This is a genomic window from Loigolactobacillus binensis (assembly GCF_005405165.1).
GTDB lineage: Bacteria > Bacillota > Bacilli > Lactobacillales > Lactobacillaceae > Loigolactobacillus > Loigolactobacillus binensis.
This window is the reverse complement of sequence record NZ_BJDN01000016.1, coordinates 1-57,671: the sequence shown is the minus strand read 5'-3', so window position 1 is coordinate 57,671 and position 57,671 is coordinate 1. Positions and strand designations below refer to the sequence as shown.

Here is a 57,671-nt window from a genome sequence, read left to right as displayed (position 1 = left end):
CTTGGCATATGATGTTTTACGATTCGTTAGCGTTAAACAAACGAACTGAAAGGGGATTGTCATGGCGTATAAAAATCTTGTGATCGTCGAATCACCATCAAAAGCCAAGACGATTGAAAAATACCTCGGCCGCAACTATAAAGTCGTGGCGAGTCTCGGACATATTCGCGATTTGCCTAAAAGTAAAATGGGCGTCGACTTCGAGAATAATTACGAACCGCACTACATTTCCATTCGCGGAAAAGGTGCCGTTATTAAAGATTTAAAAAAATATGCAAAAAAAGCTGAACATGTGTACCTAGCTTCTGATCCCGATCGTGAAGGCGAGGCTATTGCCTGGCACGTTTCTCACATTTTAGGGTTAGATCCAGCCGGCAAAAATCGGGTGACCTTTAATGAGATCACCAAAGATACCGTTAAAAATGCCTTCAAAACACCGCGGAGTATTGATATGGATCTGGTTGATGCTCAGCAGGCACGACGAGTTATGGATCGAATCGTTGGTTATTCTATCTCCCCATTACTGTGGAAAAAGGTAAAAAAAGGGCTGAGTGCCGGTCGAGTACAGTCGATTGCTTTAAAATTGATCATTGACCGGGAAAATGAAATCAAGGCCTTCAATCCAGAAGAATATTGGACGATTGATTCGCAATTTAAAAAAGGAACAAAAAAGTTTGCTGCCAGCTTTTATGGGGTTGATGGTAAGAAAAAAGCGTTGAAAAACGAAAAAGCTGCCCAAAAGATTGTGGAACGAATCGAACCTAAAGGTGACTTTGAGATTACTAAAGTTACTAAGCGCGAACGCAAGCGTTTCCCACAGGCACCATTTACCACTAGTTCTCTGCAACAAGAGGCGGTACGACGGTTAAATTTTCGTACTCGCAAAACTATGATGGTCGCGCAGCAACTATACGAAGGCATCAATCTAGGCGGTCGTCAAGGTACCGTTGGACTGATCACTTATATGCGGACAGATTCCACCCGGATTTCACATATTGCCAAGCATGAAGCTAGCCAATTTTTACATGAAAATTACGGTGAAGAATACGCTGCATTAAAAATTCATAAAACTAAGAATCCTGAAGGTGCTCAAGATGCCCATGAAGCGATTCGGCCATCTTCAGTTATGCGGACACCTAAAAGCCTGGCCAGTGTCTTAAACAAAGACCAAATGAAGTTGTATCAACTTATTTGGTCACGTTTTTTAGCCAGCCAAATGACTCCGGCTATTTTAGATACCATGGCGGTCACCATTGAACAAAATGGTGTGATCTATAAGGCCAATGGTTCCAAAATGAAGTTTGCTGGGTTCACCAAAGTGTATGATTCAAGCAAAACTGATAAAAAAGACAATATGCTACCCGATCTAGTCGAAGGCGACACCGTCAAATTAGTCCAAAACGATCCGAACCAGCATTTCACACAGCCCCCGGCTCGTTATTCCGAAGCCACCTTGATCAAAACTTTGGAAGAAAATGGCGTGGGACGCCCTTCAACTTATGCGCCGACTATTGAAACGATCCAGCGCCGGTACTACGTTAAATTAGAGGCAAAACGTTTTGAACCAACTGAATTAGGTGAAATCGTCAATAGTATTATTGTGGAGTTTTTCCCGGATATTGTTAATATTGATTTTACTGCCGGACTGGAAAATGATCTTGATGCTATTGAAGCTGGTAAGCAACAATGGATCAAAGTGATCGATGAATTTTATCAACCATTTGCCGAAGAAGTATCTTCAGCGGAAACTAAAATTGAAAAAGTTCAGATCAAAGACGAACCAGCTGGCTTTGATTGTGACATTTGTGGTGCACCGATGGTCATCAAATTAGGCCGTTACGGCAAATTCTATGCCTGTAGTCGTTTTCCTGATTGTCGTAATACTAAAGCAATCATCAAAGAAATTGGCGTTATTTGTCCCCAATGCCATACAGGCCAAGTTGTCGAACGTAAATCTAAGAAAAAGCGTATTTTCTACGGATGTAGTCGCTTTCCGGAATGCGACTTTGTCTCCTGGGATAAACCAATTGGTCGTGATTGCCCTAAAGACGGTCACTACTTAGTGGAAAAGAAAGTCAAAGGTGGCAAGCAAGTACTTTGTCCAAATGGTGATTATGAAGAACCTGTCCAAAAATAGAAGTGAGGAACGAAGATGACACAAAATGCTCCCCATATTAATGTGATCGGCGCTGGCTTAGCTGGCAGTGAAGCTACCTGGCAAGCTGCCCAACGCGGCATCAAAGTTGATCTTTATGAAATGCGGCCGGTAAAATCTACGCCGGCCCATCATACCGCGCAATTTGCCGAACTAGTTTGTACCAATTCGCTGCGCGCCAACCAGATCACTAATGCCGTTGGTTTACTTAAGGAAGAAATGCGGCAATTAAATTCAGTTATTTTAGCGGCTGCAGATCAAAATGCGGTACCAGCCGGTGGCGCTTTAGCGGTTGACCGCGAGCCATTTTCAGCAACAGTCACGGCTAAAATCAAGGCGTTACCGAATGTAACGATCCACAACGAGGAACTGACTACTTTTCCAGAAGGACCAACCGTTGTTGCAACTGGCCCGTTGACCTCGCCAGCCTTAGCCGAACAGATTCAAGCACTGAATGACAGCGCTGGTTTATATTTTTACGACGCAGCGGCGCCTATTTTAGATAAAAATAGTATTAATTTTGATAAGGTTTATCTGAAGTCACGTTATGATAAAGGTGAGGCTGCCTATTTGAATTGTCCAATGGATAAGGCAGAATTTGAAACCTTCTATCAAGCACTGATTACCGCAGAAACCGCAGCCATGCATGATTTTGAAAAAGAAAAATTCTTTGAAGGCTGCATGCCGATCGAAGTGATGGCCAAACGTGGACTTAAAACAATGCTTTTTGGTCCGTTGAAACCAGTTGGTTTGGAAGACCCTAAAACGGGTAAGCGGCCGTACGCGGTGGTTCAATTGCGGCAAGACAATGCGGCCGGCAGTTTATACAACATTGTTGGCTTCCAAACGCATTTAAAGTGGGGTGAGCAAAAACGCGTTTTCCGCTTGATTCCTGGCCTGGAAAACGCTGAGTTTGTTCGCTATGGCGTAATGCATCGTAATACTTTTATGCGTTCACCAGAATTATTAGAACCAACCTATCAATCTAAACAACGGGCTGATCTATTTTTTGCTGGCCAAATGACTGGGGTGGAAGGTTACGTCGAAAGTGCCGCTAGTGGTCTGATCGCTGGTGTTAATGCGGCGCGGTTGGCACAAAATCAGGCACCACTTATTTTTCCTGAAGAAACAACGATCGGGGCCATGGCCCATTACATCACCCATACAAGTGCGCATCATTTTCAGCCAATGAACGCAAACTTTGGTATCGTTAAAGCCTTACCGGAAAAAGTCCGGGATAAACAGTTACGTAATCAGGCCTTGGCCGAACGTGCTTTGGCAACTTTAGCCACTTTTAAGCAACAATTATAGCTTCTTTTTTAAATTCTTCTCGACTTGTGTTACAGTGGATTCATTAAGTCGGGAGGGATTTTTTGCTGGAATTAAATTGGCTCGATTTATTCATTCAGTATTTAAACGTTGAGCGTCAATACAGTCCAGAAACCAGTAAGGCTTATCAAGAAGATATTTTAAGTTTTATTCAGTTTCTGAAGGACAATGGTGGCGTCAATTCTTTTAAAGCGATAAAATTATTAGATGTACGAACTTACTTGAGTTATTTATATGAACAGCAGTACAGTCGCAATTCGGTTTCACGCAAAATTTCCAGTTTACGGTCGTTTTATAACTATTTAGTTAAAAATGATTTTGTTGCGACAAATCCATTTACTGCTGTACAGTTAAAGCGGCACAATGCACATTTACCGCGTTTTTTTTATGAAAAAGAAATGCAAGCGCTATTTGATGCCGTGCAGGGAGATCAGCCCTTAGACCTACGCAATTCAGCGTTACTTGAAGTATTATATGCAACAGGGATCCGGGTCAGCGAATGCGTTAATCTCACCTTAAGCGCCGTTGATTTTGACCTCAGCGTGATGCTGATCCACGGTAAAGGCAATAAGGATCGCTATGTGCCGTTTGGTCATTTTGCCGCGCAGGCCTTGGATCAATATTTAACTGATTGTCGGACACCACTGATGACTAAATACCAAGTTGATCATGATTACGTTTTTGTTAACCATTACGGTAAGCAGTTAACTGCGGCTGGAATTGAATATATTTTAAATCAGATCATCAAAAAAAGTAGTTTAACTACCGACATTCATCCCCATATGTTACGCCATACTTTTGCGACGCATTTGTTGAATAATGGTGCTGATCTACGTACGGTGCAGGAACTATTAGGTCACAGTAGTTTGTCGACAACCCAAATTTATACCCATGTGACCACGGAACATTTGCAACAGGATTACCGCAAGTATTTTCCGCGAGCAAAATCTTAAAGTGAGCTAAAGCTCGTTTAGTTCTTTTAGGCTACTTTAAGCTAAATCAGTTACAATTAGTTTTTTATTATGAAGGAGTGCAAAAAATGACAGCCATTAAATTTGAAGCAACCACAATTTGTGCCGTTCGGCATAATGGCCACGCCGCTATGGCTGGTGACGGCCAGGTAACCATGGGCGAAAGTGTAATTATGAAAGGAACCGCCAAGAAAGTTCGCCGGATCTATAACAATCAGGTAGTGGTCGGTTTTGCTGGCAGTGTAGCCGATGCCTTCAATCTGGAAGAACGTTTTGAAAAGAAATTAAATGAATATAGTGGTAACCTGTCACGAGCTGCGGTTGAATTAGCTCAAGACTGGCGTTCAGATCAAACCCTGCAGAAGCTTGAAGCTTTACTGATCGTAATGAATAAGGATCAGTTATTGATGGTTTCGGGCAATGGCGAAGTGATCGAACCTGATGACAATATTTTGGCCATCGGCTCCGGTGGGAACTATGCATTATCCGCTGCTAAAGCTTTAACTGCTCACGCTAAAGACATGAGTGCCCACGACATTGCCCACGCGGCCATTAGTATTGCCGGGGATATTGATATTTTCACAAATCACAATATTATTGTTGAAGATCTATAATAAAGGAGCTAACTTAAATGCAACCAGCTGAAAAAACACCTAAACAAATCGTAGCGGCTCTTGATGAGTATGTGATCGGACAACACGAGGCTAAGCGTGCCATTGCAGTTGCCCTTCGTAACCGTTATCGGCGCATGCAATTAGCCCAAGATATGCAAGATGAGATCACCCCTAAAAATATGCTGATGATCGGCCCAACCGGAGTCGGTAAAACTGAGATCGCCCGACGGTTAGCAAAAATTGTAATGGCTCCCTTTATCAAAGTCGAAGCCACTAAATTTACTGAAGTCGGTTATGTTGGTCGTGATGTTGAATCCATGGTTCGTGACCTCGTTGATGTAGCCATTGAAATGGAACGTAAGGTTCAATATAAGAACGTCAATGCTGAGGCAAGTCGGGCCGCTGATAAGCGTCTAGTCAAGTTATTGGTTCCCGGTGTTAAAAAGCAGCCGACCCAGCAGAATCAGATGCAAAGTCTGATGAATGCTTTCACCGCTATGCAAAATGGCCAAAATCCACTACAAAATAACGAAGAAAAAGAAGAAGTCACTGATACAGTTCGTGATCAACGACTGTCGGTCAAAGAACAACTTGACCGGGGATTGTTAGAAAACCAAGAAGTCACGATCGAAATGGATGATCCTAAACAGGCAGTGGCGATGAATAATAACATGATGGGCCAAATGGGAATCGATTTAGGTGAAACATTAGGTGCCTTAACGCCAAAACGTAAAATCAGCCGAACCGTCACCGTTAAGGAAGCCCGCGAAGTATTGATCAAGGAAGAGGCTGAAAAATTAGTTAATGATGCGGATATTTACCATGATGCTATTCAACGTGCAGAAAATACTGGCATCATTTTCATTGATGAAATCGATAAGATCACCGCTAATGGTCAGAAAAATAGTGGTGAAGTGTCCCGAGAAGGCGTGCAGCGTGACATTTTACCGATTGTCGAGGGTTCAGCGATCTCAACAAAATACGGCACGATCAATACGGACCACATTCTATTCATCGCTTCCGGCGCTTTTGCAGATAGTAAACCCAGCGATCTAATTGCCGAATTACAAGGTCGTTTCCCGATTCGGGTTGAATTAGACGATTTATCGAAAGAAGATTTTGTCCGGATTCTAACCGAACCAAACAACGCTTTGATCAAGCAATATATGGCTTTGATCGGTACAGATAATGTGCACACGACCTTCACTAAGGAGGCTATTGAGCGAATCGCTGCAATTGCCTATAATGTTAACCATGAAACCGAGAATATCGGTGCACGCCGGCTGCATACCATCTTAGAAAAATTATTGGAAGATATTCTCTATGAAGGACCAGATATGGAAATGGGAGATATCACGATCACTGAAAAGTACGTTAACGATAAAATTGGGGATATCGTCGCTAATAAAGATCTAAGTCGTTATATTCTATAGAAACTACATTAGGTGATATTTAAGGAGGGCACGCATGACATTATCAATTAAAAATCAATTTTTACAGGCTAATTTTACGGAAAAAGGGGCCGAATTAACTAACCTGATCTCGTTGGATTCAGGAACCGAATATATTTGGCAGGCCGACCCGCAAGTCTGGGGTCGACACGCACCAATTTTGTTTCCTTTTGTCGGTCGTTTAAAAAATGATCAATACCGTTATCAAGGTAAAACTTACCATATGGGCCAACATGGTTTTGCCCGCGACCGTGTATTTACGGTTAGCAATCAAACAGCAACAACGATCAGTTTTAAATTAACTGCTGATGCGCAAAGCCGCAAGATCTATCCGTTTGCCTTTGAACTAACCGTAACTTATCAATTAATTGATAATGATCTGAAAGTCACTTATCGCGTGCATAATCCGGCCACCAGCGAGCTTTATTTTTCAATTGGCGGTCATCCCGGCTTCAACGTGCCCGTAACGCCTGAAAATAAATTTGAGGACTATTACATCAGTTATGAGCCAAAGAAGTCCCGGGTTCAAATTCCCCTGGTTGGTCCGTTCAATGATGCGGCACACAAGACTTTAGCGGCCACTGATATTGACCACGATCTGACCCATGAATTATTTCAAAATGATGCCCTGATCTACGAATTGCACCAGCCAAATACTTTTACCCTGAAAAACGACCATAATCATCAAGGCATTTCGGTCACCGTGCCGGATGCACCTTACACGGGTATTTGGTCACCTTATCCGACTACCGGCAACCTAGTTTGCATTGAACCTTGGTGGGGGATCGCCGATAATTTAGAAACCAGCGGTGAATTAACCGAAAAAATGGGGATCAACGAATTAGCTGGTGGTGAAGACTTTAGCGGCAGCTATACGATCACGGCTCATCAACGCCGGGCATTTTAGCAACAAAAAAAACGAGGCAATGGCCTCGTTTTTATTTGGATCGATTTCTATGATAGTGATAACCAAAAGGCACTTTATTTTCGGTACCAGCTTTGATTCGTTTAAAATTGTCGCGGTGCATATAAATAATAAAACACATTAAAAAAAAGGCAACGCCACTCAGCAGTAGATCATGCCAGAAAAAGGATAGGCCAAAAATAATAACCATTCCTAACATACTGGCAACACTGACCATACGCGTGAAATAGACAATACAGCCAAAAACCAGCCAGCAGACTAGGAAAAACAACGGGTTGTACGCCAAAACGATCCCGGCACTGGTAGCCACGGCTTTACCGCCATGAAAGTGATCAAAAATCGAAAAGCTATGGCCAACAACTGCAGCTAAACCGATCAAAAGTGGATTGTAGAAAGGATGGCCAAAACTGCCAAATAAATAAGGCAGCGCTGCCGCTAAGGTTCCTTTGAACATGTCCATGAACAAAACAATCAGGCCCGCTTTTTTACCTAATACTCGAAACGTATTGGTAGTGCCAATATTACCGCTACCTAACTGACGAATATCTTTGTGATAAAGCCATTTACCCAGCCACAAGCCAGAAGGAATCGAACCTAATAAATAGGCACACAATAGCATAAGTACAAGTTTCAAATCAATGCCTCCAAATAAGTGCAAATTATTATGCCGCAAGTTTAATGCTAGTCTGTATTTTAGCATGTTTTGGCGGGACTAGCTAGACTAAGCCAATTTGTGGTAAAATAGGCTTAGCGAACGTTTGTTCTGCTTTGACTTTTCAAATAGATTCGCATAAGGTAAGATAGTGTCTTGTGCACTAATTTAGCTTCAATTTAAGTTGCACAAACGATCATTAAACTAGGTATGCTAGCTATCACTGCTAAAATAGGTTTAATTCGATCTTCTACTTAACGCCCTAACGGAGAAGTTAATGCGTTAGGGCCTGATTATTTTATGAATTCTTAAAAGGAGTTTTTGCTTGATGAAAAAAAACCAAACGGCTTATAACGACGCTTCAATTCAAGTCCTGCAAGGGCTAGAAGCCGTTCGTAAGCGTCCTGGTATGTATATTGGTTCAACTGACAGTAAAGGACTGCATCATCTCGTTTACGAAATTGTTGACAATGCTGTTGATGAGGCTTTGGCCGGTTATGGTAAAGAAATCGATGTTACCATCCATGCCGATAACAGTGTTACCGTTCGTGACTTTGGCCGGGGTATGCCGACGGGAATGCATGCTTCCGGTATTCCGACTATCGAGGTTATTCTAACCGTTTTACACGCTGGTGGTAAATTTGGTCAAGGCGGTTATAAAACTTCCGGTGGGCTACATGGGGTTGGTTCAAGTGTGGTTAACGCCTTATCTGAGTCAATGACCGCAACGGTAGTCCGCGATGGTAAAAAATTTGCGGAAGAATTCCGTAACGGCGGACAGCCAGTGGGTACCCTGAAAAAATTAGGTAAAACCCGGGAAGCAACTGGGACCACAATCACTTTCAAGCCTGATCCAACTATTTTTACCACCGTTGAATTTAATTACAATACTTTAGCCGAGCGGATTCGGGAATCGGCCTTTTTACTGCGCGACGTTAAATTTATTTTTACTGACGAACGTGGTGAAGGTCGGCAAGAAATTTATCACTATGAAAATGGTATTCAAGAATTTGTCGATTATTTAAACGAAGATAAGGATACTTTAGGCCCAATTATGTTCTTTTCTGGCGAAAAGGATGGCATCCAAGTTGAATTTGCCGGCCAATACAATGATGGTTATTCAGAAAATATTTTATCGTTCGTCAATAATGTGCGTACTAACGATGGCGGCAGCCATGAAGCTGGTATGAAAACCGCATTGACACGTTCCTTTAATGATTACGCCCGTAAGGTCAATCTATTAAAAGAAAAAGATAAAAACCTTGAAGGTAGTGATGTCCGGGAAGGGTTATCTGCGGTAATTTCCATTCGCATACCTGAAGAAATTCTACAGTTTGAGGGCCAAACTAAAGGTAAATTAGGTACCCCCCAGGCCCGTGCTGCTGTAGATAATGTGATCGGCGAACAATTGGCCTACTATTTACTAGAAAATGGCGATTTTGCCCAAATGATGGTCAAGAAAGCCTTAAAGGCACGGGAGGCGCGCCAAGCCGCCCGTAAAGCACGTGATGAGAGCCGCAATGGTAAACGTAAGAAAAAAACCGAGCGCTTATTATCCGGCAAATTAACCCCTGCCCAGTCCCGTAATAGCAAACGTAATGAACTCTATTTGGTTGAAGGTGATTCGGCCGGTGGCTCCGCAAAACAGGGCCGCGATCGCAAATTTCAGGCGATCTTGCCACTGCGCGGTAAAGTTATCAATACCCAGAAGGCTAAAATGGACGACATTTTAAAAAACGAAGAAATTAGTACAATGATTTATACCATTGGCGCTGGGGTTGGTCCAGAATTCTCAGTTGCCGATAGTAATTACGATAAGATCATTATCATGACTGATGCGGATACTGATGGGGCCCACATTCAAATTTTATTACTGACATTTTTTTATCGTTATATGAAGCCTTTGATCGAAGCTGGCAAAGTTTACATTGCTTTACCACCGCTTTATCGTTTACAAAAAGGGAGCGGTAAAAATATCCAGATCCGCTACGCATGGACTGATGATGAACTGGCCGCAGAAATGAAAACCTTTGGTAAAGGTGCTAGCCTACAACGTTACAAAGGGCTCGGTGAAATGAATGCGGATCAACTGTGGGAAACCACAATGAATCCGGAGTCGCGAACCTTGATCCGAGTTCGGATCGATGATGCCGCTTTAGCTGAGCGACGAGTTACTGTTTTAATGGGTGACAAAGTTGCCCCCCGGCGGAAGTGGATCGAAAGCCACGTCCAATTTTCAATGGCAGAAGAAGGCAGCATTTTGGAAACCAAAACTGCTAATCACACTGCCAGTAATATAAAACCTGCTGCCCCAGATCAAGTTGCAAAGTGAGTGAGTAAATGAGTGATCAACAGAATATTCAAGAATTAACTTTAGAAGAGGTTATGGGCGATCGTTTCGGTCGCTATTCAAAATACATTATTCAAGAACGGGCCTTACCCGATATTCGTGATGGTTTAAAACCAGTTCAACGGCGTATTCTATACGCCATGAATCGTGATGGCAATACCTATGATAAGGGCTTTCGTAAGTCAGCCAAATCAGTGGGGAACGTTATGGGTAATTTTCATCCCCATGGTGACTCCAGTATTTACGAAGCCATGGTTCGTTTAAGTCAGGATTGGAAACTGCGGGCGCCATTGATCGACATGCACGGTAATAATGGTTCAATGGATGGCGATCCGCCTGCTGCGATGCGCTATACTGAAGCGCGATTGAGTAAGATTGCTGGCGAAATGCTACAAGATATTGACAAACAAACTGTCGATTTTGTTCCTAACTTTGATGATACCGAAGACGAGCCAACCGTTTTACCAGCCCGTTTTCCTAATTTACTCGTCAATGGCGCAACAGGGATCTCCGCCGGTTACGCCACGGAAATTCCGCCCCACAATTTAAGCGAAGTGATTCAAGCCTTAATTTATTTATTGGATCATCCAGCTGCTGATCTTGCTAAGTTAATGACTTTTGTAAAAGGCCCAGACTTTCCAACTGGGGGTATTATTCAAGGCCTCGATGGAATTAAACAGGCCTATGAAACTGGCCGCGGACGAATCGTTGTGCGCTCACGGACTGAAATGGTTACTTTACGCGGTGGCCGCGAGCAGATCGCCATTAGTGAGCTTCCTTACGAAGTCAATAAGGCCTTATTAGTTAAAAAAATCGATGAACTACGAATTATGAAAAAAGTCGATGGCATCGCTGAAGTACGTGATGAATCAGATCGACGCGGTCTAGCAATCGTGGTTGAACTTAAAAAAGGGGCCAACGCCCAAGGCATTTTAACCTATCTTTTAAAAAATACTGATTTACAAGTTACCTATAATTTCAATATGGTGGCGATCAATCATCAACGACCTGATCAATTGGGTCTAAAACAACTGTTGACCGCATATTTAGAACATCAGGAAAAAGTGATCACGCGGCGCACTCGTTTTGAGCTGGATAAAGCACAGGCACGCCAGCATATTGTTTTAGGTTTGATCAAGGCATTATCGATTTTGGATCAAGTGATCAAGGTCATTCGTCAAAGTAAAAATAAAAAGAATGCGAAGGATAATTTGGTTAAAGCCTTCCAATTTTCTGAGGCCCAAGCGGAAGCAATCGTTTCCTTACAACTGTATCGGCTCACAAATACTGATATTACGGCTTTACAAAAAGAACAGGCCGATCTGGCTACACAGATCACTAAGCTCCAAAAGATTCTTGCTGAGCCTAAGGAACTGGCACGCGTGTTAAAAGGGCAATTACGGCAAATTGAACGTGATTATGGCACTAAACGCCTTAGTGAGATCCAAGCGGAAATTGAACCGTTAAAAGTTGATACCAAGGTTGTGGTGGCCGATGAGGCCGTCATCGTGGCGGTTAGTCATGATGGTTATTTAAAGCGTAGCAGCCTACGTTCGTACAATTCATCAACTGATGATGACAACGGTTTGAAGGAAGAAGATTTTCTGACATTCCAACAACAACTAAGTACTTTAGACCATTTGTTTATGTTTACCAATAAAGGCCACCTTATTTACCGGCCTGTTTACGAGTTAAGTGATGCACGCTGGAAAGATACCGGCGAACATATTTCGCAAACGATCGGTTTGGCTGCCGATGAAGCCATTATTCAAACGTTTGCCTTTAGTGATCTAAAGCAAAGTGGCCACTTTGTTTTAGCGACCAGTGATGGTTACATTAAACAAACGACCTTTGCTGACTTCTTACCTGGACGAACCTATAAATCACGGGCAGCACAAGCAATGCATCTAAAGAACGACACTGCTTTTGTGACGAATGTTTTTTACCTGCAACCAACAGAAGTTGCGCAGACTGATGTTTTCTTGGCTAGTTATACCGGTTATGGTTTACGCTATGCATTAGCAGAAGTACCCGTCATCGGGGCCAAGGCTGCTGGAACTAAGTCGATGGCACTTAAGCCAGGGGATCATGTCGCCAATGCGGTACTGGTTTCACAGACCGGAAATACTGCAGTGACCCTTATGACACAACGAGGCGCGCTAAAACGGATGAATGTTCAAGAAGTAACTGAAACCACCCGTGCCCGGCGTGGCATGCTGATTCTACGTGAGTTGAAGCGTAGCCCCCATCGTATTCAATTTATGGTCGGTCCATTAACCACGGGAACCAACTTATTGATTCAGACTGATCAACGCCAAAAAATTAGCTTGAATCCCATGACCCATCCACTTAGTGACCGCTATTCTAATGGTTCCTTTGTATTAGATACAGAAAAAGTGGGTATTCCAGTTACTGGTTACCCAGAAATTAACTTTACGCAAGAAAATAATTAGGCTTTTCTACTGATATACCATAATGTGCTTAATTTTTAGCGCTGCGCCAGATTTAGGCCAAGCGACGGAAGAACCCATTTTGGCCATAGCGTTTGAAAAACCGACAAAAGATCGCGACATATGCTATTTATGTCGCGATCTTTTTGTTCTGTTATAATATAGCAATTAACTGTTATATTTATCAATATAACAGTTGCTAGTTAAAACGGCCATATGGGTCCGCATCACTGCTTAACTATCGTTATCACTAGGCCCACTATTTGCACTAATGTTTATAAAAAGTTCACATAAAACACCAAAATAACGCAAGAGAAAGGGCTTGCATGACTTTGTATTTATGTTATACTAATTTAAATTAACTGTTATATTATCATTTGACATTCAAGGAGGCGCTCAACTATGAAACAACGCCAAGCAACTGATCACAAAACCGACTATTGGACTGGATTTAACGGTGGCGATTGGCAAGAATCGATTGATGTCCGGGATTTTATCCAAGAAAATTTGACCCAATATGATGGCGATGAAGGCTTCTTAGCTGGACCAACCACCGCAACAACGTCTTTGAATGACACATTAATGGCCTTAAAGCAGCAGGAACGTGCGGCTGGAGGTGTCTTGGCCGCCGATAATAATATTCCAGCAACTTTAACTTCTCATGGCCCCGGTTACATCGAAAAAGATTTGGAACGAATCGTCGGTCTACAAACTGATCAGCCTTTAAAACGGGCGTTTATGCCGTATGGTGGTCTTCGGATGGCCGAAGATGCCTTAGAAGCCTATGGTTATCCTGCTGACTCTACAATGCGCCAAATATTTACCGAATGGCGTAAAACTCATAATCAAGGCGTCTTCGATGCCTATACTCCAGATATGAAAAAAGCACGTCATTATAAAATCATCACGGGTTTACCTGACGCTTATGGCCGTGGGCGTATCATTCCCGATTTACCGCGGATCGCTTTGTATGGAATCGACCACTTGATCGAGGCCAAAATTCAGGATCACGGCAATGTTGGTAATGGTGAAATGACTGATGCGGTCCTTAAATTGCGGGAACAAATTGCCGAGCAAATACGGGCGTTAAAGGGTATGAAAGTCATGGCCGCAAGCTACGGTCATGATATTGCGCACCCGGCTAAAACCGCACAAGAAGCCGTTCAGTGGGTGTACTTTGGTTATTTGGCCGCCGTTAAAACACAAAACGGCGCCGCCATGTCCGTTGGCCGCATTGATGCTTTCCTAGATATTTATATTCAACGTGATTTAGAGCAGGGCTTACTTACAGAAATACAGGCGCAAGAATTAATCGATCAGTTTGTAATGAAATTACGAATGGTTCGTTTTATCCGTACACCTGATTACAACGACTTATTTTCAGGAGATCCTATTTGGGCAACGCTTGCCATGGCCGGTATGGGTATGGATGGCCGCCACCACGTTAGCAAAACTAGCTTCCGTGTTCTAAAAACGCTGGAAAATATGGGTGCAGCACCGGAACCGAATATCACTTTACTCTGGGATAAGCGCTTGCCTGATGCCTTTAAACAGTATGCCGCTAAAGTTTCCATTGATAACTCAACGATCCAATATGAAAATGATAATTTAATGCGCTATCAATGGGGAACCGATTATTATGGTATTGCGTGCTGTGTTTCAGCACAACCGATCGCTGATGGTGTTCAATTCTTTGGTGCACGGGCCAATATGGCTAAAACCGTGCTTTATGCGATCAACGGTGGCCTTGATGAACTTAGTAAGGTGCAAGTAGGTCCGCCAGTTGAACCGATCAGGTCTGAATATATTGATTACGCTGAATTTATGGCTAAGTTCGACCGCCAGTTAGATTGGGTTGCAGACGTTTATGTAAACGCCCTAAATGTGATTCATTACATGCATGATAAATATGATTATGAGGCTGAAGAATTAGCGCTAAAGGATTCTAAACTGAATTATACCTTTGCCACCGGCATCTCCGGGCTATCGCACGCTGCCGACTCTATTTCTGCCATTAAATATGGACACGTGAAAGTTATTCGTGATGAAAATGGGATTGCTGTTGATTTTCAGGCTGACCAAGATTACCCCCGTTATGGTAATAACGATGAACGGGTGGATAATATTGCTAAAATGTTAGTCAAAAAATTATACGATAAAATGAATACCCATCATTTATATCATCATGCTAAATTATCGACCTCGGTATTAACGATCACTTCTAATGTTGTTTACGGAAAAAACACCGGAACAACGCCGAATGGTCGTCAAGCGGGTAAACCATTTTCACCAGGTGCCAATCCGGCTTATGGTGCGGAACAAAATGGCGCGTTGGCATCACTATTATCAACGGCAAAAATTCCTTATAAGTATGCAACAGATGGTATTTCAAATACTTTTGGTGTCACACCGCAAACATTGGGTAATACGGCCGCCGATCAACAGACAACTTTAGTCAATATGGTGGATGGCTACATGGAAAACAAGGGCATGCATCTGAACATCAATGTCTTCAACCGTGATACCTTAACAGCTGCACAGGCCCACCCAGAAAATTATCCAAACTTAACAGTACGGGTCTCTGGTTACTGCGTTTATTTTGCTGATTTAACTAAAGAGCAACAAGACGATGTTCTCGCGCGAACTTACTTTGAAACAATGTAACTAATCTGAATTAGCAACGGAGGACACTGATGAAAATTTTTGAGCAAAAGCAGGTGGGGACTGAACAAATACCACTTGGCTATGTCCATTCAATTGAAACTTTCGGTTCCGTTGATGGTCCAGGTATCCGGTATGTGCTTTTTCTGCAGGGTTGCCAAATGCGTTGCCAGTTTTGTCACAATCCAGATACCTGGCAGCAGGGAGTAGGGACTGAGGTAACGGCTGAACAGATTTTAACCGATGCTGTGCAATACCAAGCCTTTTGGGGCCAGCAGGGGGGACTTACTGTTAGTGGTGGTGAAGCCTTATTACAGATCGACTTTTTAATTGATTTATTCAAAAAGGCTAAGACCCGTGGAATTCGAACTTGTCTAGATACCTGTGGCCAGCCTTTCACTCGCCAACAGCCTTGGTTCAGTAGATTTGAAGAATTGATGCGTTACACCGATATTTCGTTAGTGGATATCAAACAGATCAATTCACGGAAACATAAGCAGCTAACGGGCCGGCACAACGAAAATATTTTTGCAATGTTGGCTTATATGTTAGCACACAATAAGCATATTTGGATCCGGCACGTTTTAGTACCGCAACGTACGGATTTTGATGTTGATCTTATCCGCTTGGGCCAATATATAAAAACTTTGGCTCCAATTGTCGATAAAGTAGAGGTACTTCCATACCATACAATGGGGGTGACTAAATATACTGAATTAGGGCTTGATTATCCATTAGGTGCAATTCGGCCACCAACGCCAACACGTATCAAAAATGCCGAAAAGCTATTAAACTGTGCAGCTTATACCAATTACCAGGCCTATCCAGGTTATCTTGAAGCATAATCGTGAAATATAGTTTATAATAGTAGCGTCTACTACCGCAGACTGATAAAATTGATCTGGTAATAGATGCTATTTATTTTAGATAAAAATTTAAACATTTAATCGTTTTCTTAAGTGTAAAATATTGTATAATGAAATGCAGTACGTTAGATTTTGCCTGAAAAAGTTTCCAAGAAAATAATTGTTATTTTTTAAAGCTTTAGGTTATTATTAGTATAAGCATACTAAAGGAGGACCACATTTTGAAAACCAAACAAGAAAATATTTTCTCATCAAAAACGCTAACTTATTTTCTACAACTGGCTGAAACGATGAATTATACGCAGGCTGCGCAATTGCTTGGCATTACTCAGCCTGCTTTGACCCAGCAGATCAAGAAGCTGGAACGTAGTGTCGAGGCACCGTTATTTTATTCAGTTGGTAAAAAATTACATTTGTCTGATGCTGGCCGCACCATGTTACAAACTACGCACGAAATTTATGAGTTACTGAATCAGGCAACTGATGAGATTCAGCAAACCACTAGTGCCACTCAGGGTAAGATTTCAATTGGCTTATTGGCTTCAATCGAAGATCGCGTATTAGAAGATTTTGCGATCCATTACTATAAAGAAAACCCAGAAATTGAATTAAGTTTCCATATGTTGACGCGTAAAGAAATTTGGGAACGTTTAGAAACTAACCAAATTGATCTAGCCGTCATGTATCTACCTGACGATAGTATTAAAAATTGGAAACCTTACAAGTCTAAACGCATTCTAAACGAAGACTTGCTTTTCTTGCATCATAACGAAAAATTAGCTAAGCGGAAAAAGATCAAGTACAAGGACACCATTGATAACAATTGGGTCACTTATCCAGAGCGTTATTACTTGAATTCCTTGATCAATGAATCTTATAAAAATCAACTGACGGATACGCCTAACATTGTGGCGCATTTTACAACGCCTAACCAGATTTTACGCTTTGCGCGTTCAACGCAAACGTATACCGCACTACCAAATTCCTTTGTTCAGGCCCATCAAGCTGACATTGATTCCTACGTGGCTTCATTTGATCCTGCTATTCGTTTTGACTTAGCCTTTGTTTTCCGGCAAGATAAAGATCAAATTCCACGAATTGCTAGCTTTTTAAAAGCCTTTGATGACTATATTGACGCTAAGGATTATATTGCGCGCCTGAAGGCCACTACAAAAGGTGAATAATTTATCAAGATTGCTTGTCAGCCCCCATAACTACCGTGCTATAATTAATAGTGATTGGTAGGATAAATGTAAGCGGGCGGGGAGCACACCTTGGTTGACCCTAAACTCACGCAAATAAGTTTGCGTGAGTTTAAATCTGCCAGAAATTGTTCAAAAATCTATTAGGGAGTGTTTTTTATATGAGTAAACAGTTAGTCTTTGGCCACCAAAATCCAGATACCGATGCGATTGTGGCAGCAATGGCTTATAGCTATTTGCAAAATCAATTAGGTGCGGATACTGAGGCAGTGGCTTTAGGCACACCTAATGACGAAACTAAGTATGTTTTAGATTACTTCAAAGCACAGGCACCACGAGTTGTGACCACTGTTGCTAATGAAGTCAAAGAAGTGATCTTAGTTGATCATAATGAAGCGCAGCAAAGTGTTGCGGATCGCAAGGACGTTCAGGTCGTTGCCGTAGTGGATCATCATCGCATCGCAAACTTTGAAACCACTAATCCTTTATACTACCGGGCAGAACCCGTAGGCTGCACAAGCACGATCATCACTAAACTTTTCCATGAGAATAACGTGGCCATTCCGCAACAATTAGCTGGCTTAATGTTATCGGCCATCATTTCAGACACATTATTGTTAAAATCACCGACAACAACTACTGATGATGAAACGGCAGTTAAGGAATTAGCCAAGATCGCTAATGTTGATGCCAATCAATATGGATTAGATGAATTACGTGCTGGAACTAATGTTGACAGCAAATCTGCGGCTGAATTGATCGATGCTGATGCTAAATCATTTACTTTGGCTGGTAAAAATGTACGGGTGGCACAAATCAATACGGTTGACGTTAACGATATTTTTAAACGGCAGCCTGAATTTGAAACAGCGATTAAAGCTGATACCGCCGCCAATAACTATGATTTATTCTTCTTGATGGTTACCAACATTTTGAATAGTGATACTGAGGCTTTAGTCATTGGCGATCCAATTGCACCAGTTGAAGCTGCCTTTAAACAAAAACTGAACTCACAACAACGGTTAGTTTTACCAGGTGTTGTTTCGCGGAAGAAACAAGTTGTCCCACAATTAACTGAAGCATTTGAACAACAATAATCAATTATCAAGTAAAACAGCTTAACTCAAAATAAGAGTTAAGCTGTTTTTTTAGTTAAAAGTAGCTAGTTTGGGCGAATAAAACAGCTAATACGCTACTTTGTATAATATATATTATGTAAACTAGTATTATTTAACGACAATCTAATTACTTAATTCCAACTTTTTTAAAGCCGCCCTCTTGCTATAAACTAATTTTCACCTAAATAAAAAGACACTCATTTAGTGTCTTTAAGCTAAATTAATTCGTCTTTGATCCAACCAATAGCAATTGCTTTTTCACCTAAGTGTGCACCAACTACCGGTCCAAAATAGCTGATATCAAATTTCACTTGGGGGTATTTGGCTGCTAACTGATCCCGCCACTCAATTGCTGCCGGTTCATCATTAGCGTGGATCACATAAGCATGAATCGGATAATCGGTTCGTTGTACAGCCTGAGCAAATAGTTCCTCAACCCGTGCATAAGCTTTCTTAAGCGAACGAATTTTTTCAAAGGCTACAATTTTATGTGATTGATCATCAAAAGTCAAAATCGGTTTAATTCGCAACATGCTGCCAAGAAATGCTGATGCATTAGATAAACGACCGCCACGAACCAAATTTTGTAGGTCATTGACAATAAAATACTCATCAGTTGTTTCGCGTAAAGCATCTAAACGCGCCAAAATTTCCTCAACTGTTTTGCCTTTTTTAGCCATTTTAGCAGCAGTTAGAACCATTTCGCCCATTAAGATCACGGTAATTTGAGAATCGTATGGAATCACATGTGTATTTTTGACTAACTGAGCAGCATTTTTAAGGTTATTAACAAAACCGGAAATTGTACTGGCTAAATGAATGCTGATCACAGTATCATAGCCTTGATCGCCTAAATTCTGGTATAAAGCGACCATTTGCCCAATCGAAGGTTGCGCCGTACTGGGAAAGTTTTCAGATTGGCGCAATTTTTCATAAAAATCAGCGGAAGAGATGTCAACACCTTCATTATAGGTTTGACCATCTAGAATTACAGGTAATGGGACAACCGTAATTTCATTTTCATCGATCAATTGCTGGGGTAAGTACGCTGTACTGTCCGTCACAACAGCAATTTTCATAATAGGACACCTACTTTAATGTTTTCATTATCTAAATAACTATACCATAATATTAACTAACTCACATCCGAAACTGCTAAATTCTCATTGCCCTGTCACCCTGCTACTCACCCACCTCCAACAAATTTGCAGTGGGGCCTAGGCGTTTTGTACTGGTAAGTAAGCGGCCGAGTAACACTTTTAATAATTGTTGCTCTTCGACAGTCCAATTAGCTAAAATTGCTTGTTCAAAATTAGCACTTGCCTGACAAAAATATTGAAACTGTTTTTGCCCTAAAGTTGTCAAAGTGAAAATTCGTTTGCGGCGATCACGTTGATCTAATTGCTTACGTAACATTTTTTTACGAGTCAAGGCAGTAAGCTGCCGACTAAGTGTAGAAATATCCAGTCCAGTTAATTGCTGCAGCTGTTGCAAAGTTTGTTTTGAGACGGTTAAATAACTTAATAAACGAATATCGGCATGATTAAGACGCAGTTGCCGACAAATCTGGCGTTCATGCTGGCGTCGCTGCTGTTCAAATTCATGTAATGCGGTAAAAATGGGCTCGATGGCGATCACCTCCTAGCTTTAAGCGAATTTACTTGTATTCTACAATAGTTTAGTTGTAACTTACAAGTAAATTATTGGTTCTGCTTCTTTGTCACTAACTCTGAAAACAAGTATAATTGATAACATATTGATAAATATATGAAAGTGAGGCATCTTAAATGTCATTTGATGGTGTTTTTACCCACGCAATGGTCAATGAGTTGGCCCCCTTATTAACTGGTGGCCGGGTTGCTCGGATCAGCCAACCCTATCCTAATGAATTAATTTTAACTGTGCGCGCTAAACGCCACAATTATCCATTATTGCTTTCGGCTCACCCTAGTTACGCACGTTTACAAATTACTGAAATTCCCTTCGTTAATCCTGAAAAGCCAACTAATTTTACTATGACGCTACGTAAATATTTAGACGGGGCAATTATTAGCTCCCTAAAACAAATCGATAATGATCGGGTTGTACATTTAACTTTTACCGCACGTAATGAAATTGGCGATCAAGAAAACCTAGTTCTGATCATTGAAATGATGGGCCGCCATAGTAATATTATTTTACTCAATCAGGCTGATCAGCGAATTATTGACACAATTCGGCATGTTGCCCACGATCAAAATCGTTACCGCTTATTACTACCTGGCGCAACGTATATTACCCCACCACAGCAAAACGAGGCCAATCCTTTTACCACCGCTAAACCCCTTTATCGCGGATTAGCGACAACGGCCGATATTTTCGCACAAGCTAAGGAACTACAACAAACTTATCAGGGTTTTGGTTTTGATACTGCCTTGGAAGTGGCCACTCGCTTGGCACAGGCCACTGATCCAGTAACTGCTTGGCAGGACTTCTTTCAAACAATTGCAACTACGCCCCAACCCACGATCACTCACGATCCAACTAAGAAACAATTACAATTTTCAGCCTGCCCATTTATCAGCCAACACGGCACACGAACGGCCTATCCCAGTTTAAGCGACCTGTTAGATCATTTTTACCGTGATAAAGCACAATTAGATCGTGTTCACCAACAAGGCAGCGATTTGATTCGGTTAGTTCAAAATGAATTGAAAAAAAATAAGAAAAAATATCGTAAACTGCAACAAACATTGGCAGCATCAGAAAAAGCCGATACTTACCGAATCAAAGGCGAAATCTTGACAACGTATTTACATCAAGTTAAACGCGGCATGACCTCAATCACTTTACCTAATTTCTACGCAGATGAAGCGCCGTTAAAAATCAGTTTATCCAACCAACTCTCACCTTCCAAAAATGCCCAAAAATACTTTACTAAGTATCAAAAGCTTAAGAATTCAGTGCATTTCGTTAATGAACAGTTAACAACAACACAACAAGAAATTGACTACTTTCAAGGTATTTTAACGCAGATCGATCTTGCGGCACCAAAAGATCTACAAGATATCCAGGCTGAGCTCCGCCAACAAGGCTATCTGCGAACTAAAACTAAGCAAAAGAAGCAGCGGGTTAAATTAAATCAACCTGAGACCTTCTATGCCAGTGACGGCACGAAGATTCTAGTCGGTAAAAATAATCTTCAAAATGATCGGTTAACTTTAAAAACAGCACGAAAAACTGATATTTGGCTACATGCTAAGGATGTTCCGGGCTCCCACGTGATCATTACTCAGGCCGATCCTAGCGAAACAACTGTAGTAGAGGCCGCCAATCTAGCAGCTTACTATTCAAAAGCACGGCTGTCAGCAAGTGTTCCGGTCGATACTGTGGCGGTTAAAAAGGTCCATAAACCTAATGGTGCCAAGCCCGGTTTTGTGATCTATACTGGTCAAAAAACCGTGATCGTCACCCCTGATGAACAATTGGTTCAAAAACTGAGTCAACGCTCTCAATAATATGCAACTAAAAAGACGGCCGACTAGCATGATCTACGCTAGTCGGCCGTCTTTAATTCATTTACCCCAATGCTCAGGATCACGCCGCCATTGATGTAATAGCTCGCGCTTTGCTTGATCGATCATACCAGAATCAATTGCTGTTTCTACTAAAGCCGTATAGTTAGTCAATGTATAGAAAGGAATTCCGGCCGCGGCAAAATTAGTCGTACTGGCCGCTAACTCATAGCTAAAAATACCGCAAACCCCTAAAACAATTGCGCCTTCATTTTGTGCTGCTGTTACGGCTTTGAGAACACTACCGCCAGTGGATATCAAATCATCGATCACAACGACCTTGGCACCCGCCGCAATTTTTCCTTCGATTTGGCGGCCTTGACCGTGATCCTTAGGCTTGGAACGAACGTAGATCATCGGCAGATCCAGTTGAGCCGCCACCCAAGCAGCATGCGGAATCCCAGCCGTTGCCGTGCCGGCGATCACTTCGACTTCTGGAAAATGTTGCCGAATTAATTGGACCAAAGCCTTAGCAATATGGCGCCGCACCCCTGGATAACTAATGGTGAGCCGATTATCGGTATAAATTGGGCTTTTAATGCCACTAGCCCAAGTAAAAGGCTGTTCTGGCCGTAAAGTTACGGCTTTAATCGCCAATAAGTCCGTAGCGATTTTAGTTTCAGTAGTTGTCATTTTGCTGCCTCCCAAAGTTGTTTGATCTGTAAATACGCCTTGACTGGATCAGCAGCCTGCGTGATCGGCCGCCCCACAACTAAGCGATCACTACCAAATTGGGCCGCTAATTGTGGGGTTACCACGCGTTGTTGATCATCGGCCTGTGCATTTGCTAACCGAATACCTGGCGTAATACAGAGAAAGGTTGAATTGGTCGCTTGTTTAATCGCCTGTGCCTCTAGCGCTGAACAAACGACTCCAGCTAACCCTGCCTGTTCGGTTAATTGTGCTAGGTGAGTGACACTATTTAATAATGTGCCATTGACTAATTGTTCTTGCTGCATTTGTGTTTGATTGGTGGAAGTCAATTGAGTGACAGCAATTAGTTTAGGCGGTATCTGTTGGCCGCGACTACCGGCCACTAACCCATTCTGGGCCGCCTGCATCATTTTGGTGCCCCCCGCCGCATGTACATTAGTCAAGCGCACCCCTAAACTGGCTAAAACCCGCATACTTTGTTCGACAGTATGGGGAATATCGTGTAATTTAAGGTCAAGAAAAACATCATGGCCGGCTGCCACTAAGTAACGAACAATATCAGGACCCGCACTATAAAACAACTCCATGCCAACTTTAACGTAAAGACGTGTTGTTGGCGGAAATTTAGCCAAAAAAGCTTTAACGGTTGCTTGGTCAGGAAAATCTAAAGCGATAATCGGTCGACTCATACTGGGGTCACCGCCATTTCTTGAATTAGGCTGGTTAAATCTTTGATTTGGTAACGATCCATTGTTTGTGGTAAAGCTTTAATGATATCAGGACAAGCCTGAGGATTGCTGAAATTTGCTGTACCAACTGCAACCGCACTAGCCCCAGCCATTATCAATTCTAAGGTGTCTTCTGCACTCATCACGCCACCCATACCGATGATCGGTAACCGTGAGCTTTGATGAACCTGATTGATTAACCGAACAGCTACTGGCTTAATGGCTGGGCCGGAAAGCCCGCCGGTACGATTGCCTAATAAAGGCTGGCGTGTTTTTAAATCAATTTGCATACCAACTAAGGTATTAATCATTGTGAAGCCTGCCGCTCCGGCAGCCTCAACGGCACGCGCAATCACCCGAATATCCGTCATGTTAGGTGATAGCTTAACGTAAAGTGGTACCTGGCTAACGGCACAACAAGCCTTAGTCAACGCATAGGCCGCCTCTGGATCGGTTCCAAATTCCATACCACCGTGGGCCACATTGGGACAAGAAATATTCAATTCGATGGCTTTAACATTAGGCACCGTACTGATTTGTTGGCAAACAGTGACATAATCACTTTCTTTAGCGCCAGCAACGTTGGCAATTACCGGTAAATCAGGATAACGCTCCGCTAGCCACGGCAATTTTTCGGTCATGATCGCCGTTAACCCCGGATTTTGTAAACCAATGGCGTTCAGCATACCGCTAGTTGTTTCAGCAACTCGTGGGGTTGGATTACCTGTTCGTGGCGTTACGGTGGCCGCCTTAATAATAATTGCCCCTAACTGGTTCAAGTCATAAAATGCCGCGTAACGTTGACCAAAACCAAAGCAACCGCTTGCTGGCATGATCGGATTCTTTAACTTTAATCCTGGTAATTCAACAGCTAATCGATTCATCAAATTGCCACCTTTCCCGTTGCAAACACTGGACCATCATCACAAACTTTATACAGCGCCTGCTGGTCTTCTGCCGGCACAACACAGGCATAACATTCACCTACACCACATGCCATTCGACTTTCCAGTGAAATATACGCATGGGGATGTTCTCGATAGCGATTGTTGACGGCTAGTAATAGTCCACGCGGACCACAAGCGTAAATCGCATCGAAATGTGTTGTCGCAAATTCGGCATCTAATAGCAGCCCTATGTGGCCATGAAAGCCGTATGATCCGTCATCGGTAGCATAGTGCACAGCTCCTAAGGCTCGGAATTCCGCTTCATAAAAAATCTGTTTTTGTGTACCAAAACCAATTGCACTTGTAACCTGCACACCCCGAGCAACTAACTGCTGGGCCAGATTATAAAGTGGCGGAATTCCTGTACCGCCGCCAATGATCAAAACATGTTGCTTGGTTTGCAAAAATTCAGTGGGAAACCCATTACCTAGGGGCCCAAGTGTATCTAAATTAGCGCCCACCTTTAATTGACTTAAGATACTGGTTCCTTGCCCCACCGTACGATAAATTAGTGTGAGTTGCTGCTTAGCCGCATCGACTTGGGTAATCCCAAAAGGACGGCGCAATAAGTAACGTTGATCCGGCACCAAAACATCGACGAACTGACCAGCCTGCTGCGCTATAGTTGCCATTTTACCTTGTAGCGTTAATTCAAAAACATCTGCTGTTAATTGCCGCTGTCTGCATACCGTTAGTTTTTCTTGCAACATGAAAAATCCTCCCACATTATAATGGTAACGTTGTAAATGATCGTGATTCGAGCACCCACAAAATTGCATTGGCCGTATCCAATGAAGTGAATAAAGGAATACCATGCTCAATTGCGGTTTGCCGGATCTGAAAGCCATCAGAGGCCACATCACGATCGGCGTCCATGGTATTGATCACTACCTGTACATGACCTTGATCCAATAACTGCAAAATATCTTGTTCAGCATCATCTTTAATTTTGGCAACGGTGCTGGTTTTAATTTTGGCGTTGGTAAAGTATTCTGCAGTCCCAGCCGTGGCGATCACCCGGTAACCAATTTCACGGAAACGCCGTGCTAAAGTTGCCGCCTCAGCCTTATCCTTGTCAGCAATTGTGAATAAAACTGTCCCAAAATCTGGTAAATGCAACTTACAGGCTTCAAAGGCCTTATATAACGCCTTTTCTAAGGTGGTATCACTCCCCATTACCTCACCGGTTGATTTCATTTCTGGTCCTAGTAGACTATCCACATTGTATAGTTTAGAGAAAGAGAACACTGGTGCCTTAACATGAACTAATTGGCCAGTTGGGTAAAGGCCCGCCTGATAGCCTAACTCGGCCAAGCTTGTCCCTAGGATCACTTGGGTAGCCACTTGTGCCATTGGAATACCCGTCACCTTGCTTAAAAATGGCACCGTGCGGCTAGCTCGCGGATTAACTTCCAGCACGTAGACCTTTTCTTGATGAACAATAAATTGAATGTTCATCATACCGACGCAATTTAAAGCCAACGCTAATTTTTGCGCATTAGTTACGATCTGCGCTTGAACCGTAGTAGATAATGATTGCGGTGGATAAACCGCCATTGAATCCCCTGAGTGAACGCCAGCACGTTCGATATGCTCCATGATCCCAGGCAACAAAACTTGCTGCCCATCGGAGATCACATCAACTTCACATTCCTTACCGACCAAATATTGATCGATCAGCACGGGATGATCATTAGAAACTTTTACGGCATCGCGCATATAAACTTCTAGATCGGCTTGCTTCTCCACAATTTCCATTGCCCGGCCGCCTAAAACATAACTAGGACGAATCAAAACGGGGTAGCCAATTCGATTAGCAATGGCTACCGCTTCAGCCTCAGTAGTTGCCGTAGCCCCAACCGGTTGCGGAATCGCTAAGTCTTTGATCACTTGATCAAACTCATCGCGATCTTCTGCCCGATTGAGATCCGTTACACTAGTACCAAGAATCTTGACGCCGGCATCTGCCAATGGCCCTGCCAAATTGATTGCCGTCTGACCACCGAATTGAACGATCACGCCCATGGGTTGTTCCAAATCAATTACATTCAGCACATCTTCAAACGTCAACGGTTCAAAATAAAGTTTATCGGAGATTGAGAAATCAGTTGACACAGTTTCTGGGTTATTGTTCATAATAATTGCTTCATAGCCAGCCTTTTGAATCGCCTTAACTGAATGAACCGTGGCGTAATCAAACTCCACCCCCTGCCCAATGCGAATTGGACCAGACCCTAAAACCAAAACAGATGGTTTTTTAGTCACTTGACTTTCATTTTCTTCTTCAAAAGTACTGTAGTAATAAGGCGTTTGCGATTCAAATTCGGCAGCACAAGTATCAACCATTTTGTAAACTGGCCAAATTTTAGCTTCACGCCGCATATCACGGAGCTGGTCAACTGGTAATTGCCATAATTGGCTGATTTTAACGTCAGTAAAACCATTGCGCTTGGCTTGTTCTAAAACGGTCAAATCACCTTTATTCGCGGTTAACTCCTGCTCCAGTTCAATAATATGCAGTAATTTATCAAGGAAGAAGATATCAATTTTAGTTAATTCGTTCAACTCTTCCAGACCAAAATTACGCCGCAGTGCTTCTGCTAAGTAGAACAGGCGATCATCTTGGGGATGCACCAATTTATCAGTCAGGTCGGCATCACTAACCGCAGTTAGTTCTGGTAATTCTAAATGAACGGTGCCAATTTCCAGTGAACGGACGGCCTTTAAAATAGATTCTTCAAAATTACGGCCGATCGCCATTACTTCCCCAGTCGCTTTCATTTGTGTTCCTAAGCGCCGCTCACCTTTGGCAAATTTATCAAAGGGCCAGCGTGGAATCTTGGTAACGACGTAATCCAAAGTTGGCTCAAATTCAGCATAGGTGGTGCCGGTGATCGGATTCATAATTTCATCTAACGTTAAGCCTACTGCGATTTTTGAAGCAATCTTAGCGATCGGGTAGCCGGTGGCCTTGGAAGCTAAAGCCGATGAACGAGAGACCCGCGGGTTTACTTCAATAATGTAATATTGAAAACTATGCGGATCCAACGCCAGCTGAACGTTGCAACCCCCTTCGATTTTTAAGGCCCGAATAATTTTTAAGGAAGCGTCACGCAACATTTGATTTTCTTTGTCAGATAAAGTTTGCACTGGCGCCGTCACGATCGAATCGCCGGTATGAATCCCTACAGGATCAATATTTTCCATATTACAAACAACTAATGCATTATCGGCGGCGTCACGCATAACTTCGTATTCAATCTCTTTAAAACCAGCAATGCTCTGTTCGATCAAAGCCTGCGTAATCGGTGATAACTTTAATGCATTAGTAGCGATCTCGATTAATTCGGCCTCGTTATCGCACATACCGCCACCAGTTCCGCCCATAGTAAATGCAGGACGTACGATCACTGGAAAACCGATTTTACGGGCAAAATTAACTGCCGCGGCAACTGTAGTCACACTAAGTGATTCGGGAATCGGTTCTTGAAGTTGCTGCATTAGATTTTTAAATAATTCCCGATCTTCAGCCTGATCAATAGCATCAAGTTTAGTACCCAATAATTGAATATTAAGCTCATCTAAAATACCGGCAGAAGATAACTCCATCGCCATATTTAAGCCTTGCTGTCCGCCTAAGGTAGGCAAAATGGCGTCCGGTAATTCTTTACGTAAGATACGCGTCACAAACTCCAGCGTTAGTGGTTCAATATAAACTTGATCGGCGATTTCCTTATCCGTCATGATCGTTGCCGGATTAGAATTAACTAAAACAACTTGGTAGCCTTCTTCCCGTAAAGCTAAGCAAGCCTGGGTACCGGAATAATCAAATTCAGCCGCCTGACCAATGATGATCGGACCAGAACCGATCACTAGGATTTTATGAATATCTGTGCGTTTAGGCAATATACTAACTTCCCTTCATTATAAACCTGCCGTTGTTTTAGCTAATTCCGCTTTTTAAAGGCATCGATCATTTCCATAAATTCGTCAAATAAATGTGTTGCATCATGTGGCCCTGGCGTTGCATCAGGATGAAATTGAACAGAAAATGCCGGGTAGTTACGGTGACGTAATCCTTCGATCGTCTGGTCATTGATCTCCTGGTGTGTCACCAATAAGTTGGCGGCAGCGACAGATGTTGGATCAACAGCGTACCCATGATTTTGCGAAGTAAAATCAATCCGCCCAGTCGCGATCTCACGAACAGGATGATTAAACCCCCGATGACCAAATTTCATTTTATAAGTGTCGGCCCCATTGGCTAAGGCAAATAATTGATGACCAAGACAAATACCGAATAACGGAATTTTACCCTGGATCCCGCGAATCATGTCCAGCGCTTCCGGCACATCTTTAGGGTCACCTGGGCCGTTACTGAGCATAACGCCATCTGGTGCTAAATCTAAAATTGCTTGCGCCGTCGTATCGTAGGGTAAAACGGTTAGATTACATTGGCGTTTAGATAGTTCGCGTAATACACTGTGCTTCAAGCCAAAGTCGATCACGACTACATTCCGACCAGTGGCAGGACTTGGATAAGGCTTGGTAGTAGAAACCTGTTGTACTTGGTTTTTAGGCATCACTAACGCGTTTAATTGATCAAAAGCGTGATCATCAACGGTATCAACAATGCTAGCTTTCATTGTACCTTCCGTTCGTAAACGACGGGTTAGGCGCCGTGTGTCAATGCCACTGATACCAGGAATATGTTTGCGCTGTAAAAATTCGTCCAACGACATCTGATTGCGCCAATTGCTGGCCCGGCGAGCAACTTCATGGACCACCACGCCTTTACAAGTTGGCGCAATTGATTCGTAATCATCACGATTGATACCGTAGTTCCCGATCAACGGATAAGTAAAGGTAATAATTTGACCATTATAGGATTGATCAGTAATTGTTTCCTGATAGCCGGTCATACCAGTGTTAAAAACAACTTCCCCAGTGGTGGTCAGCGGCGCGCCAAACCCTTCTCCGGCAAAAACCGAACCATCAGCTAATATTAAGTAACGTTTCATTTTAGGTCACCTCTCTGATAAACGATTTGGCCGGCAACCATAGTGATCACCGTAACGCCATAAACTTGTTGGTCAATAAAGGGCGTGTTTTTACCTTTGGAAACTAAACTGGCCGCAGTGATCTGCTCATGCTGTTTCAAAGCAAACACCGCCAAATCGGCTACTTGTCCGACCTTTAATTGCCCGCAGGTACTTAAGTTGAAAATACTAGCAGGTTGCAAACTGAGCCAGCCTATAAGTTGTTTCAACGTGAAAATTCGCGTTTTAACAAAATTAGTGTACAGCAAACTGAAAGCTGTTTCGCTGCCAACAATTCCAAACGGTGCTTGGCGCATACTTTGTTGTTTTTCTGCAGTGCCGTGTGGGGCGTGATCGGTAGCAATACAGTCGATGGTGCCGTCTAATAGGCCACCGATCAAGGCCTGACGATCACGTTCACTGCGTAAAGGAGGATTCATTTTATAATTACCCTGATCGCCTGGAATATCACGATCACTAAGAAGCAAATGGTGGGGGGTGACCTCACAGGTGACGTTAACGCCTGCCTGTTTAGCGCTGCGAATCATTTGCACTGACTCCGCAGTGGAAACATGACAAACATGGTAGTGAACACCAGTAGCCTGTGCCAAGACTAAATCGCGTGCCAGCTGCGCTGTTTCCACAACATTGGTAATACCTGGTAATCCCAAGGACTGAGCCTTGGTCCCTGCATTCATCACGCCACCATGTAATAAGCTATCATCTTCTACATGTGCGGCCAACGGTAAAGCTACTTTAGCCGCCGCGCGCATGGCCTGATACATGGTATCCACATTTTGAACACCAGAGCCATCGTTAGAAAAGGCAAAGGCACCAGCGGCCTTTAAGGCAGCAAAATCGACTAACTGCCCCGCCGTTCTTTGCTTCGTGATCGTAGCGTATTGGCCAATATGGACGCTACCTTCAGTGTGATTACGCGCGATCATTTGCTGGACCTGCTGCACATTGTCTGGTACTGGTGTCACGTTAGGCATTGCCCCAATAAAAGTAAAGCCACCGTGTGCTGCCGCAGCACTACCAGTTTTGATCGTTTCTTTATAGGTCTGACCCGGATCGCGTAAATGGACGTGTAGATCAACAAGTCCAGGACTAACAAAGTTACCCTGCAGATCAATCACCTTAGTCGCTGCTGGCGCTGCCAGTTTAGGGGCAAGTTCCTGAATCTTACCATTGACCACTAAAAGATCACGCTGTTGCAAGTCATCACCAATTAAAAACTGGCCATTTTTCAATAAATAGTTCATGCCAAGCCTCCCAATTGGTTGCCGCGCAGAACACTTTCAATCATTGCCATGCGCATAAAAACACCGTTGTGCATCTGTTCGACGAATCTTGATTGTGGTCCTTCAACTAATTCACTGGCTAGTTCAACGCCGCGATTGATCGGACCGGGATGCATGATGATTGCGTGTGGCTTCATTTGCGCTGCCCGGGCTAACGTCAACCCATACTGCTGGTGGTAAGCATCTTGATCGAATGGTGTGTCATCACTGTGGCGTTCATGCTGGACCCGTAACATCATCATCACGTCTGCCTTTGCTACTACGTCGTCCAGTGGTAAATACTGACCAAAGCGGTTAAATTGTGGATCATACCATGCTGCCGGACCGGAAAAATAAACTTGTGCGCCTAATTTTTGTAAGACTTCCATATTCGAACGCGCCACACGCGAATGATTTAAGTCGCCCACAATTGCGACCTTTAAGCCTTGAAAACCGCCGAAAGTTTCACTGATCGTCATCATATCCAACAAGCTTTGGGAAGGATGCTCACCGCTACCATCGCCAGCATTGATCAAGGCCACTGGTAAAGCCGGTTGATTCAATAACTTTTGATAGTAGGCATTTTGTGAGTGGCGGATCACCAATAAACGTACGCCAACTGAGGCCAAGGTTAAGCATGTATCGTAAAGTGTTTCGCCTTTGCTAACCGAACTAGCCTGGGGATTGAAATCGACCACTGACAGGCCCAAACGCCGTTCCGCCATTTCAAAGCTGGTATGGGTCCGGGTACTGTTTTCAAAAAATAAATTAGCGGCGTAAACCGGCGTCGTTAATTGCAAACCTGCTCCATGTTTAAATTCTTCTGCGCGGTGAATCAAGGCCTCAACGGTACGGACATCCAGATCACGCATTGAAACAAGTGCTGGTTGACAGGTTAAAGGTTCAGCAATCATATTATTTCCTCCTTAATTCTAAGGTGAAGCTAATGGTAGTGACGTGAGCAACTCAATTTAATCTTCATTTCGCGCTTGTTTAGGCAAAACCATATTCAAGATGATGCCCAAAATAGTGGCCAAAGCGACGCCGGTCAGTTGAAATTGACCTAATTGTAAGTACGCGCCACCGATGCCGATCACCAAAATAGTGGCCGCGATCATCAAATTTCGTTTTTCATCAAAGTTAATTTTATTTTCGATCAAGATCCGTAATCCGTTGGCGGCGATCACACCAAAAAGTAAGAAACTGATACCCCCGATCACCGGACTTGGGATACTCATGATCAAGGCACTTAACTTCCCAACGAAACCAAAGACAACGGCTAAAATAGCGGCGCCGACCAAAACATAAACACTGTGGACTTTAGTGATCGCCAGAACACCGATATTTTCACCATAACTAGTCACTGGAGGACCACCGATAAAACCAGCCACGATCGAGGCTAGCCCGTCACCGGAAAGTGTACGGTGTAAACCGGGATCTTTGAAAAAGTCACGATTGGTTAATTGATCTAAAACCATAATATGCCCCATATGCTCCGTCATGGTCACAAAGGCGATCGGTGCCATGCCGAGGATTGCCCCCCAGTAGAATTGCGGCTGATAATTGACAAAGGGAACTTCAAATGCCGGCATGGCGATCCAGGCTGCTTTCATGACCGGCGCAAAGTTAACCAAGCCAAACGCGACCCCGACTAAATAACCACCAACAATGCCGAGTAAAATTGGAATCAGGCTGAGAAACCCTTTTAAAAACATGTTGAAAAAGACAGTCAGGCCTAAGGTGATCAATGCCACAATGAAAAATTTCAAGTCATAATGACTGTTGTTCATCATCGCATCATTTGCGGCACTACCAGCTAATGATAGGCCGATGACCATAACGACTGGCCCAACCACAATTGGTGGCAAAACTTTATCGATCCAGGCAGAGCCAACACGACTGATGATCAAAGCGACGATCAAGTAAACGACACCAACGGCCACACTACCTTGGGCAATAGCCGGATAACCTTGTGTTTTCATCAAGGCCTGCATCGCAACAATAAAAGCAAAGCTGGAACCTAAGTAAGCCGGAATTTTACCTTTAGTCATTAAAATATAAATAATCGTACCGATCCCCGAACTTAGAATCGCAATTCCAGGATTTAAACCAACCAAGATCGGTACCAAAACAGTTGAACCGAACATCGCAAATAAGTGCTGTAATGATAGGCCAAACCATTGAAGTGGTGCTGGTCGATCACCAATATCTAAAATAGCGTTTGAGTTTTTTCCATGCTCTGCTGACAAATAAATAACCTCCTAATAATTGCAATAAAAAAGCGCGCATTTTGCTTAACGATTAGCAAAATGTGCGTTTTCCGGGTATACAAAGCGATCCCATTAAACCATTTTGCTCTCTCTGGAGACAATTAAATCGTTTTTGGTCAATCCATTTTTTGAATTAATATGCTGTCACGTTGATCCAGTTCTTCCACCGCAACCTTGATTTGTTCATGTAATGACGTGGGAATGTTTTTACCAACAAAATCGGCACGAATCGGTAATTCACGGTGCCCACGATCAACTAAAACCGCTAATGAAATTTTTTTAGGGCGACCAATGTTCATTAAAGCATCTAAAGCAGCACGAACGGTGCGCCCGGTAAATAACACGTCGTCAATTAAAATCACATGCTTATCCTCAATACTAACCGGAATATTGGAACCATTGAGTGTAGGCTCGTCCTTACCTGGACGATGCAGATCGTCACGGTACAGGGTGATATCTAATTCGCCAACTGGTACAGTTAATCCTTCTAGCTGTTTCATTCGTTCAGCGATCCGCTGAGCCAGATAGATACCGCGTGTTTTGATACCAACTAAGACTAAATCGTCGGTTCCCTTACTTTGTTCGATAATTTCGTAAGTGATTCGGGTTAACGCCCGTTTCATGGTCACACCGTCAACGACTTCCTTATCCATTTTGCACTCCGCCTTTCTGCACAAAAAAATCCCCTTGCCCGCGCGGCAAGAGGGTCCAATTATGCTAGGTAGTCTACAACCTAACTTAATATCACCTTACTAGCCTCACGGGACTAATTTTAAAGGATCTCGTTCAATTCATTAGACTAAGCATACTTAATTTACACTGGCCTGTCAACCTTGATTTCTTAAAAGTGCCAGCGTATGTTCAAAAATTGCCGGTAGCGGTGCTGTAAAAGTCATCTGTTCTCCTGTTCGTGGATGCTTGAAGCCTAATAAAGCAGCATGTAAGAACTGGCCATGACCTTTTAAAGTTCTTTTAGGACCGTACAGAGGATCGCCAGCAACTGGATGACCAATATATTTCATATGCACACGAATTTGGTGGGTACGGCCAGTTTCCAAAACACATTTAATCAAGGTATAGTTAGCAAAACGTTCCAAAACAGAAAAATGCGTCACCGCGTGGCGGCCGCCGGCGACAACAGCCTGTTTCTTACGCTCATTTTTAGCCCGGGCTAGTGGCGCATTAATAGTGCCCTTATCTTCCTTGATCACACCATGCACTAAGGCTAAATATTCGCGCTGCGTTGTTTTGGCCTTTAATTGGGCAGCTAAACTCAAGTGTGCCTGATCATTTTTGGCCACCATCAGTAAGCCGGAAGTATCTTTATCAATCCGGTGCACGATTCCTGGGCGAATGACCCCATTAATAGTAGAAAGCGGGCTATGAAATAATAATGCATTGACCAAGGTTCCTTGCGCATGGCCTGGTGCAGGATGAACGACCATACCTTGAGGCTTGTTGACCACTAAAACATCATTATCTTCATAAACAATATCCAGTGGAATATCTTGGGGCTGTGCATCAAGGGCTACTGGTGCCGGCACCGCCACAGTGATCTGATCACCAGCGATCACCGCATATTTAGCCTTAGTTTGTTGCCCGTTGACCTGAACCGCGCCAGCTTTGATCAAATGCTGCACTTGTGCACGTGATAATTGCTCAAAATAACTGCTAAGCACTTTATCCAGGCGCCCATTTTCAGTAGTCACCGTCAACGCTAAATTCTCTTCTGCCATATTTACCCTTTCTCGTCTGCGTAAAAAATCAAATAAACAAACACTAAAATCACACCAACCGTTAAGGCACTATCCGCCAAATTAAAAATCGGAAAATTAATAAAATCTAATTGCAGCATATCGATCACATAGCCCAGCCGCAAACGATCAATAAAATTACCTAAGGCGCCAGCAATCATCAACGTTAAACCTACAGCGTACAACCAATGTTGGTGCCGGGCCTTAAACAGCAAATAGCCAAGGACAATGATCACAAGCGGGGTTAAGATCATAAAGAAAAGCTGCTGACCCTGTAAAATGCTCCAAGCCGCCCCATTATTACGCAAATACGTTAACGAAAATAAATTAGGTAACAGATTTTGTACTTGTTGCAAAGCCAGATGAGTTGTGATCCAGTATTTTAACCATTGATCGGCACCGACAACCAGCACCAATAAAATTAAATAAGGCAAAGACGATCCTACTTTCTACAGAAGTTGTTTGAAGCGTGCTAAGTCAGCTGTTAAAGCCAGCTGCAATTGGCGATTATAAAAAACGGCTGCGGGATGAAAAGTCGGCATGACGCGATAAATACGCTTGGTTGGCACATATTTTTGGGTGGCAGCATCATAACATTGAACTGGCCCTGTAAACAGCTGGCCGTGCACAGTGCCTACACGATAGGTTGGTCCGAGTAAACGCCGTAAACCGACATTTCCGATCGTTAAAATTAGATCAGTCGGTAGTTGTGCAAGCTCATAATCCAGCAAAAAAGCTTGCTGCCGAATTTCCCGTTGCGTAGGCGGTCGGTTATCCTTCTTTAGATATGCCGCACCAGTACGTTTGGCAATTTTTGTTCGTTGATGAAATGGGCGACTATGATAAGCGCTGGTTATAAAAATATCAGCCCGGGTCACTCCTAATACAGCTAACGATTTATCAAGCTCAACCCCGGCGCGACCAGTAAACGGTTTTTGCGCCGTAACTTCAGTTTCACCAGGCGCCTCGCCGACTAAAATAAATCGCGGCGTTAGACTGCCATCACCTGCCACTAATCCCTCCACGTCACCATGTACCGTTTGCCAACCGCGGGCCATTAAACTAGCCGGTAAAACAACAGTCATCAGAACAAACCCGTAATTTTACCATCAGCATCGATGTCCATATTTAAGGCCGCTGGTTTTTTAGGTAAACCAGGCATAGTCAAAACGTTCCCAGTAAGCGCGACTAAAAATCCAGCGCCTAAATCAGGTACGAATTCACGAATATGGATCTTGAAACCAGTTGGCGCACCTAATTGTTTCGGTTCATCAGTAAAGGAATACTGAGTTTTAGCCATACAGATCGGTAATTTATCCCAACCATTTGCAATAAAGGTTTGCATTTGCCGCTTCGCTTTAGTTGAAAATTCAACGCCTTGACCACCGTAGATTTTTTGGACGATAGTCGTTACCTTCTCAGCGATCGGTGCCTGCTGATCATAAAGCGGCTTAAACGTCACAGGAGCCGTCATTGAAGCCAAAACTGCCTGGGCCAATTCAAGTCCACCAGCACCACCTTTAGCCCAAACCTGAGTATCAACAGCCTGAACCCCTAATTCAGCACAAAGCTTGATCAAGGCCGATACTTCAGCGGCAGTGTCGGAAACAAAGTGATTGACCGCCACCGTGACCGGTAAACCATATTGTTGCATATTTTGAATATGCCGTTTTAAATTGGCAAACCCAGCCGTCAAAGCTGCTACATTTTCGGTTTGTAAATCAGCCAAGGCCACACCACCATTGTATTTTAAGGCACGGATCGTCGCAACTAACACAACTGCATCCGGATGTTTGCCTAATTGGGGCACCTTAATATCGAGAAACTTTTCAGCCCCTAAATCAGCACCGAAACCGGCCTCTGTGATCGTGTAGTCAGCTAACTTTAAAGCCGCTGTGGTGGCCAGCACACTATTACAGCCATGTGCAATATTGGCAAATGGCCCGCCGTGTACAAAGGTCGGCGTATGTTCAAGTGTTTGGACTAAGTTCGGTTTAAGTGCGTCTTTTAACAGCATTGTGATTGCGCCTTGAACTTTAAGATCAGCTACAGTAATCGGTTTTCTCTCATGGGTATAACCGATCACGATTTGCGCGATGCGTGTTTTCAGGTCCGTAATGCTAGTAGCCAAACATAAAATGGCCATTAATTCGCTGGCCACCGTAATATTAAACCCATCTTCCCGGGGAACCCCTTGGAAAGGACCACCCAAACCGATAACAACATTGCGTAGAGCACGATCATTAATATCCAGTGCCCGTTTCCACGTGATGCGCCGTTGATCAATATGTAATTCATTACCTTGTTGAATATGGTTGTCGATCAAGGCCGCCAATGTGTTGTTGGCGCTAGTCAAAGCATGCATATCACCAGTAAAATGTAAATTAATGTCCTCCATGGGCACAACTTGCGCGTAGCCACCACCGGTTGCGCCCCCTTTAATCCCCATAACGGGGCCTAAAGAAGGTTCCCGTAGGGCAATGATCGTTTGTTTGTGTAAACGATTCAGCGCGTCACCTAAGCCGATCGTAACTGTTGATTTACCTTCGCCTGCCGGGGTCGGATTGATTGAAGTTACTAAAATTAGTTTATGCGTCTGCGGAAGTGCTCGCTGATTTAACGCTGCTAATTTAACTTTAGCCTTATATTCACCATATTGTTCAATATCATGCTGCCCTAAACCAATTTGCGCCGCAATGGCTTGAATCGGTTTGATCTCACTTTGCTCATTTTGTTGTGCAATTTCAATATCAGACAAACAAAACACCCCTTAGGTTAAATTAATTTTGACGCACCCTTGCTCACAAACGAATTGCGATAGCACTAGTATACCGTGTTTTAGGGCTAACGTGAAGTCGGTGTGGCCTGTAATTCATTTAAAGTCGTCAGTAGATCCTGTTTCTGACGCTTAGTCATTAAAATAGTAACGTAAGGCAGACGATTCAATTCAAAGCGGATGCCGTGCTGTAACACCACCACGTGCTGAAGATCACTAAATTGAATTGTGCGTCCTCCCTTAGACCAGATCCGGTGTAGCGTTAGGTTGGCTGCCGTGGTATCTAAAGTCAAGCGCCGCCGCCAAATGCCTAAACCGGCGATGATCAAAAATAAAATGAACGTCGCGATCGTAAACCATTGAATCGTTGTGATCTCTAGCCAACCAATTGCGCTGATAAATAAAATAACAAAGGTCCACGACCAAAAAATAATGCTAGAATATAGATCAGGTTGATAGTAAAAAGAACGTTGCATGTTGTCACCTCATTAAAAAATTTTTAAAGTCACAAAGGATGTGGTCAAATGATTATTTTAGCTACTGATGCAGCTACTAAAGGTTCACCTGGCCCCAGTGCTGCTGGTGCGTTGATCACTCGTGGCCAACAGCGCTGGCAATTAAAAAAAAGCCTATCCCAAATGGATAATCATCACGCTGAATTTGCAGCCGTTATTTTTGGCCTGCAGGAACTGATTCACCGCGGTCTAACTGACGAAACCCTGGAATTACGGACAGATAGTAAACTAGTTTATGATAGTCTTGAAAAAGGTTACGCTAAACATTTTCAACCGGCCGTTGACCAAATCTACCAGCTTGAACAAGCCTTTCCACTAGTCCTGCATGTGTGGGAAGCAGATCATCAGCACCGCGGCCCCCATAATCTAGCGCAGCAGGCCCTCTTTAATCAATTAAACACAAAAAAATAACCGAATCAAGTCCGATTCGGTTATTTTGGTAAATTCCTTATTATTTTAACACGCGGAAACGTTCTTCATCAGCCATATATTCTTTTTCATTAGCTGGTGCTTCAATCGAACCGAATGGCATTTGTGCACGTAAACGCCAGTTAGCTGGTACCGCAAAAGCTTCCTGCACCAATTCATCAACTAACGGATTGTAATGTTGTAGGCTAGCACCTAATTCATTTTCAGCCAAAGCTGTCCAAACGGATAACTGAACATTACCTTGGGCCTGTTCCGCCCAATCAGCAAAATTATCTGCATATAATGCAAATTGTTCTTCTTCATTCCGAACAACTGCTTCATCAGTGAAGTATAAAATCGTGCCAAAACCGGCTTTAAAACTAGCAATCTTAGCTTGAGTGGCCGCGTATGCTTCTTCGGTAGGTACTTCCGACTTCAAGCGTTTAACGACAATATCCCATAATTCATCATGCTTATCACCGAATAAAACAATGGCCCGAGTAGTTTGGCCGTTAAAAGCAGTTGGCGCTTCACGAACGATTGACTTAACTAGATTAGCAATATCTTCCTGACTGGCCGTAACATTTTTACCTAAGGCATAAATCGTCCGCCGATTTTTTAATGTATCAAGTACAGTTGTTTTCATATGTGATTGACACTCCTTAATAGTTGATGATTTATACTATATCAGCTTACTTTTAGTAAGTCAACAAAAGTAATGATTTTTTTAAAATTAATAATGTTTATGGCAAACAAAAAGTCACTTAACTTATAAGTGACTTTTTAGATGGTGGTAGTTAATGGTTTTATAGTATTGGTTTTTGTTTTTTTATTGTTAAGTTAAAGTAACTTTTTTATTGACACTCAACGTTAGCCCTAAATTATTAAAAAAATTAGTTTAGTGGACGCGTTTACCCCAGTACTGGAAGAAATCAGTCCGCAGAGCCCCATTATAGAGCTTCCGTCGTTTAGTTGCCTTTTCACCGTAATAGGACTCAAATTGTAAATCACTGGTCAAAATATACTTACTCCAACTAGTTAACGGCCGGTAAACCTCACCCATTTGTGCGTATAGTCGATGAACTGCTTCGGCGTCGCTTAAGCGCTCCCCGTATGGTGGATTAGCAACGATCACTCCGTTCACCTTGTCCGTATGAAAATCTTTAACCGCTAATTGCTTAAAATCGATATCATGTAACACACCAGCCTCGTTAGCGTTTAATTTGGCAATATCGATCATGCTGCCATCAATATCAGCCCCCATAATATCCAGCACTACGTCGTCTCGGCGCGCTGCGGCCGCTGCGGCACGCTGTGTGGCAACCAATGCGGCATCGACCCAATCCCAGCCCTCAAAGGAAAAAGCGCGTTTTAAGCCGGGTGCAATGTTCAAGCCCTTCAACGCTGCTTCAATAGGAATCGTACCTGAACCGCAAACAGGATCTAAAAATGGCATATCAGTGTGCCAGTTAGTGATGGCAACCAATGCGGCCGCCATATTTTCCTTCAATGGCGCGTCACCCTTTTCTACGCGGTAACCACGTTTGAATAAACTGGGGCCAGTGGTGTCCAAAGTCAGCATGACGTGATCCTTCAGAAGACTGACCTCCAGGGCAAACAGTGCACCAGTTTCGGGCAAACGACCCCGCCGGTGGTAAACTTGACTCATTTTCTCAACAATTGCTTTTTTAGTTAAACGCTGGACATCAGGCACACTAAATAATTTTGATTTGATCGACCGCCCTGCTACCGGGAACTCAGCATCTAACGGCAAATAATCATCCCAGGGTAAGGCCTTGACCTGCTCGAATAAGTCATCAAAAGTAACCGCATCGAACTCACCGACAATGATCTTGATCCGATCGGCAGTCCGCAGCCATAGATTAGTTCGAATAATGTCTTTTAGATCACCACTAAAACGAATTCGGCCGTTTTCAGTTTGGCCATGATAACCTAGCGCCTTTAGTTCATTGGCTGCTAAAGCCTCAATGCCACTAGCAGTAGTTGCAATTAAATTAAATGTTGTCATTTTTTTACCTCATTTTATTTATTAGAATTAATGACTTCAATAGAAATACTTCTTGTTGATCTTTAAAGCAAGTAATCAAACCTGATCTCCTCAACTGTGACCCAATAAGGCGCTCATTCAACCCACCTAACGCACTTTCAAAAAAAAGACCCTCCATCGAAATGAAGGGTCTCCTGATAAGGTGTAAACCTCTGTAAGCCATGTTTTGTCTCACTGATTGGCTCAGGAACACAACCAGTGAGGGCAATCATCTATCTACAGATACGAAGATCTGCCTCCATGCGTCGTTCATTTCCATACATGAAGCGCCCCTACCATAAGTTTGGGTTACTCGCTCGCGGGGTTTACCCGTTCCAAACAATTTGTTTCCAAACTGTATCGTCACTGTGGCACTTTTCAGGATATTAATTGCATAGATTACTCCTTAGCAATGTTCTCCGCCGTTACCGGTTATCCCGGTACCTTAGCTTATTGGGCTAAGCACGAACACTACAAGCATCGCAGCTTGTGCGGGCATGGACTTTCCTCAGCCTACAAAAGTAGACCGCGATCACCCGAAGTTTACACCAGTTAATTAACTATTTAACTTGCGTGGACCATCTTGATTGTTATCATCTAACTTAGCCCCAAAAACGTGGCGTTCCAGATTAGATAAACGCTTCAAGATATCAAAGTTAGTTACTGTTGGATTAGGCTGAGCACTTTGAACATTCTTGTTCACCGTGACCTGCTTGGTCAACTCATCATTACGTGACCGTAAGCGTTGATTATTACCCGCTAACTCATCGACTTTAGCATCATAGGCTTCATAGTCTTTGATCACTTGATCCAGAAATTCATCGACTTCAGCAGGATCATAGCCCCGCATCTTCGTTTTAAACTCTTTCTGGAGAATATCTTGAGTTGTAAAATTTAAATTATCCATTTCAATACACCTCATTGCGCGTTGTCATTAACATGACTGTTAATAGTATAGCAAAGTTTATTCCGCTTGAAAACCATTTTCTTGCTGTTCTTGATAATTATTTGCCGCATCTTGTAATTCATCAAAGTCCAGTAAGGTCAATGGGTAATCATGCTGCGCTTGATAGCGCTGAATCGCCGCCACTGTATAGTGGACTTTTCCCGGTGCAGTTTCATCATATAATAATAAGGCCCCATCTGTATGGGTCAACATAAATTCTTGATAATTTCTTAATTGTTGTGGCGAATGATAGGGCTTATCACTAACAGCCGCTGAAAAATCCACTTGCGCACGCAAGGCAGCTAAAGTGGTTTGGTTAGTTTCATTCCAATTCTGACCAAAATCAGCAAAGGGAAGCATCATTGCCGTTTGTAATTCGGGATAGTCTTTTTTTAACGCGTTGGCCACTTCTAAGCTCCATTGCTCCGTCCCTAATTGACCGCCACTGATCACCCACGCCAAATGTTGCTCAAATTGGTCGATTAATCTGGCCTTTAAGGCAGCTTTAATAATTTTTAACTTTGGTTCGTTGGCGCCGAAAACGCCGAGTTCATAACTGCGGTAACCTGTTACCCACAACCGCATAAGCATCCCTTCTTAATTTTATTTCAAAAAACGTTGGTAATTGCTATAATAAAGGCTTAGGAGTGTGATTATATGCCGTTTCATTATCCAAATGGCAACCTCTACCATAATGATGCCAAAGCCCAGCCTAAAAAGCAAATGCCGCGCAGCCGTACTCGCTTTGATAATCGTGGCATGTCATTAGAAGAGGAGATCAATGAAAGTAATCAATTTTACCGCGCCCGTGATTTGGCGGTTGTCTATAAAAAACCGATCCCGTTACAGATCGTCAAGGTCGACTACCCTAAGCGCAGTGCTGCCGTGATCAAGGAAGCTTACTTTCGCCAACCCTCGACTACGGATTATAATGGCGTTTATCGCGGTTATTACCTTGACTTTGAAGCCAAAGAAACTAAGAATATAGCCAGCTTCCCGTTGAAAAACTTCCATGATCATCAAATTGAACACATGCGGCGCTGTTTGCGCCAGGCCGGGATCTGTTTTGTGATCATGCGTTTCGTTAGTTTAGATCGACTTTTCATCTATCCCGCCTCACCTTTGATCGTTTACTGGGATCAGCAGGCTTCTGGTGGGCGCAAATCAATTCCGTTAAGTCAGATCGAAACAGGTGGCTTTGAAGTACACTATGCTTTGAAACCACGAATTCCCTATCTCGGTGCAGTTGATCAATTAATTGCTTCGTTAACTATTCAAAAAGGAGATCATCATGGCCAATAACAATCAATCACGCGTTGCCCGCCATAAATCCGTGGCAAAAAAGCCTAAAAAGCGTCATCCCATTCGCCGTATTTTTTTGTGGCTACTTGCCTTATTCGTTGTTTTTCTGATCGCAGGTGCCGGTTTGTTCACTTATTACGCAATGAGCGCACCTAAAATAACGCAGGCACAACTATCAAGTCAATCTTCTTCAGTGATTTACGATAGCGCAGGAACTAAGATCCGTACGCTAGGCGTGGAAAATCGTAGTTATGCATCTGGTAGTGAAGTACCGCAAACCTTAAAGGATGCCATTATTTCTACTGAAGATCGCCGTTTCTATTCTAACTTTGGGATCGATCCAGTACGGATACTCGGAGCCGCTTATGCCAATATGACAGGTAGTTCCGGCTTACAAGGTGGTAGTACCTTGACCCAACAATTAGTCAAATTAGCAGTTTTCTCAACCAAGCAATCTGATCAAACGTTAAAACGTAAAGCTCAAGAAGCCTGGTTAGCTATTAAAGTTGATCGTTCTTATTCAAAAAATCAAATTTTAGAATTTTATATCAATAAAGTTCCGTTGGCTAACGGTGTGTACGGAATGGGCACAGCAGCACAATACTATTACAATAAGTCATTAAAGCAACTGGACTTGGCGCAACTTGCCTTGATCGCTGGTATGCCACAAGCACCCAACACATACGATCCTTACGTTAATCCGAGTGCCGCTAAAGCACGGCGCAATATCGTTCTTCAATCCATGGTTGCTAACAAAAAGATCAGTTCCCAACAAGCAAAAACTGCTGAAGCAGTGCCAATCACAGAAGGCCTAGTCGATCAGAAAAAGCAGACCAACACGGCTACTGATAATGTGACCGATGCTTACGTCAGTCAGGTTGTTGCGGAAGTTAAAAAGAAAACCGGCTTAAATCCTTATACCGATGGCTTAAAGATTTATACTAATTTAAATCTAAAGGCGCAGCAACGTTTATACGATATCGTTAACACTGACAATTACGTTAGTTTTCCTGATAATCTCCTACAAACCGGGGTCACGATGACCGACGTTAAAACCGGGAAAGTCACCGCAATGATCGGTGGCCGCAAGACAGGTAATGTTCAATTTGGCCTAAATCGTGCGGTGCAAACAACCCGTAGCAGTGGCTCGACCATTAAACCGATGTTAGACTACGGACCGGCAATCGAATATTTAAATTATTCCACTTACCAGCAAATGCAAGATACCGCCTACACCTATGCAGGAACATCGACTCAATTATATGATTGGGACTTTAAATATCTTGGCCAGATCTCATTGCGAACTGCTCTGGCTCAGTCCCGTAACGTACCCGCAGTTCGAACTTTAGACAAGGTTGGTATCCCTAAGGCCACTAAATTTATTAAGGGTTTAGGCGTTAGCTTCTCAAAAACCTTGGAATTACAAAATGCAATTGGGGCCGATGTTTCCAGTCTACAAGAAGCAGCTGGTTATGCTGCTTTTGCCAACGGGGGCACCTACTACAAGCCCTATTTAGTCAGTAAAATTGATAAGCCTGATGGCACCAGTGAGACCTTTGATCCTCAAGGCAAGCGGGCAATGAAGTCCTCCACCGCCTATATGATCACTGACGTTTTAAAAGATGTGATCTCATCAGGTACTGGTACTAATGCACAGATCAGCGGCTTGCACCAAGCCGGTAAAACAGGGACCACCGATTATTCCAGCGCCGAGTTAAATAATAACACAGCAATTTCCAGTAGTTTATCAAAGGATTCCTGGTTCACTGGCTATTCTAAAAATTACGCGATCTCGGTTTGGACTGGCTACGATCAACCACAACAACATGGGCTGACCGCGACAGAACAACAAATTGCCAGCAGTATTTACCGCGAATTAATGCAGTACACCAATTCCGAAACCAATGCCAGCAACAAAAATTGGACTAAACCTAGTAGTGTGGTCGCCGCTAATATTTTGAAAGGCTCTAATCCCGCCCAATTAGCTGCTAGTGGCGCTTCCAGTAGTCAAGTTACCCGCGAGTTATTTGTTCGTGGGACCCAACCGACTACTACAGCCAGCAGTACTGGCTCGAGCAAAAAAACGTCATCAAAATCAACTAGCAGTGTTAGTAGCAGCAGCTCTAGCTTAGCCAGCAGTAGTTTTAGCTCCACCGTCAGCAGTGCTTCCAGTTCAGCAATCGAGTCTTCCAGTCAACCAACAGAAAGCTCCTCTTCTACACCGACGGAAGCGTCAAGTAGTTCGGCAACTGAGCAAAGTTCAGCTACCAGCGCCACCCCCAGCACGGGACAAAGCAGCACCGCACCTACTAGTAACACAAATAGTTAACCCATCAAAAAAGCCTGACCGCTGCACACCATGTGCAAAGCAATCAGGCTTTTTTGTTTAGTTGGCTTGTTTTAAACCAAGCCGCTGTTGCCCTTCAGCGCAAATATCTAGTAACGGGCACTGTTCACATTTAGGTGCTCGGGCCAAACACTGATAACGACCAAAATAAATCATTGTGTGGTGCGTGGCCACCCATTGTGCCTCGGGCATCATCTGCATCATACGCTGTTCGATTTCCAATACTGTGGCTTTTTGCGGCACCATTCTTAAGCGCTTAGTCACGCGGGTCACATGTGTATCCACTGCAAAAGCAGGAATGCCAAACGCATCCGCTAATACCACATCCGCAGTTTTTCGGCCAACGCCAGGTAATCGCATTAACTCATTGCGGGTGTGCGGAACCACCCCATTGAAGTCCCGTAACAAGGCTTCACTAGCTGCTTTCATATGCTTTGCTTTGTTGCGGTACAAACCAATACTATGGATATCCGCCTGTAATGCTACTTCACTGGCAGCAGCCATCGTTTGTGGATCCGGATAATCTTTAAATAATTGCGGGGTCACTTTGTTAACTGAAATATCAGTCGCTTGCGCACTTAACATCACCGAGATCATATACTGAAATGGGGTTCGTGCATCTAATGATGGCTGCGCGTCAGGAAACATTTTACTCATAACGGCGACAGCTGCTTGAATCTGTTGCTTGGTTAACATCCCCTCAACCTCCTTTTATGATTGCTTATCATCATCCGCTGGATCCGCCCAATTGTACATCGGGATCTGCGGAATAGCGCTGGTCGGTTTAGCAGCAGCGCTGGTATTCGGTTGTTGTCGTTGCTGCCGCTTGTTTTGTTCCTGCTGAATTTGCTGTTTGGTAGTCAGATGCTTGCGTTCCCAACTTAATAGAATCCGATCCATGTACTTCAAACTGTAAGCCTGATTCAAAACTGCCTCACGTAATGCCAACGCCACAATCTCGGCTTGATAATGATCCTGATCCAACCAAGCCGCAATTGTTTCATATTCGATTGGAGATAGCGGGCGACCAAATTCAGTTTCGATCTGTTCAAATAGCTGTTGCCGGGTGTCATTACTTTTTTCCACACTCACTGCCTGTTTTTGCTGCGTTAAATAGGTCGCCAACTTACGGTACAGCAAGGCAAAATCATACTGATCTTGACTGCGGCCTTGTGCATCCTGGGTCGTATCAATGGTCAGTACCTTCTTTTGGATCATCCGGTGGATAATTTGGTACACTTGAGTGCTGGAAAGACGTAAACGTTTAGCAATCGTTGCCATCTCCGGAAAATGATTACCAGCATCATAAAAACTTTTTAATTCTAAATAAACTAAAAACTCATCATTGGTGATGCCCAACTCATGGAAATGAGCCAGCAACAGACTGGACACGGTTGTCTGTCCAGCGTTAATAAATTGTTGCATAAAGGTATCGTCCATACTGCCATCCTTTTCTTAAACAAAAAAGCGCCGCCATTGAACAGACCTTTGTCCACTTAGCCGGCGCTTCTTTGATAACTTACGGGTAAATACGATTCAACAAACGTGGGAACGGAATCGTTTCACGCACATGATCGACGCCGCAGATCCATGTTAAGACCCGCTCCAAGCCTAAACCAAAACCAGCGTGAGGCACGCTACCATACTTACGCAGATCCAAATACCAGCTGTACTCTTTTGGATCCAAGCCAGCCTGTTTGATCTGTTCCAACAAGTAATTATAATCAGTTGCCCGTTCGCTACCACCAATAATTTCACCATAGCCTTCTGGTGCTAATAAATCAGCACAGATCACTACATCATCCCGGGTTGGGTGTGGCTTCATGTAAAACGGCTTGATTTTTTTCGGGTAGTTTAAAACAAAGACAGGCTGTTCAAATTGATCAGCTAGGAAGGTCTCTTCTGGCGAGCCAAAGTCAATGCCCCACTCAACCTTGAAATTATTTTTTTGCAACATTGTGATCGCATCATCATAACTGATCCGCTGGTACGGCAATTTAGTATACCGTTTCAACACTTCCTTGTCGCGTGCTAACAGATCTAATTCATAATCACAATGATCGAGCACATTTTGTACCAAATAAGCCACGTACTCTTCCTGGATCTGTAGGCTTTCTTCTTGATGCATAAACGCCATTTCAGGTTCCAACATCCAAAATTCAATCAAATGGCGCCGCGTTTTCGATTCTTCAGCCCGAAAAGTAGGGCCAAAAGTAAAGACTTTATCAAAGGCTAATGCACCAGCTTCAGCGTAAAGCTGCCCACTTTGGGATAAATAAGCATCCCGACCGAAGTACTCAGTATGAAATAATTCTGTTGTGCCTTCTGGTGCACTGCCAGTTAAAATTGGTGCATCCATTTTGATAAAACCGCGCGCGTTGAAAAATTGATAGCTAGCCCGGATGACTTCATTTCGAATCTTCATAATAGCAAATGGCCGCCGCGAACGGAGCCATAGATGGCGGTGATCTAATAGAAAGTCGATCCCATGTTCCTTCGGTGTGATCGGATAGCCTTCACTTTCGCCGACTAATTCCAAATTAGAAATTTCGATCTCGTAACCGAATTTGGACCGACTATCTTCATGGATCGTTCCGTACACCCAAAAACTAGCTTCCTGATGTAATTGTTTAGCCAATTGAAAGATTTCTTCGCTGACTGCACTTTTAACCAATACACCTTGAAAAAAAGCCGTCCCATCACGCAATTGTAAAAAAGCAATTTTCCCACTCGACCGTTTATCGGTTAACCAAACACCGATTTTTACGGCTTCATCAACATGATTTTTTGCGTCAATAATATTAATTTGTTGAACCATTTAAAAAATTTCCCCTATCTCACTATTTAGGTTGTTCGTAGCGGTGGCCATTTAACTTGGCAAAAACCGCCAGTTGAAACATGACCCCCCCACTTCACTATCATCAGTCACTAAGCCTCGGTACTACTTTTAGCCTGAATAAATGCAGCAATTCGCCGATAAGCCTCATCCAACGAAGCTTGGTCCGTTGCGTAACTGATCCGAATATTGTCAGGCTGTCCAAAGGCCCGGCCTGGTACTACGGCTACATTAGCTTCTTCCAACAGGGCATCAACGAAAGCCTCAGTAGTTGAATAACCACATAACGCAACTGCTTGTTTAACATTAGGAAACAAGTAAAAGGCCCCTTGTGGTTTTTCCGCCAGCGCAAAACCGGGTAAGCTTTGGATTTTAGGATAAAGTAAATTCAAGCGTTGTTCAAAAGCCTGGCGCATTTTTTCTGCATCAGCTTGACTGCCCGATAAGGCCGCAATTGTTGCGTATTGACTGACAGCGGTTGGATTACCTGTCGCATGACTGGCCACTGTCCCCATCGCCTTAACGATCGCCGCATCGCCTAAAACGTAGCCCATTCGCCACCCGGTCATGGCGTAGGTCTTAGAAACCCCCGTCACAAGCAACGTATTTTTCTGAATCGTTTCGCCTAAACTAACCGCCGATACAAATTGATTACCGTTGTAAACTAAATTACTGTAAATTTCGTCGGAAACCAATAAAATATCATGTGCAACTGCCCAATTACCGATGGCAGTCAATTCTTCTTTAGTGTAGATCAAGCCAGAAGGATTCTGTGGCGAGTTCAAAACTAAAGCTTTAGTTTTCGATGTCCGTGCCTGTTCCAGATCTTCTACTGTGGCTTTATGCCCCGCCCCAGTGGTTTTAACCGCTACCGGCTGGCCACTAGCTAAATGAACTTGTTCGGCGTAGCTGACCCAAAATGGTGCCGGCAATAGAACCTCATCATCTGGATTTAAGATCACTTGAAAAATCAAATATAGTGCAAACTTAGCCCCAGTGGTTGCGATAATTTGCTTATTATCATAATGGACACCCGTTTCAGCTTCGATTCGTTGACCGATCGCTGTTTTTAATTCTGGTAACCCGCTGGCTGGCGTATAAAAGCTGGTTTTACCAGAACGAATTGCTGCAATTGCCGCATCTTGAATGTATTTTGGCGTGACAAAATCAGGTTGCCCAATTGATAAATTGATCACATCTACCCCTTTAGCGATCATTTCTTTAGTTTTAGCCGACATCGCCAATGTTGCGGATGGTTGAACCTTCATTACATTTTTCGATAGTGCCATGTGTCACCACTCCCAAACCTATAGATTTTTGATAAGCTTAACCGATTCACCAGTTTTAAAAGCCAATGTTTGGTAACCTAACTGACCGTTTTTATCCACAAAGGCGATCTCCCACACCGGTTTTTTTTGGTAAATACCTAGAGTTGCATTATAAACTTTCTTAGGTGCTTGTGTTCGCCAAACCCGTTTTAATGCAGTATTGCGAGAAATACCTGCACTTTGATTTAGCACGGTGATTTTGCCACCCTTTTGGGCCACAATCACGAAAACAGCCTGATGCTGTTTAGTTTGCCCCGCGACGGTTAAATAGCTGTGCTTATGGTTGAACCAATAAAAATCATCTACTGTCGTCACGTGAGCGTATTTTTCAGCAAGCGCAACTGCTTCACGTTTAGCTGTCACTGCTGGCTTATTAGCCGCATGATAGATAAATAAGGCACTGACGATCAACAATAAAAGTACGCCAATTAGACTATATGATTTCCAATGTTTCCGCATGATTTCCCCTCTAGTTGCAAATTAAGTGATCTACCGCTGCCATAGCGCAGACGATACACAATTATTATAGCAGATTTTTACCGCAGAATTAGCTTGAAAAATTTAAACTTTTCTTGCGAAGAATTCTGTGGTCGCTGCTGCCACCTCAACCAGGCTTGCGGTTGTTTTGGGTAATGAAGCCGGTAATGTTTTCAACATCCGTTTGCCATAACTGGTGGTGACGATCCGATCATCCAGAACCACCATCACGCCGTAGTCAGCGCTAGTGCGAATCAAGCGGCCGAAGCCCTGGCGTAAACGTAGTGTGGCTTGCGGCAACGCCTCCTTAAAGAAAGGATTCATTTTAGCCGCGGTTAACTGCTGGTAACGTGCCTTAGTGACGATACCATCTGGTGCCGCAAATGGCAGCCGCGCGATCACCAATTGTTCCAGTGCTTCCTTGGGCAGATCGATTCCTTCCCAAAAACTGCCGGCACCTAATAAAATTCCCCGTTGACTTAGACTAAAGCGTTTGGTGATCCGTTCTTTGCTACCGGTCATCCCCTGCGCAAAAATTTCCCGCTGCAGGGGCAGATCAGTTTGCAGCAGCGCACGGTAAACTTCGGCGATCATCTGCAATGAATTAAACAAAACTAAAGTTTGCCGCTGATTATCCCGGGTCAGTTGATAAACGGCACGCGCCACGTAGTTAGTGTAAGCATGATCGGCCGCACCACGAATTGCGGGGCCATCGTTGACCACGAAAAAAGCCGCCTGCCGCTTATAACGAAACGGACTGGCAAAGCGTTTCTCCACTACGGCGGTATCCGTCAGCCCCATTTGCCGCTTAAAGTAATCAAATTTATGGCCCACCGTCAACGTCGCTCCGGTGAACACAGGCGGTGCAAAATGTGTCAGTAGTTGCTGCATTAACGGTGTGATATCCAAACGACTTAGTTGAAGCGTCAAACTACTGATATCGCCATAGTCCTTCATAGTCAACCAAACTAATTGCCCCCCACTAGGTTGCGCCAATTGTGCAAAAACTTCCCGTAACAAATGGCGCACTTGTAGCAATTGGTGAACTTGTTGGCTGAAATCCAACCATAGTTTTTGTTCACTTAATAGCCAACTGGCTTGCTCAACCAATAAACGCTGGCGTAATTTATCAGCTAGCAACAAACAATCATTCAATAACCGCCGTAATTTCTGGCCAGCACCATAATTCGTTTCTACCCAAGTCGCCAACTCTTCTGGCGCCAAGGCCCGTTCAATGAAGCCCTTGCGCTGTTCAACTGGTATTTGATCAGCAATAAAATCAGTGAATAACTGTTGCTGTAACTGTAATAATAATTGACCAAACTGATTAAGCCCATAATCCAGCGATACCACATTATAGCGTGCCACTGGATCGGCAGCTAGTAAACTGGCTAACGTCGGTTGCTTTTCCGCACCATTCAAAGTTTTATGCAAATGCTTGACTACCTGCATGATCGCCCCACCAATCAATTGTTGACTGCTAGCTTTTAAGGCCGCAGCGGGAAATTGTTGCGCTTCATCCACTACCAAAAAGCTACCTGTAGGGAAAAAATTGGTGTCCGTAGCGTGCTGGCTTAAAAACGCGTGGTTAGTGACTAAAACATCAGCTTGCTGTTGTTGTTTACGCGCTGCCAGCCAAAAATCATCGGCGTTAAACGGATTATCAGCGGCGATCACTTCATGACTATGATGATTGATCTCAGCAAATAGCGGCGAGTGATAAGTCGTTAAATGTAATTCAGCAAAATCACCGGTTTTGGTCATAGTCAGCCAAACCAATAATTGCATTTTCAACAATTGAACTTGTTTGACCTTATCGGCCACTGCTAAGGCCTGACTAAATTTGGCTAGATCAATGTAGTGTTGCGGGCTTTTGACAATGGCCGCTTGTAGATCGATATCCAGTAATTGATTCAACAACGGAACTGTTTGTTGCACAAATTGGGTCTGCAGCACTGCCGTTGAAGTACTAACCACTAATTGTTGCTGTCCTTGCAAACGGAAACTAAATGGCAACAAATAACCTAACGATTTACCTAAACCAGTGGCTGCTTCTAAAATCAACGGCTGTGGTTGCTGTGCATAGTTAGTGTAAATGATATCCATCATTTTACCTTGCGTTTTGCGCCATTTCAGTAAAGGTTGCAAATAATGTTTTTTAGCGGCATCGCTAGCCGGATATTCTCGGGTGGCGGTAGTTAACCGCGTAGCCGGCACCGCCTTTTTACGCAATGCTAGCCCATGGCTAACATATAAGTAATCTGGCAGTACTGCGGCATCCTGTTGGGCGTATAACGTATAGAAAGCGCCAGTTTCACGTGCAGAACGTGTCGCACATTTAGCTAAGGCCTGGCGCGTCACTAAAGGTAAGTTGGCTAGGCGCTGACTTAAGGCAATAAAAAGCTGTGCGGTAACCACAGCATCACTATCGGCCTGATGCGGATTTGTGTGCTCAATGGCCAATAATTGCGTTAGATCACTGAGCCGATAACTAACTGCGGTCGGTAGTAATACTTGGGCCAACTCGACAGTATCAATTGCTGCTAAGCCCAATGCTGGTTGGCCGACCCGCTGCAATTCTGCGTCTAAAAAAGGATAATCAAAATTAACGTTATGCGCCACAAAAATCGTGTCTTGAAGCAACTGCCGGATTGTTCCCGCCACATCTTCAAAATAGGGGGCCACCTTTAATCGTTTGGTTGTTAAGTGGGTCAGTTGCAAAATATTTGTAGGTACTTCTCGTTCTGGATTAATATCAAGGGCAATTTGGTCGATAATTTTACCGTGTTGAACCAAGGCACAACCAAATTGGATGATCCGATCACCATTTTTTACACTGGTGCCGGTGGTTTCTAAATCAACGATGGCGTAGATCGAGTCTTTATTCATGCTCGTCATCTAGTCTCTTTTCTTTAAATTTACGCAGACGTCAAGCAAACGACGTCATTTTCGGCTAACAGTAGAATACTATTAAAAATAGTAGCATTTTCGGCCGGTTACGGCAATCGCTGGCCCATGATGCTTTAATTTTTTGTGAAAGCTATTTCATCTCTTTACGACTGGTATTTACTTTATTCACGACAATGTATAAACTATTGATGAGCGCAAAGCTAAAAATAACAATTAATCGCTAATTTTAGAATAGAAAAGAGTGGCGCAATGACTTTAAAAAAAGGCATCGGTGTAAGCAACGCCAAAATTATTTTGATCGGTGAACACGCCGCCGTTTATGGCAAGCCGGCCATCGTGATTCCACTGACTGCCGTCAAATTAACGGCAACGACCACCGCTATTGCTGAAGGTCAATTCATCGAAAGCAATTACTATACTGGACCATTGACCCGGGCGATCACCAGTTTTGCTGGTATTCGTAAATTGATCGAAACAATTTTGGCCCGCTTCAATCAGCAACAGGCCAGTTTCAAATTGACGATCACCAGCGAGATTCCTGCAGAACGCGGTATGGGCTCTTCCGCAGCTACAGCGATCGCGGTGATTCGCAGTCTATACGATTTTTTTGACAAAAAAATAAATCGAGCAAAATTATTGGCTCTGGCCAATATAGCCGAAACAGTGACTCATGGCTCGCCTAGTGGTATGGATGCAGCGACAACTAGCTCAACTGCACCAATTTGGTTCGTTAAAGGTCAGGCCAGCTATAATCTACCGATCAACTTAAAGGGTAATTTAGTGATCGCTGACAGTGGTATTCGGGGACAAACTGGTCCGGCCGTCGCAACAGTTCGTGAACGTATGGCCGACTTTCCTCAAGAAACTGAAGTTTTCATGGATCAACTAGCCGAACTAGCTGTATCCACCCGCAAGGCCATTGCTTCTCAGCAACTGGCTCAAGTTGGACAAAACTTCACCACCGCCCAATTGATTTTGCAAACTTTAGGTGTCAGCAATCAGACAATTGATCATCTTGTATTTGTGGCGCAACGTAATGGTAGCTTAGGGACCAAACTGACGGGCGGCGGTCGTGGCGGCTGTATTATTGCTTTGACTGCTGATCAGGCCGCTACCGATCGGCTAGTGACCGCTTTAGCTGCAGAAGGTGTCACTCAAACTTGGGTCCAACCGCTGGCCCATTTGAATCAAACGACTAATAAGGAGTATGACCATGAATAAAGCCGTGACCGCGCGTGCACACACAAATATTGCCTTAATTAAATATTGGGGCAAGGCTAACGCTGAGTTGATCATTCCGCAAAATAGTAGCCTTTCATTGACCCTAGAACCTTTTTACACTGACACCACTGTTGAATTTGCTCCAGAATTGACCCAGGATCAGATTAAAATTGACGGTCAGTTACAAACGACTATGGCTGGTCAACGAGTTCGTACTTTCTTGGACTTAGTGCGCCAACGTGTCGGCCGCGATGACTTTGCCTACGTCAACTCAACTAATCATGTGCCTACAGCAGCCGGGTTGGCCTCTTCAGCCTCTGGTTTTGCTGCCTTGGCCGCCGCCGCCAGCAAAGCTGCTGGCCTAATGCTCGACCGGCCAGCATTATCGCGGTTGGCTCGTCGTGGCTCGGGTTCTGCCACACGTTCAATTTATGGCGGCTTCGTTGAATGGCAAAAAGGCCACAACGATGCTGATTCCCAGGCAGTTCCATTTCAAGAACATATTGATTTCGATATTCAAATGATCGCGATCCTATTAGACCCGCGCCCTAAAAAAATCGCCAGTCGAGCGGGAATGGCGCAAGTTGTGGCAACATCACCTTACTATCCGGCCTGGCCAGCCAGCGCCGAAAAAGACCTGCAGGCCATGAAGACAGCAATTCTTAAAAAAGATTTAAATTTAATCGGACAATTAGCTGAAGCTAACGCCATGAAAATGCATGCCACCACACTTAGCGCTACACCGCCATTTACATATTTTGAGCCGGAAACGCTGCAGGCTATTGAAATTGTGCAAGGCTTGCGTAATAATGGGGTTTCTTGTTATTATACTATGGATGCCGGTCCTAACGTGAAAGTGATTTGTTCCGCTCAAGCAACGCCAACAATTCTTGCTGCACTGCGCCAGCACTTCGCTGCCGATCATTTATTGGTGGCCCAACCTGGCCCCGGAATCAGCTATTTGTAATCTGATGCACTGTTATGCATCCAAACTAAATAATTAAAACGTGGACAGGTACTTGCTTGCACAGTACCTGCAGTCACGCTGCCATCATATTTGTTGTGGTTGAAAGGAAATGATTGTTTGATAACGGCTCAAGCCCCTGGCAAGCTTTATATCGCGGGTGAATATGCAGTTGTTGAAACTGGTTTACCTGCTGTTATCGTCGCATTGAATCAGTTTGTGACGGTAAGTATCGAAAGTAGCGCTGATTTTGGTAGTATTGTGTCCAAGCAATATCAAGAGAATTCGCTTTATTGGTTACGTCAAGGCGATGAAATGGTGTTTGATAATCGGGACAATCCATTTCATTACATTCTTTCAGCAATTCGCTTAACTGAAAAATACGCGCTGGAGGCGGGTAAACATTTATCACTTTATCATTTGCGAATCAACAGCGAATTAGATTCAGCGGACGGTAAAAAATACGGTTTAGGTAGTTCAGCGGCAGTGACTGTAGCGACGATCAAGGCCTTGTTAGCTTACTATGACCTTCCCCTTGGTAAAGATAAGCTCTATAAACTAGCGGCGATCGCCCACCTAGATGTTCAAGGTAATGGTTCCTTAGGCGACATTGCGGCCAGCGTTTATGGCGGCTGGATCGCCTACCAAGCTTTCGATCGTGATTGGTTGCAAGCAGTGCGCCGGGAATCTACATTGACCGAATTATTAAATTTAGAGTGGCCGCAATTGAATATTGATTTGTTGGTTCCACCAGAAAACTTGCAACTCATGATCGGTTGGACAGGCTCGCCGGCATCTACTTCCCAGCTAGTCGATAAGATCACCATCGCGAAGGCCAAAAAACGGCGTGCTTACCAACAATTTTTGGAACAAAGTGCGGCGTGTTTGAAAATGATGATCGCTGGTTTTAAACAAAAAGATCTGGCGGTGATCCAAGCTCAGATCAAACGTAATCGGCAATTGCTACAAAAACTTAGCGATTTTAGCCACGTATCCATTGAAACACCACTGCTTAAAAAAATGTGTAACTTAGCTGAAGAATTCGGTGGTGCGGCCAAGTCTTCCGGTGCTGGTGGTGGTGACTGTGGCATTGCTATTTTAGATGCGGCGCAGCCAACTCATCAACTGGCAGCCGACTGGGAACAAAATGGGATCGAACAACTAGATTTGGCTGTTCATAACGTCACACTTTAGTTTATGTCGTAGGAGGGACCTTAATGACCAAGCTATCCGCACATGCTCATCGTAAGGATGAACATGTTTTTTTAGCCGAAAAGTTCTACCCAACAACTGAACAAAATGATTTCGATCAGCTACGGCTGGTGCACCAAAGTTTACCCGAAATTGCTTTAGATGAAGTCGACTTGACCAGCAAATTGGTGGATAAAAAAATAGCGCTCCCCTTCTACATCAATGCGATGACTGGCGGTAGCCCCCACACGCTGGTGCTTAATCAGCAGCTAGCCACCATTGCCGCCGCGGTAAACATTCCGATGGCCAGCGGTTCACAAAGTGTCGCTTTAAAAGAGCCTGCGTTGGTAGATAGTTTTGCAGTGATTCGGCAGGCCAATCCCCATGGTCTAGTTTTGGCTAATTTAGGTGCTGATGCCGGCTTAGCTCAGGCTAAACAAGCGATTGCCATGCTCCACGCTGACGGTCTACAACTACATTTAAATACGCCTCAAGAGATCACAATGCCTGAAGGTGAACAACGTTTTTACTGGCTAGATAATATTCGGCAATTAGTGGCCGCCTTACCGGTACCAGTGATCGTTAAAGAAGTGGGTTTCGGTATGAGTCAACAAACTCTTAGTCAGTTAATTACTGCCGGCGTACGCCACGTCGATCTTGGTGGCCGCGGTGGGACTAATTTCGTAGCGATCGAAAATGCACGCCGCAGTCAGCACGAACTAGCCTACCTCAGCGACTGGGGTCAATCCACCGTTGAATCTTTGTTGGAAAGCCGTACTTACCAGCAACAGCTGACGATCTACGCTTCTGGCGGTATTCGCCAACCTTTGGATATTGTTAAGGCGCTAGCGTTAGGCGCACAAGCAGTTGGAATTGCGGGTACAATTTTACATCAATTACAAAAAAACGGTCTGGCCGCAACGCAGACAATGCTCAGCGATTGGGCCAAACAACTACGCTTAATTTTTGCCTTGCTTGGTTGTCGCAGCGTTAGTGACTTACCTCAAAAAGCAGAGCTGATCTTTAGCCCGCAACTACTCAGCTACGCCGCACAACGACATATTCATCTATAAAAAAAGCAGAACCTAATCGGAATCTTGAACTGAACCCCCAGAATTGGAGAAATCCAAATCTGGGGGTTTTATCATGTTTTCAAAAGAAACAAAAATTAAGGCTGTATTTGAATTAATTCAAGGAATTCCACAATCAAAAATTATGAGAAAGTACGGTATTAAAGGATCCGCAACGCTGTATGAATGGCACCGGCGACTTAAACAATTTGGGCCAGAAAGCTTAGCTGAAAAGCAATACAAGACTTATTACGATTATTCATTTAAAATAAAGGTTATTAATTGGCGATTAATCAATAAAGCATCGTACCCTGCTACTGCGAAGCGGTTTAAAATTAAACACCCTTCAATAATCTGGCA

The 57,671-nt window shown here is 43.6% G+C and carries 49 protein-coding genes and 1 other RNA gene; 21 read left to right on the top strand and 29 right to left on the bottom strand.

Annotated elements, in window-relative coordinates; translation table 11 throughout:
* Positions 1–61 precede the first annotated feature (61 nt).
* The 6 genes from topA to FFM78_RS08540 all read left to right on the top strand — a co-directional run bounded on the left by topA (position 62) and on the right by FFM78_RS08540 (position 7,427).
* A complete protein-coding gene (topA, locus tag FFM78_RS08565; RefSeq protein ID WP_137638030.1) occupies positions 62–2,137 on the top strand; it encodes a type I DNA topoisomerase in 2,076 nt (691 codons plus the stop codon).
* A 15-nt stretch (positions 2,138–2,152) separates the two neighbouring features.
* Positions 2,153–3,466 carry an FADH(2)-oxidizing methylenetetrahydrofolate--tRNA-(uracil(54)-C(5))-methyltransferase TrmFO gene (trmFO, locus tag FFM78_RS08560; protein ID WP_137638029.1) on the top strand — a complete coding sequence of 438 codons (1,314 nt, stop codon included), beginning with the start codon at positions 2,153–2,155 and terminating at the stop codon, positions 3,464–3,466.
* 62 nt (positions 3,467–3,528) lie between these two features.
* Positions 3,529–4,437: a tyrosine recombinase XerC gene (gene xerC, locus FFM78_RS08555; RefSeq protein ID WP_137638028.1), complete on the top strand. Its 909-nt coding sequence runs from the start codon at positions 3,529–3,531 to the stop codon at positions 4,435–4,437.
* Positions 4,438–4,523: 86 nt separating this feature from the next.
* Positions 4,524–5,069 (top strand): HslVU peptidase proteolytic subunit, encoded by a 546-nt coding sequence (gene hslV / locus FFM78_RS08550; RefSeq protein ID WP_137638027.1) that lies wholly within the window; start codon positions 4,524–4,526, stop codon positions 5,067–5,069.
* Positions 5,070–5,086: 17 nt separating this feature from the next.
* A complete protein-coding gene (gene hslU, locus FFM78_RS08545) occupies positions 5,087–6,502 on the top strand; it encodes an ATP-dependent protease ATPase subunit HslU (RefSeq protein WP_137638026.1) in 1,416 nt (471 codons plus the stop codon).
* 34 nt (positions 6,503–6,536) lie between these two features.
* Positions 6,537–7,427 carry an aldose 1-epimerase family protein gene (locus tag FFM78_RS08540; RefSeq protein WP_137638025.1) on the top strand — a complete coding sequence of 297 codons (891 nt, stop codon included), beginning with the start codon at positions 6,537–6,539 and terminating at the stop codon, positions 7,425–7,427.
* 31 nt (positions 7,428–7,458) lie between these two features.
* Here FFM78_RS08540 and plsY read toward each other — a convergent pair whose 3' ends face one another.
* On the bottom strand, positions 7,459–8,085 hold the full coding sequence (gene plsY / locus FFM78_RS08535) for a glycerol-3-phosphate 1-O-acyltransferase PlsY (RefSeq protein WP_171001866.1): 627 nt from the start codon (positions 8,083–8,085) through the stop codon (positions 7,459–7,461).
* A 340-nt stretch (positions 8,086–8,425) separates the two neighbouring features.
* On the opposite strand from plsY, the gene parE reads away from it, so the two are divergent.
* The 6 genes from parE to FFM78_RS08505 all read left to right on the top strand — a co-directional run bounded on the left by parE (position 8,426) and on the right by FFM78_RS08505 (position 18,723).
* Positions 8,426–10,429, top strand: a complete 2,004-nt coding sequence (gene parE / locus FFM78_RS08530; protein ID WP_137638023.1) for a DNA topoisomerase IV subunit B — start codon at positions 8,426–8,428, stop codon at positions 10,427–10,429.
* Positions 10,430–10,437: 8 nt separating this feature from the next.
* Positions 10,438–12,900 (top strand): DNA topoisomerase IV subunit A, encoded by a 2,463-nt coding sequence (gene parC / locus FFM78_RS08525; RefSeq protein ID WP_137638022.1) that lies wholly within the window; start codon positions 10,438–10,440, stop codon positions 12,898–12,900.
* A 399-nt stretch (positions 12,901–13,299) separates the two neighbouring features.
* A complete protein-coding gene (pflB, locus tag FFM78_RS08520) occupies positions 13,300–15,561 on the top strand; it encodes a formate C-acetyltransferase (RefSeq protein ID WP_137638021.1) in 2,262 nt (753 codons plus the stop codon).
* A 29-nt stretch (positions 15,562–15,590) separates the two neighbouring features.
* Positions 15,591–16,403 carry a pyruvate formate-lyase-activating protein gene (gene pflA / locus FFM78_RS08515; protein WP_137638020.1) on the top strand — a complete coding sequence of 271 codons (813 nt, stop codon included), beginning with the start codon at positions 15,591–15,593 and terminating at the stop codon, positions 16,401–16,403.
* Between the two features lie 242 nt (positions 16,404–16,645).
* A complete protein-coding gene (locus FFM78_RS08510) occupies positions 16,646–17,608 on the top strand; it encodes a LysR family transcriptional regulator (protein ID WP_137638019.1) in 963 nt (320 codons plus the stop codon).
* Positions 17,609–17,787: 179 nt separating this feature from the next.
* On the top strand, positions 17,788–18,723 hold the full coding sequence (locus FFM78_RS08505) for a manganese-dependent inorganic pyrophosphatase (protein ID WP_137638018.1): 936 nt from the start codon (positions 17,788–17,790) through the stop codon (positions 18,721–18,723).
* A gap of 236 nt (positions 18,724–18,959) precedes the next feature.
* Here FFM78_RS08505 and fakB read toward each other — a convergent pair whose 3' ends face one another.
* Positions 18,960–19,823, bottom strand: coding sequence for a DegV family protein (gene fakB, locus FFM78_RS08500; protein ID WP_137638017.1), 864 nt, complete (start codon positions 19,821–19,823; stop codon positions 18,960–18,962).
* Between the two features lie 103 nt (positions 19,824–19,926).
* Complete coding sequence (locus FFM78_RS08495; protein ID WP_137638016.1) at positions 19,927–20,382, bottom strand: MarR family winged helix-turn-helix transcriptional regulator; 456 nt, start codon at positions 20,380–20,382, stop codon at positions 19,927–19,929.
* Between the two features lie 149 nt (positions 20,383–20,531).
* Between FFM78_RS08495 and FFM78_RS08490 the strand changes: the two genes are divergently transcribed.
* On the top strand, positions 20,532–22,241 hold the full coding sequence (locus FFM78_RS08490; protein ID WP_137638015.1) for an NFACT RNA binding domain-containing protein: 1,710 nt from the start codon (positions 20,532–20,534) through the stop codon (positions 22,239–22,241).
* 57 nt (positions 22,242–22,298) lie between these two features.
* On the opposite strand, the gene pyrE is transcribed toward FFM78_RS08490, so the two are convergent.
* The 15 genes from pyrE to FFM78_RS08415 all read right to left on the bottom strand — a co-directional run bounded on the left by pyrE (position 22,299) and on the right by FFM78_RS08415 (position 38,225).
* Positions 22,299–22,931: an orotate phosphoribosyltransferase gene (pyrE, locus tag FFM78_RS08485; protein ID WP_137638014.1), complete on the bottom strand. Its 633-nt coding sequence runs from the start codon at positions 22,929–22,931 to the stop codon at positions 22,299–22,301.
* A complete protein-coding gene (gene pyrF, locus FFM78_RS08480) occupies positions 22,928–23,641 on the bottom strand; it encodes an orotidine-5'-phosphate decarboxylase (RefSeq protein WP_137638013.1) in 714 nt (237 codons plus the stop codon). The genes pyrE and pyrF overlap by 4 nt, the downstream gene beginning before the upstream one ends.
* Complete coding sequence (locus FFM78_RS08475; protein WP_137638012.1) at positions 23,638–24,564, bottom strand: dihydroorotate dehydrogenase; 927 nt, start codon at positions 24,562–24,564, stop codon at positions 23,638–23,640. The genes pyrF and FFM78_RS08475 overlap by 4 nt, the downstream gene beginning before the upstream one ends.
* Positions 24,564–25,337 carry a dihydroorotate dehydrogenase electron transfer subunit gene (locus FFM78_RS08470; protein WP_137638011.1) on the bottom strand — a complete coding sequence of 258 codons (774 nt, stop codon included), beginning with the start codon at positions 25,335–25,337 and terminating at the stop codon, positions 24,564–24,566. Before FFM78_RS08470 ends, FFM78_RS08475 begins: the two co-directional genes overlap by 1 nt.
* A 16-nt stretch (positions 25,338–25,353) precedes the next feature.
* Entirely contained in the window at positions 25,354–28,533 is a 3,180-nt protein-coding gene (gene carB / locus FFM78_RS08465) for a carbamoyl-phosphate synthase large subunit (RefSeq protein WP_137638010.1), read from the bottom strand.
* Between the two features lie 41 nt (positions 28,534–28,574).
* Positions 28,575–29,648, bottom strand: a complete 1,074-nt coding sequence (locus tag FFM78_RS08460; protein ID WP_137638009.1) for a carbamoyl phosphate synthase small subunit — start codon at positions 29,646–29,648, stop codon at positions 28,575–28,577.
* Complete coding sequence (gene pyrC, locus FFM78_RS08455) at positions 29,645–30,931, bottom strand: dihydroorotase (protein WP_137638008.1); 1,287 nt, start codon at positions 30,929–30,931, stop codon at positions 29,645–29,647. The genes FFM78_RS08460 and pyrC overlap by 4 nt, the downstream gene beginning before the upstream one ends.
* Complete coding sequence (locus tag FFM78_RS08450) at positions 30,928–31,863, bottom strand: aspartate carbamoyltransferase catalytic subunit (RefSeq protein ID WP_137638007.1); 936 nt, start codon at positions 31,861–31,863, stop codon at positions 30,928–30,930. The genes pyrC and FFM78_RS08450 overlap by 4 nt, the downstream gene beginning before the upstream one ends.
* A gap of 57 nt (positions 31,864–31,920) precedes the next feature.
* Positions 31,921–33,198 carry a solute carrier family 23 protein gene (locus FFM78_RS08445; protein ID WP_137638006.1) on the bottom strand — a complete coding sequence of 426 codons (1,278 nt, stop codon included), beginning with the start codon at positions 33,196–33,198 and terminating at the stop codon, positions 31,921–31,923.
* Positions 33,199–33,335: 137 nt separating this feature from the next.
* Positions 33,336–33,872 carry a bifunctional pyr operon transcriptional regulator/uracil phosphoribosyltransferase PyrR gene (gene pyrR, locus FFM78_RS08440; protein WP_137638005.1) on the bottom strand — a complete coding sequence of 179 codons (537 nt, stop codon included), beginning with the start codon at positions 33,870–33,872 and terminating at the stop codon, positions 33,336–33,338.
* Positions 33,873–34,046: 174 nt separating this feature from the next.
* Complete coding sequence (locus FFM78_RS08435; protein WP_137638004.1) at positions 34,047–34,955, bottom strand: RluA family pseudouridine synthase; 909 nt, start codon at positions 34,953–34,955, stop codon at positions 34,047–34,049.
* A gap of 2 nt (positions 34,956–34,957) precedes the next feature.
* Complete coding sequence (gene lspA / locus FFM78_RS08430) at positions 34,958–35,407, bottom strand: signal peptidase II (protein ID WP_137638003.1); 450 nt, start codon at positions 35,405–35,407, stop codon at positions 34,958–34,960.
* A gap of 15 nt (positions 35,408–35,422) precedes the next feature.
* Positions 35,423–36,058 (bottom strand): uracil-DNA glycosylase, encoded by a 636-nt coding sequence (locus FFM78_RS08425; protein ID WP_137638002.1) that lies wholly within the window; start codon positions 36,056–36,058, stop codon positions 35,423–35,425.
* Entirely contained in the window at positions 36,058–37,731 is a 1,674-nt protein-coding gene (locus FFM78_RS08420; protein WP_137638001.1) for a formate--tetrahydrofolate ligase, read from the bottom strand. Before FFM78_RS08420 ends, FFM78_RS08425 begins: the two co-directional genes overlap by 1 nt.
* Before the next feature lie 86 nt (positions 37,732–37,817).
* Complete coding sequence (locus tag FFM78_RS08415) at positions 37,818–38,225, bottom strand: EbsA family protein (RefSeq protein WP_137638000.1); 408 nt, start codon at positions 38,223–38,225, stop codon at positions 37,818–37,820.
* A 48-nt stretch (positions 38,226–38,273) separates the two neighbouring features.
* Here FFM78_RS08415 and FFM78_RS08410 point away from each other — a divergent pair, with 48 nt between their 5' ends.
* Positions 38,274–38,675, top strand: a complete 402-nt coding sequence (locus FFM78_RS08410) for a ribonuclease HI family protein (protein WP_137637999.1) — start codon at positions 38,274–38,276, stop codon at positions 38,673–38,675.
* A 40-nt stretch (positions 38,676–38,715) separates the two neighbouring features.
* Here FFM78_RS08410 and FFM78_RS08405 read toward each other — a convergent pair whose 3' ends face one another.
* The 5 genes from FFM78_RS08405 to FFM78_RS08385 all read right to left on the bottom strand — a co-directional run bounded on the left by FFM78_RS08405 (position 38,716) and on the right by FFM78_RS08385 (position 42,256).
* The gene (locus FFM78_RS08405; RefSeq protein WP_137637998.1) at positions 38,716–39,318 is read right to left on the bottom strand and encodes a nitroreductase family protein; all 603 of its coding nucleotides are present in this window, start codon (positions 39,316–39,318) and stop codon (positions 38,716–38,718) included.
* A gap of 252 nt (positions 39,319–39,570) precedes the next feature.
* Positions 39,571–40,701, bottom strand: coding sequence for a THUMP domain-containing class I SAM-dependent RNA methyltransferase (locus FFM78_RS08400; protein WP_137637997.1), 1,131 nt, complete (start codon positions 40,699–40,701; stop codon positions 39,571–39,573).
* Positions 40,702–40,890: 189 nt separating this feature from the next.
* Positions 40,891–41,263, bottom strand: an RNA gene (gene rnpB / locus FFM78_RS08395) — RNase P RNA component class B.
* Positions 41,264–41,275: 12 nt separating this feature from the next.
* Positions 41,276–41,626, bottom strand: a complete 351-nt coding sequence (gene gpsB / locus FFM78_RS08390; RefSeq protein ID WP_137637996.1) for a cell division regulator GpsB — start codon at positions 41,624–41,626, stop codon at positions 41,276–41,278.
* A gap of 57 nt (positions 41,627–41,683) precedes the next feature.
* The gene (locus FFM78_RS08385; RefSeq protein ID WP_223877038.1) at positions 41,684–42,256 is read right to left on the bottom strand and encodes an SLOG family protein; all 573 of its coding nucleotides are present in this window, start codon (positions 42,254–42,256) and stop codon (positions 41,684–41,686) included.
* A gap of 66 nt (positions 42,257–42,322) precedes the next feature.
* Between FFM78_RS08385 and recU the strand changes: the two genes are divergently transcribed.
* Entirely contained in the window at positions 42,323–42,967 is a 645-nt protein-coding gene (gene recU / locus FFM78_RS08380; protein ID WP_137637994.1) for a Holliday junction resolvase RecU, read from the top strand.
* Entirely contained in the window at positions 42,957–45,296 is a 2,340-nt protein-coding gene (locus FFM78_RS08375) for a PBP1A family penicillin-binding protein (RefSeq protein WP_137637993.1), read from the top strand. Before recU ends, FFM78_RS08375 begins: the two co-directional genes overlap by 11 nt.
* A gap of 57 nt (positions 45,297–45,353) precedes the next feature.
* Here FFM78_RS08375 and nth read toward each other — a convergent pair whose 3' ends face one another.
* The 6 genes from nth to FFM78_RS08345 form a co-directional block, all read right to left on the bottom strand.
* A complete protein-coding gene (nth, locus tag FFM78_RS08370) occupies positions 45,354–46,010 on the bottom strand; it encodes an endonuclease III (protein WP_137637992.1) in 657 nt (218 codons plus the stop codon).
* Between the two features lie 15 nt (positions 46,011–46,025).
* Positions 46,026–46,754, bottom strand: coding sequence for a DnaD domain-containing protein (locus FFM78_RS08365; protein WP_137637991.1), 729 nt, complete (start codon positions 46,752–46,754; stop codon positions 46,026–46,028).
* A gap of 79 nt (positions 46,755–46,833) precedes the next feature.
* Positions 46,834–48,132: an asparagine--tRNA ligase gene (gene asnS / locus FFM78_RS08360; protein WP_137637990.1), complete on the bottom strand. Its 1,299-nt coding sequence runs from the start codon at positions 48,130–48,132 to the stop codon at positions 46,834–46,836.
* A 110-nt stretch (positions 48,133–48,242) separates the two neighbouring features.
* A complete protein-coding gene (locus tag FFM78_RS08355) occupies positions 48,243–49,439 on the bottom strand; it encodes a pyridoxal phosphate-dependent aminotransferase (protein ID WP_137637989.1) in 1,197 nt (398 codons plus the stop codon).
* Positions 49,440–49,457: 18 nt separating this feature from the next.
* Positions 49,458–49,937, bottom strand: coding sequence for a cell wall elongation regulator TseB-like domain-containing protein (locus FFM78_RS08350; protein ID WP_137637988.1), 480 nt, complete (start codon positions 49,935–49,937; stop codon positions 49,458–49,460).
* A 102-nt stretch (positions 49,938–50,039) separates the two neighbouring features.
* Positions 50,040–52,844 carry a helicase C-terminal domain-containing protein gene (locus tag FFM78_RS08345; protein WP_137637987.1) on the bottom strand — a complete coding sequence of 935 codons (2,805 nt, stop codon included), beginning with the start codon at positions 52,842–52,844 and terminating at the stop codon, positions 50,040–50,042.
* A 270-nt stretch (positions 52,845–53,114) separates the two neighbouring features.
* On the opposite strand from FFM78_RS08345, the gene mvk reads away from it, so the two are divergent.
* From mvk to FFM78_RS08320, 5 genes are all read left to right on the top strand, one after another.
* Positions 53,115–54,086: a mevalonate kinase gene (mvk, locus tag FFM78_RS08340; RefSeq protein WP_137637986.1), complete on the top strand. Its 972-nt coding sequence runs from the start codon at positions 53,115–53,117 to the stop codon at positions 54,084–54,086.
* Positions 54,079–55,053, top strand: coding sequence for a diphosphomevalonate decarboxylase (mvaD, locus tag FFM78_RS08335; protein WP_137637985.1), 975 nt, complete (start codon positions 54,079–54,081; stop codon positions 55,051–55,053). The genes mvk and mvaD overlap by 8 nt, the downstream gene beginning before the upstream one ends.
* A 117-nt stretch (positions 55,054–55,170) precedes the next feature.
* The gene (locus tag FFM78_RS08330) at positions 55,171–56,244 is read left to right on the top strand and encodes a phosphomevalonate kinase (RefSeq protein ID WP_137637984.1); all 1,074 of its coding nucleotides are present in this window, start codon (positions 55,171–55,173) and stop codon (positions 56,242–56,244) included.
* A gap of 23 nt (positions 56,245–56,267) precedes the next feature.
* Positions 56,268–57,314, top strand: a complete 1,047-nt coding sequence (gene fni, locus FFM78_RS08325) for a type 2 isopentenyl-diphosphate Delta-isomerase (RefSeq protein ID WP_137637983.1) — start codon at positions 56,268–56,270, stop codon at positions 57,312–57,314.
* Between the two features lie 73 nt (positions 57,315–57,387).
* A partial coding sequence (locus FFM78_RS08320) for a helix-turn-helix domain-containing protein (RefSeq protein WP_223877037.1) occupies positions 57,388–57,671 on the top strand: 284 nt, incomplete at its 3' end.

What these genes read in the sequence shown, in the direction of transcription:
- topA (WP_137638030.1), top strand. Translation starts at nt 62, where the DNA reads ATGGCGTATAAAAATCTTGTGATCGTCGAATCACCATCAAAAGCCAAG.
- trmFO (WP_137638029.1), top strand. Translation starts at nt 2,153, where the DNA reads ATGACACAAAATGCTCCCCATATTAATGTGATCGGCGCTGGCTTAGCT.
- hslV (WP_137638027.1), top strand. Translation starts at nt 4,524, where the DNA reads ATGACAGCCATTAAATTTGAAGCAACCACAATTTGTGCCGTTCGGCAT.
- hslU (WP_137638026.1), top strand. Translation starts at nt 5,087, where the DNA reads ATGCAACCAGCTGAAAAAACACCTAAACAAATCGTAGCGGCTCTTGAT.
- FFM78_RS08540 (WP_137638025.1), top strand. Translation starts at nt 6,537, where the DNA reads ATGACATTATCAATTAAAAATCAATTTTTACAGGCTAATTTTACGGAA.
- parE (WP_137638023.1), top strand. Translation starts at nt 8,426, where the DNA reads ATGAAAAAAAACCAAACGGCTTATAACGACGCTTCAATTCAAGTCCTG.
- parC (WP_137638022.1), top strand. Translation starts at nt 10,438, where the DNA reads ATGAGTGATCAACAGAATATTCAAGAATTAACTTTAGAAGAGGTTATG.
- pflB (WP_137638021.1), top strand. Translation starts at nt 13,300, where the DNA reads ATGAAACAACGCCAAGCAACTGATCACAAAACCGACTATTGGACTGGA.
- pflA (WP_137638020.1), top strand. Translation starts at nt 15,591, where the DNA reads ATGAAAATTTTTGAGCAAAAGCAGGTGGGGACTGAACAAATACCACTT.
- FFM78_RS08505 (WP_137638018.1), top strand. Translation starts at nt 17,788, where the DNA reads ATGAGTAAACAGTTAGTCTTTGGCCACCAAAATCCAGATACCGATGCG.
- fakB (WP_137638017.1), bottom strand. Translation starts at nt 19,823, where the DNA reads ATGAAAATTGCTGTTGTGACGGACAGTACAGCGTACTTACCCCAGCAA.
- FFM78_RS08490 (WP_137638015.1), top strand. Translation starts at nt 20,532, where the DNA reads ATGTCATTTGATGGTGTTTTTACCCACGCAATGGTCAATGAGTTGGCC.
- pyrE (WP_137638014.1), bottom strand. Translation starts at nt 22,931, where the DNA reads ATGACAACTACTGAAACTAAAATCGCTACGGACTTATTGGCGATTAAA.
- pyrF (WP_137638013.1), bottom strand. Translation starts at nt 23,641, where the DNA reads ATGAGTCGACCGATTATCGCTTTAGATTTTCCTGACCAAGCAACCGTT.
- FFM78_RS08475 (WP_137638012.1), bottom strand. Translation starts at nt 24,564, where the DNA reads ATGAATCGATTAGCTGTTGAATTACCAGGATTAAAGTTAAAGAATCCG.
- FFM78_RS08470 (WP_137638011.1), bottom strand. Translation starts at nt 25,337, where the DNA reads ATGTTGCAAGAAAAACTAACGGTATGCAGACAGCGGCAATTAACAGCA.
- FFM78_RS08460 (WP_137638009.1), bottom strand. Translation starts at nt 29,648, where the DNA reads ATGAAACGTTACTTAATATTAGCTGATGGTTCGGTTTTTGCCGGAGAA.
- pyrC (WP_137638008.1), bottom strand. Translation starts at nt 30,931, where the DNA reads ATGAACTATTTATTGAAAAATGGCCAGTTTTTAATTGGTGATGACTTG.
- FFM78_RS08450 (WP_137638007.1), bottom strand. Translation starts at nt 31,863, where the DNA reads ATGATTGCTGAACCTTTAACCTGTCAACCAGCACTTGTTTCAATGCGT.
- pyrR (WP_137638005.1), bottom strand. Translation starts at nt 33,872, where the DNA reads ATGGATAAGGAAGTCGTTGACGGTGTGACCATGAAACGGGCGTTAACC.
- FFM78_RS08435 (WP_137638004.1), bottom strand. Translation starts at nt 34,955, where the DNA reads ATGGCAGAAGAGAATTTAGCGTTGACGGTGACTACTGAAAATGGGCGC.
- FFM78_RS08425 (WP_137638002.1), bottom strand. Translation starts at nt 36,058, where the DNA reads ATGACTGTTGTTTTACCGGCTAGTTTAATGGCCCGCGGTTGGCAAACG.
- FFM78_RS08415 (WP_137638000.1), bottom strand. Translation starts at nt 38,225, where the DNA reads ATGCAACGTTCTTTTTACTATCAACCTGATCTATATTCTAGCATTATT.
- FFM78_RS08410 (WP_137637999.1), top strand. Translation starts at nt 38,274, where the DNA reads ATGATTATTTTAGCTACTGATGCAGCTACTAAAGGTTCACCTGGCCCC.
- FFM78_RS08405 (WP_137637998.1), bottom strand. Translation starts at nt 39,318, where the DNA reads ATGAAAACAACTGTACTTGATACATTAAAAAATCGGCGGACGATTTAT.
- FFM78_RS08400 (WP_137637997.1), bottom strand. Translation starts at nt 40,701, where the DNA reads ATGACAACATTTAATTTAATTGCAACTACTGCTAGTGGCATTGAGGCT.
- gpsB (WP_137637996.1), bottom strand. Translation starts at nt 41,626, where the DNA reads ATGGATAATTTAAATTTTACAACTCAAGATATTCTCCAGAAAGAGTTT.
- FFM78_RS08385 (WP_223877038.1), bottom strand. Translation starts at nt 42,256, where the DNA reads ATGCTTATGCGGTTGTGGGTAACAGGTTACCGCAGTTATGAACTCGGC.
- recU (WP_137637994.1), top strand. Translation starts at nt 42,323, where the DNA reads ATGCCGTTTCATTATCCAAATGGCAACCTCTACCATAATGATGCCAAA.
- FFM78_RS08375 (WP_137637993.1), top strand. Translation starts at nt 42,957, where the DNA reads ATGGCCAATAACAATCAATCACGCGTTGCCCGCCATAAATCCGTGGCA.
- nth (WP_137637992.1), bottom strand. Translation starts at nt 46,010, where the DNA reads ATGTTAACCAAGCAACAGATTCAAGCAGCTGTCGCCGTTATGAGTAAA.
- FFM78_RS08365 (WP_137637991.1), bottom strand. Translation starts at nt 46,754, where the DNA reads ATGGACGATACCTTTATGCAACAATTTATTAACGCTGGACAGACAACC.
- asnS (WP_137637990.1), bottom strand. Translation starts at nt 48,132, where the DNA reads ATGGTTCAACAAATTAATATTATTGACGCAAAAAATCATGTTGATGAA.
- FFM78_RS08355 (WP_137637989.1), bottom strand. Translation starts at nt 49,439, where the DNA reads ATGGCACTATCGAAAAATGTAATGAAGGTTCAACCATCCGCAACATTG.
- FFM78_RS08350 (WP_137637988.1), bottom strand. Translation starts at nt 49,937, where the DNA reads ATGCGGAAACATTGGAAATCATATAGTCTAATTGGCGTACTTTTATTG.
- FFM78_RS08345 (WP_137637987.1), bottom strand. Translation starts at nt 52,844, where the DNA reads ATGAATAAAGACTCGATCTACGCCATCGTTGATTTAGAAACCACCGGC.
- mvk (WP_137637986.1), top strand. Translation starts at nt 53,115, where the DNA reads ATGACTTTAAAAAAAGGCATCGGTGTAAGCAACGCCAAAATTATTTTG.
- mvaD (WP_137637985.1), top strand. Translation starts at nt 54,079, where the DNA reads ATGAATAAAGCCGTGACCGCGCGTGCACACACAAATATTGCCTTAATT.
- fni (WP_137637983.1), top strand. Translation starts at nt 56,268, where the DNA reads ATGACCAAGCTATCCGCACATGCTCATCGTAAGGATGAACATGTTTTT.